The sequence below is a fragment of the Curtobacterium sp. PhB78 genome (assembly GCF_003751685.1).
Taxonomy (GTDB): Bacteria; Actinomycetota; Actinomycetes; order Actinomycetales; family Microbacteriaceae; genus Curtobacterium.
The window spans coordinates 398,216-455,146 of record NZ_RKIA01000004.1 but is presented as its reverse complement, the minus strand read 5'-3'; the positions used below and the strand labels follow the sequence as shown (position 1 = coordinate 455,146).

55 protein-coding genes (1 of these 55 running past the window's edge) are annotated in these 56,931 nt (G+C 65.6%); 19 read left to right on the top strand and 36 right to left on the bottom strand.

Features of this window, described 5'->3' with window-relative positions; genetic code table 11:
• Positions 1–789: the 3' portion of an alpha/beta fold hydrolase gene (locus tag EDF53_RS11975; protein WP_123293779.1), read on the top strand. It extends 69 nt beyond the left edge of the window; 789 of the gene's 858 nt are visible here — the last part of the coding sequence; its start codon lies beyond the left edge, outside the window; the stop codon is at positions 787–789.
• A gap of 37 nt (positions 790–826) precedes the next feature.
• On the opposite strand, the gene EDF53_RS11970 is transcribed toward EDF53_RS11975, so the two are convergent.
• Both EDF53_RS11970 and EDF53_RS19660 read right to left on the bottom strand, forming a co-directional pair.
• Complete coding sequence (locus EDF53_RS11970) at positions 827–1,537, bottom strand: SDR family oxidoreductase (protein ID WP_123293778.1); 711 nt, start codon at positions 1,535–1,537, stop codon at positions 827–829.
• Positions 1,538–1,564: 27 nt separating this feature from the next.
• Complete coding sequence (locus tag EDF53_RS19660; RefSeq protein WP_260215560.1) at positions 1,565–1,780, bottom strand: hypothetical protein; 216 nt, start codon at positions 1,778–1,780, stop codon at positions 1,565–1,567.
• A 388-nt stretch (positions 1,781–2,168) separates the two neighbouring features.
• On the opposite strand from EDF53_RS19660, the gene EDF53_RS11960 reads away from it, so the two are divergent.
• A complete protein-coding gene (locus EDF53_RS11960) occupies positions 2,169–2,774 on the top strand; it encodes a TetR/AcrR family transcriptional regulator (RefSeq protein ID WP_123293777.1) in 606 nt (201 codons plus the stop codon).
• Positions 2,775–2,847: 73 nt separating this feature from the next.
• Here EDF53_RS11960 and EDF53_RS11955 read toward each other — a convergent pair whose 3' ends face one another.
• The 4 genes from EDF53_RS11955 to EDF53_RS11940 form a co-directional block, all read right to left on the bottom strand.
• Positions 2,848–3,129: a LacI family DNA-binding transcriptional regulator gene (locus tag EDF53_RS11955; RefSeq protein WP_123293857.1), complete on the bottom strand. Its 282-nt coding sequence runs from the start codon at positions 3,127–3,129 to the stop codon at positions 2,848–2,850.
• Positions 3,130–3,286: 157 nt separating this feature from the next.
• Positions 3,287–4,672 carry an MFS transporter gene (locus EDF53_RS11950; RefSeq protein ID WP_123293776.1) on the bottom strand — a complete coding sequence of 462 codons (1,386 nt, stop codon included), beginning with the start codon at positions 4,670–4,672 and terminating at the stop codon, positions 3,287–3,289.
• Positions 4,673–4,898: 226 nt separating this feature from the next.
• Complete coding sequence (locus EDF53_RS11945; RefSeq protein WP_123293775.1) at positions 4,899–7,382, bottom strand: alpha-L-rhamnosidase; 2,484 nt, start codon at positions 7,380–7,382, stop codon at positions 4,899–4,901.
• Between the two features lie 48 nt (positions 7,383–7,430).
• Entirely contained in the window at positions 7,431–9,890 is a 2,460-nt protein-coding gene (locus EDF53_RS11940) for a glycoside hydrolase family 2 TIM barrel-domain containing protein (RefSeq protein ID WP_123293856.1), read from the bottom strand.
• A 348-nt stretch (positions 9,891–10,238) separates the two neighbouring features.
• Here EDF53_RS11940 and EDF53_RS11935 point away from each other — a divergent pair, with 348 nt between their 5' ends.
• Positions 10,239–11,246: an SDR family NAD(P)-dependent oxidoreductase gene (locus tag EDF53_RS11935; RefSeq protein ID WP_243648835.1), complete on the top strand. Its 1,008-nt coding sequence runs from the start codon at positions 10,239–10,241 to the stop codon at positions 11,244–11,246.
• 34 nt (positions 11,247–11,280) lie between these two features.
• Here EDF53_RS11935 and EDF53_RS11930 read toward each other — a convergent pair whose 3' ends face one another.
• The 11 genes from EDF53_RS11930 to EDF53_RS11880 form a co-directional block, all read right to left on the bottom strand.
• The gene (locus EDF53_RS11930) at positions 11,281–12,240 is read right to left on the bottom strand and encodes a LacI family DNA-binding transcriptional regulator (RefSeq protein WP_123293773.1); all 960 of its coding nucleotides are present in this window, start codon (positions 12,238–12,240) and stop codon (positions 11,281–11,283) included.
• A 69-nt stretch (positions 12,241–12,309) separates the two neighbouring features.
• A complete protein-coding gene (locus tag EDF53_RS11925; RefSeq protein ID WP_123293855.1) occupies positions 12,310–14,112 on the bottom strand; it encodes an NAD(P)/FAD-dependent oxidoreductase in 1,803 nt (600 codons plus the stop codon).
• Positions 14,113–14,192: 80 nt separating this feature from the next.
• The gene (locus EDF53_RS11920; protein WP_123293772.1) at positions 14,193–14,387 is read right to left on the bottom strand and encodes a ferredoxin; all 195 of its coding nucleotides are present in this window, start codon (positions 14,385–14,387) and stop codon (positions 14,193–14,195) included.
• Positions 14,384–15,649 carry a cytochrome P450 gene (locus EDF53_RS11915; RefSeq protein WP_123293771.1) on the bottom strand — a complete coding sequence of 422 codons (1,266 nt, stop codon included), beginning with the start codon at positions 15,647–15,649 and terminating at the stop codon, positions 14,384–14,386. Before EDF53_RS11915 ends, EDF53_RS11920 begins: the two co-directional genes overlap by 4 nt.
• Before the next feature lie 22 nt (positions 15,650–15,671).
• The gene (locus EDF53_RS11910) at positions 15,672–16,871 is read right to left on the bottom strand and encodes an NAD(P)/FAD-dependent oxidoreductase (RefSeq protein ID WP_123293770.1); all 1,200 of its coding nucleotides are present in this window, start codon (positions 16,869–16,871) and stop codon (positions 15,672–15,674) included.
• 160 nt (positions 16,872–17,031) lie between these two features.
• Positions 17,032–17,697, bottom strand: coding sequence for a TetR/AcrR family transcriptional regulator (locus EDF53_RS11905; RefSeq protein ID WP_123293769.1), 666 nt, complete (start codon positions 17,695–17,697; stop codon positions 17,032–17,034).
• Positions 17,698–17,835: 138 nt separating this feature from the next.
• Entirely contained in the window at positions 17,836–20,046 is a 2,211-nt protein-coding gene (locus tag EDF53_RS11900; RefSeq protein WP_123293768.1) for an MMPL family transporter, read from the bottom strand.
• 152 nt (positions 20,047–20,198) lie between these two features.
• Entirely contained in the window at positions 20,199–20,858 is a 660-nt protein-coding gene (locus EDF53_RS11895; RefSeq protein ID WP_123293767.1) for a response regulator transcription factor, read from the bottom strand.
• A complete protein-coding gene (locus EDF53_RS11890) occupies positions 20,855–21,952 on the bottom strand; it encodes a sensor histidine kinase (RefSeq protein WP_123293766.1) in 1,098 nt (365 codons plus the stop codon). The genes EDF53_RS11895 and EDF53_RS11890 overlap by 4 nt, the downstream gene beginning before the upstream one ends.
• A 186-nt stretch (positions 21,953–22,138) precedes the next feature.
• Positions 22,139–22,396 (bottom strand): hypothetical protein, encoded by a 258-nt coding sequence (locus EDF53_RS11885; protein ID WP_123293765.1) that lies wholly within the window; start codon positions 22,394–22,396, stop codon positions 22,139–22,141.
• Positions 22,393–22,599 (bottom strand): hypothetical protein, encoded by a 207-nt coding sequence (locus tag EDF53_RS11880; protein WP_123293764.1) that lies wholly within the window; start codon positions 22,597–22,599, stop codon positions 22,393–22,395. Before EDF53_RS11880 ends, EDF53_RS11885 begins: the two co-directional genes overlap by 4 nt.
• Before the next feature lie 493 nt (positions 22,600–23,092).
• On the opposite strand from EDF53_RS11880, the gene EDF53_RS19655 reads away from it, so the two are divergent.
• The 3 genes from EDF53_RS19655 (at position 23,093) to EDF53_RS18990 (ending at position 24,811) form a co-directional block, all read left to right on the top strand.
• Entirely contained in the window at positions 23,093–23,215 is a 123-nt protein-coding gene (locus EDF53_RS19655) for a hypothetical protein (RefSeq protein WP_260215513.1), read from the top strand.
• A gap of 109 nt (positions 23,216–23,324) precedes the next feature.
• Positions 23,325–24,419: a hypothetical protein gene (locus EDF53_RS11875; RefSeq protein ID WP_148058339.1), complete on the top strand. Its 1,095-nt coding sequence runs from the start codon at positions 23,325–23,327 to the stop codon at positions 24,417–24,419.
• Positions 24,419–24,811, top strand: a complete 393-nt coding sequence (locus tag EDF53_RS18990) for a hypothetical protein (RefSeq protein ID WP_148058338.1) — start codon at positions 24,419–24,421, stop codon at positions 24,809–24,811. Before EDF53_RS11875 ends, EDF53_RS18990 begins: the two co-directional genes overlap by 1 nt.
• Before the next feature lie 1,216 nt (positions 24,812–26,027).
• Here the strand turns inward: EDF53_RS18990 and EDF53_RS11865 are convergent.
• The 3 genes from EDF53_RS11865 to EDF53_RS18980 form a co-directional block, all read right to left on the bottom strand.
• A complete protein-coding gene (locus tag EDF53_RS11865; protein ID WP_123293761.1) occupies positions 26,028–26,930 on the bottom strand; it encodes a DNA-processing protein DprA in 903 nt (300 codons plus the stop codon).
• Positions 26,931–27,153: 223 nt separating this feature from the next.
• Positions 27,154–27,735 carry a hypothetical protein gene (locus tag EDF53_RS18985; RefSeq protein ID WP_148058337.1) on the bottom strand — a complete coding sequence of 194 codons (582 nt, stop codon included), beginning with the start codon at positions 27,733–27,735 and terminating at the stop codon, positions 27,154–27,156.
• Between the two features lie 407 nt (positions 27,736–28,142).
• Positions 28,143–30,041 carry a DUF2510 domain-containing protein gene (locus EDF53_RS18980; protein WP_148058336.1) on the bottom strand — a complete coding sequence of 633 codons (1,899 nt, stop codon included), beginning with the start codon at positions 30,039–30,041 and terminating at the stop codon, positions 28,143–28,145.
• A 161-nt stretch (positions 30,042–30,202) separates the two neighbouring features.
• Here EDF53_RS18980 and EDF53_RS11855 point away from each other — a divergent pair, with 161 nt between their 5' ends.
• Both EDF53_RS11855 and EDF53_RS11850 read left to right on the top strand, forming a co-directional pair.
• Complete coding sequence (locus EDF53_RS11855; RefSeq protein ID WP_123293759.1) at positions 30,203–30,886, top strand: hypothetical protein; 684 nt, start codon at positions 30,203–30,205, stop codon at positions 30,884–30,886.
• 141 nt (positions 30,887–31,027) lie between these two features.
• Positions 31,028–31,759 carry a hypothetical protein gene (locus EDF53_RS11850; protein WP_123293758.1) on the top strand — a complete coding sequence of 244 codons (732 nt, stop codon included), beginning with the start codon at positions 31,028–31,030 and terminating at the stop codon, positions 31,757–31,759.
• Positions 31,760–31,912: 153 nt separating this feature from the next.
• Here the strand turns inward: EDF53_RS11850 and EDF53_RS11845 are convergent, their stop codons facing one another.
• On the bottom strand, positions 31,913–32,686 hold the full coding sequence (locus EDF53_RS11845) for a hypothetical protein (RefSeq protein WP_123654322.1): 774 nt from the start codon (positions 32,684–32,686) through the stop codon (positions 31,913–31,915).
• 513 nt (positions 32,687–33,199) lie between these two features.
• Between EDF53_RS11845 and EDF53_RS11840 the strand changes: the two genes are divergently transcribed.
• The 7 genes from EDF53_RS11840 to EDF53_RS19370 all read left to right on the top strand — a co-directional run bounded on the left by EDF53_RS11840 (position 33,200) and on the right by EDF53_RS19370 (position 37,509).
• Complete coding sequence (locus tag EDF53_RS11840; protein WP_123293756.1) at positions 33,200–33,700, top strand: hypothetical protein; 501 nt, start codon at positions 33,200–33,202, stop codon at positions 33,698–33,700.
• Positions 33,701–33,814: 114 nt separating this feature from the next.
• On the top strand, positions 33,815–34,093 hold the full coding sequence (locus EDF53_RS11835) for a hypothetical protein (protein WP_123293755.1): 279 nt from the start codon (positions 33,815–33,817) through the stop codon (positions 34,091–34,093).
• Between the two features lie 34 nt (positions 34,094–34,127).
• The gene (locus tag EDF53_RS11830; RefSeq protein ID WP_123654324.1) at positions 34,128–35,006 is read left to right on the top strand and encodes an antitoxin VbhA family protein; all 879 of its coding nucleotides are present in this window, start codon (positions 34,128–34,130) and stop codon (positions 35,004–35,006) included.
• Positions 35,003–35,254, top strand: coding sequence for a hypothetical protein (locus EDF53_RS11825; protein ID WP_123654325.1), 252 nt, complete (start codon positions 35,003–35,005; stop codon positions 35,252–35,254). The genes EDF53_RS11830 and EDF53_RS11825 overlap by 4 nt, the downstream gene beginning before the upstream one ends.
• A 134-nt stretch (positions 35,255–35,388) precedes the next feature.
• On the top strand, positions 35,389–36,288 hold the full coding sequence (locus tag EDF53_RS11820) for a hypothetical protein (RefSeq protein ID WP_148058335.1): 900 nt from the start codon (positions 35,389–35,391) through the stop codon (positions 36,286–36,288).
• Positions 36,289–36,304: 16 nt separating this feature from the next.
• Positions 36,305–36,871: a hypothetical protein gene (locus EDF53_RS19375; protein ID WP_159573339.1), complete on the top strand. Its 567-nt coding sequence runs from the start codon at positions 36,305–36,307 to the stop codon at positions 36,869–36,871.
• A gap of 77 nt (positions 36,872–36,948) precedes the next feature.
• The gene (locus tag EDF53_RS19370) at positions 36,949–37,509 is read left to right on the top strand and encodes an HIRAN domain-containing protein (protein ID WP_159573340.1); all 561 of its coding nucleotides are present in this window, start codon (positions 36,949–36,951) and stop codon (positions 37,507–37,509) included.
• A gap of 658 nt (positions 37,510–38,167) precedes the next feature.
• On the opposite strand, the gene EDF53_RS11810 is transcribed toward EDF53_RS19370, so the two are convergent.
• From EDF53_RS11810 to EDF53_RS11785, 6 genes are all read right to left on the bottom strand, one after another.
• Positions 38,168–38,440, bottom strand: a complete 273-nt coding sequence (locus tag EDF53_RS11810) for a hypothetical protein (RefSeq protein ID WP_123654327.1) — start codon at positions 38,438–38,440, stop codon at positions 38,168–38,170.
• Positions 38,441–38,726: 286 nt separating this feature from the next.
• A complete protein-coding gene (locus tag EDF53_RS11805; RefSeq protein WP_123293750.1) occupies positions 38,727–39,122 on the bottom strand; it encodes a low molecular weight phosphatase family protein in 396 nt (131 codons plus the stop codon).
• 14 nt (positions 39,123–39,136) lie between these two features.
• Positions 39,137–40,534, bottom strand: coding sequence for an FAD-dependent oxidoreductase (locus tag EDF53_RS11800; RefSeq protein WP_123293749.1), 1,398 nt, complete (start codon positions 40,532–40,534; stop codon positions 39,137–39,139).
• 21 nt (positions 40,535–40,555) lie between these two features.
• Positions 40,556–40,972: an arsenate reductase ArsC gene (locus tag EDF53_RS11795; RefSeq protein WP_123293748.1), complete on the bottom strand. Its 417-nt coding sequence runs from the start codon at positions 40,970–40,972 to the stop codon at positions 40,556–40,558.
• A gap of 20 nt (positions 40,973–40,992) precedes the next feature.
• Entirely contained in the window at positions 40,993–42,390 is a 1,398-nt protein-coding gene (locus tag EDF53_RS11790) for an arsenic transporter (protein WP_123293747.1), read from the bottom strand.
• Positions 42,391–42,395: 5 nt separating this feature from the next.
• Positions 42,396–43,784, bottom strand: a complete 1,389-nt coding sequence (locus EDF53_RS11785; RefSeq protein ID WP_123293746.1) for an FAD-dependent oxidoreductase — start codon at positions 43,782–43,784, stop codon at positions 42,396–42,398.
• Positions 43,785–43,900: 116 nt separating this feature from the next.
• On the opposite strand from EDF53_RS11785, the gene EDF53_RS11780 reads away from it, so the two are divergent.
• Positions 43,901–44,254, top strand: coding sequence for a metalloregulator ArsR/SmtB family transcription factor (locus EDF53_RS11780; protein ID WP_123293745.1), 354 nt, complete (start codon positions 43,901–43,903; stop codon positions 44,252–44,254).
• Positions 44,255–44,340: 86 nt separating this feature from the next.
• Entirely contained in the window at positions 44,341–44,589 is a 249-nt protein-coding gene (locus EDF53_RS11775) for a hypothetical protein (protein ID WP_123293744.1), read from the top strand.
• Positions 44,590–45,068: 479 nt separating this feature from the next.
• Here EDF53_RS11775 and EDF53_RS11770 read toward each other — a convergent pair whose 3' ends face one another.
• The gene (locus tag EDF53_RS11770; protein WP_123293743.1) at positions 45,069–46,421 is read right to left on the bottom strand and encodes a DUF1254 domain-containing protein; all 1,353 of its coding nucleotides are present in this window, start codon (positions 46,419–46,421) and stop codon (positions 45,069–45,071) included.
• A gap of 624 nt (positions 46,422–47,045) precedes the next feature.
• Between EDF53_RS11770 and EDF53_RS11765 the strand changes: the two genes are divergently transcribed.
• On the top strand, positions 47,046–47,273 hold the full coding sequence (locus EDF53_RS11765) for a hypothetical protein (protein WP_123293742.1): 228 nt from the start codon (positions 47,046–47,048) through the stop codon (positions 47,271–47,273).
• Positions 47,274–47,533: 260 nt separating this feature from the next.
• Here EDF53_RS11765 and EDF53_RS11760 read toward each other — a convergent pair whose 3' ends face one another.
• The 3 genes from EDF53_RS11760 to EDF53_RS11750 are packed head-to-tail and all read right to left on the bottom strand — an operon-like array spanning position 47,534 to position 50,348.
• Positions 47,534–48,346 (bottom strand): AAA family ATPase, encoded by an 813-nt coding sequence (locus EDF53_RS11760; RefSeq protein ID WP_123293741.1) that lies wholly within the window; start codon positions 48,344–48,346, stop codon positions 47,534–47,536.
• The gene (locus EDF53_RS11755; protein WP_123293740.1) at positions 48,346–49,740 is read right to left on the bottom strand and encodes a Mu transposase C-terminal domain-containing protein; all 1,395 of its coding nucleotides are present in this window, start codon (positions 49,738–49,740) and stop codon (positions 48,346–48,348) included. The genes EDF53_RS11760 and EDF53_RS11755 overlap by 1 nt, the downstream gene beginning before the upstream one ends.
• A 5-nt stretch (positions 49,741–49,745) precedes the next feature.
• A complete protein-coding gene (locus tag EDF53_RS11750; RefSeq protein WP_123293853.1) occupies positions 49,746–50,348 on the bottom strand; it encodes a recombinase family protein in 603 nt (200 codons plus the stop codon).
• A 577-nt stretch (positions 50,349–50,925) separates the two neighbouring features.
• On the opposite strand from EDF53_RS11750, the gene EDF53_RS11745 reads away from it, so the two are divergent.
• The gene (locus EDF53_RS11745; protein ID WP_123293739.1) at positions 50,926–51,621 is read left to right on the top strand and encodes a potassium channel family protein; all 696 of its coding nucleotides are present in this window, start codon (positions 50,926–50,928) and stop codon (positions 51,619–51,621) included.
• 34 nt (positions 51,622–51,655) lie between these two features.
• Here EDF53_RS11745 and EDF53_RS11740 read toward each other — a convergent pair whose 3' ends face one another.
• From EDF53_RS11740 to EDF53_RS11720, 5 genes are read right to left on the bottom strand one after another with little or no spacing between them, the layout of a single operon-like run.
• On the bottom strand, positions 51,656–53,017 hold the full coding sequence (locus EDF53_RS11740) for a dihydrolipoamide acetyltransferase family protein (protein ID WP_123293738.1): 1,362 nt from the start codon (positions 53,015–53,017) through the stop codon (positions 51,656–51,658).
• On the bottom strand, positions 53,014–54,030 hold the full coding sequence (locus tag EDF53_RS11735; protein ID WP_123293737.1) for an alpha-ketoacid dehydrogenase subunit beta: 1,017 nt from the start codon (positions 54,028–54,030) through the stop codon (positions 53,014–53,016). The genes EDF53_RS11740 and EDF53_RS11735 overlap by 4 nt, the downstream gene beginning before the upstream one ends.
• The gene (locus EDF53_RS11730; RefSeq protein WP_200849223.1) at positions 54,027–55,118 is read right to left on the bottom strand and encodes a thiamine pyrophosphate-dependent enzyme; all 1,092 of its coding nucleotides are present in this window, start codon (positions 55,116–55,118) and stop codon (positions 54,027–54,029) included. Before EDF53_RS11730 ends, EDF53_RS11735 begins: the two co-directional genes overlap by 4 nt.
• Positions 55,115–55,711: a uracil-DNA glycosylase family protein gene (locus EDF53_RS11725; protein WP_159573342.1), complete on the bottom strand. Its 597-nt coding sequence runs from the start codon at positions 55,709–55,711 to the stop codon at positions 55,115–55,117. Before EDF53_RS11725 ends, EDF53_RS11730 begins: the two co-directional genes overlap by 4 nt.
• A gap of 32 nt (positions 55,712–55,743) precedes the next feature.
• Positions 55,744–56,808, bottom strand: a complete 1,065-nt coding sequence (locus EDF53_RS11720) for a TDT family transporter (RefSeq protein WP_235035965.1) — start codon at positions 56,806–56,808, stop codon at positions 55,744–55,746.
• Between the last annotated feature and the right edge of the window lie 123 nt (positions 56,809–56,931).

Here is a 56,931-nt window from a genome sequence, read left to right as displayed (position 1 = left end):
GGCGACACGTTCGCCTACCGGGAGCTTGGACCCGAGGGCGGCATTCCGGTGGTGTTCTTCACCCACCTTGCTGCGACCCTGGACAACTGGGACCCACGGCTCGTCGACCCGATCGCCAAGCAGCGCCACGTGATCACCTTCGATCAGCTCGGAGTCGGCGCCTCCAGTGGCGCCGTCCCAGCCACCCTCGAACAGGCAGCGGACGACGCCTATGCGTTCATCACCGCCCTCGGCTACGACAAGATCGACGTCTTCTCCTTCTCCATGGGAGGCATGATCGCGCAGGATCTGACTGTCAAGCATCCATCCCTGGTCCGCAAACTCGTTCTCACCGGGACCGGCCCGCGCGGCGGCAAGGACATGGACAAGGTCGTCGGGGCCACCTACTACGACATCCTTCGCGCCGCCCTCACCCGGTCCGATCCGAAGGAGTTCCTGTTCTTCAACCGAGACGTCCCCGGCAAGAAGGCCGGCAAGGCGTTCGTGGAACGGCTCAAGGAGCGCACGGTTGACCGCGACAAGAAGATCAACAACAAGGCGTTCGGCACCCAGTTGAAGGCGATCCAGCGGTTCGGGCGCTCACAGCCGTCGGATCTGTCCGTGATCATGCAGCCGACCCTCATCGCCAACGGTGACCACGACCGCATGGTGCCATCCGTGCTGTCGACTGATCTGCGGAACCGGATCGCGAACAGTGAGCTGATCATCTACCCCAACTCCGGTCACGGCGGCATCTTCCAGTACTGGGAGGAGTTCGCCCCTGTCGCGGTGAAGTTCCTCACTGACTGAGCCCACCTCGGATGGGCGGCAGTGCCGCCCTTCCGTCTCAGGCGAAGGGCGGCAGCTCTGGGTAGAGCGCTTCGATGGGGCCTGCAAGAGCTGCCTTCACCTTCGCGGTCTGCTCGTCACCGATCACCTCGACAGCTCCAGCCTGCAACGCGTCGAACACCTGCCGGACGAGATCGCCGGGTTGCAGCTTCTGCCCCTGCGCCTGCGCCGCCATGGCGGTGTCCACATAGCTCATGTGCACCCCGATGACGTGCACGCCTCGTGGTGCGAGTTCGAGGCGCAAGGCGTTCGTGGCGGCCCAGAGAGCGGCTTTCGCGGCACTGTACGCGCCGCCATATCCAAGCCAGCTGCCGATGGAGTGCACGTCGATCAGGATCGGGTGCGCTGCCTTCAGCAGCGCTGGGGTGAATGCGCGGGCGAGCAGGACCGGGGCGAAGAAGTTGATCTCCATTGTGGTCCGCAGTTCGGACTCGGCAATGTCGATCAAGCTGGCCGTCGAGGGGCTGGCACCGGCGTTGTTGACCAGGACCGTGACGTCGGTGGCGAAATCAGCCGCAGCCTGAATGGAGGTCGGGTCGGTGACATCGAGTTGCAGTGCGACGATGCGCTCATCATCCCAGGCGCGCGGGGTGCGCGCGGTGGCGTACACCTTCGCCGCACCCCGGGCCAGGGCTTCGGCGACGAAGTGGGTGCCGATGCCACCGTTCGCGCCCGTCACGAGGACGACGGCGCCGTTGAGTGAGGTCATGGAGGCTGCTTTCAATAGTGCGCAGGGTCAGCTGCGGGTGAGCGCGGGGTGGTCGGTGTAGCCGTGGGCGCCGCCGGAGTAGATCGTTCCGGGGTCACCCGCTTCGATTGCGGACGGGATGATCGGCTGACGGTGATGCGGGGTGTTTTCCAGGTGCGACGTGCATTCGACGTGCATCAGCTGGGTGAACAGGTGCCCGGCACCGCAGTGCACCCGTTCGGTCACGCGGCGCCACCCTGCGATGCGCTCCGGCGTGAAGATACCGGGGGTGTCGAGATACCCCTGCCCATCTGTAGAGGGTTATGTTCCCTCGGTGATGAGCAGCTCGAGCGAGGCGCGCTGGCTGTAGTACTCGGCGGCTAGGGCACCCGGGGTCCCATCGATATTTGCGCGGCTTCTCGTCATCAGGGTGCGAGCGAGCCAGTGCACCAGCTCGATGCGGCCGAGAGTGAAGAGGTGTCAGGGGCGGAGGGTGCGGGCATAAGCGGACTCATCTCGAGGGGTCGACGACGACGGGGAGGGGTCTCCTCGGTGCCTGTGGGAAAGTAGGGCGGTAGGATCTCTTCCCATGCCACTTACTGACTCTGCTCAGCACTGAGCGTAGTCGTCTTCTACTCCCGGAGGGTCGCTCGTGACTGTGCCATCGACAGGAGCCGGCCGGCGCGAACGCAACAAGCAGGACAAGCTCGCTCGCATCACCGCGGCCGCGTCGGCTCTGTTTGCCGAGCGCGGCGTCGATGAGGTGACGACGCAGCAGATCGCTGATGCGGCGGACATCGGCACCGGCACGCTCTTCCTTTACGCGAAGACGAAGGGCGAACTGTTGCTGATGGTGCAGAACCACCACTACAAGGCTGCGCTCGAGCGCGGCACGCGACTCGCCGCGGAATCAGACACCGCGCTCGATGCGGTGATGGCAATCACCGCACCCATTATCGAGTGCAACCGTGCCCAGTTCGATAATGGACGGACGTACCTTCGCGAAATGGCATTTGGGGATCACACGGAAGAGAACCACGCCGCGGCGCTCGCAATCGTCGGTGACACGGAGATTGCGGTCAGCAGCCAGCTCAAGCGGTTTGCTGTCACCCCCGAGGCGGAAGCAATGAATCTTGCCCGCGTGGTGTCGGCGGTTCTGTTTCTGACGATGGCTACTTCGCCGAAGACGCAAACGGTGTCCGAGATAATGGCCGCAACTGAGCAGCAGCTTCGGGCCGCGATACGCCCGCGAAGATAGCGACCCTCCAATGTCGCCGAACTGACGTTAGTCGACCACGATCACAATCTTCTGGTGCGGGCGGTGATCAAGATTAGTTGCCCACAGTGGAATGACTGCTCGTCACGTCGGCATGGCTGGTGCGACTGTGAGGTTTCCGTGCGAGATCCGCTGCCGCCTCGTTCTTGACGTAGCCGAGGTATGACATCGCCGCCAGAACTCGATGCCGGGTGACCGGTCGCACGTGCCCAGTTTTGTTGATCACTCGCGATACGGTTTGGTGGGAGACCGATGCCAGGGCGGCGACGTCATAGATGGTCGGAGCTTTTGGCGGCTGATCCTGCTCGGACAGCCAGCGCGGTCGTCGGCTACTCATCTCCGGGCTCAACATCCATGATCGGCTTGTCCTCTCCGAGAAGCGCGAAGCTGAGTTCTCTCCGCTGTTGGGCCAGCAAGCAACGGATCCATGGACCACCGCTCGCTGTATTTCGAGAGCTGAAAGGTCAGGGCTTCGCTTGATGGTGTCCAGGCGACTATCTTGGCGCTCGGATGCTCGTGGTGGAGTCAGTGCTTCGACGACCGACCGAGATGGGGATGATGGCCAGCGCGCCAAGAATCCCGACGATTCCACCGACGATGTACACCGCGGTGTAATCGCCGGTCGCGAGTGCGATGATCCCTCCCGCGACGAGCGGCCCGACGGCCTGCGGCACCTGGTTCGCCAGTTGGATAATGCTCATGAACCGGCCGTTTTCGTTCTCCTCGCGTGGCAGAACGTCCTGCTGAATCGCTTGATCGACTGCGCCGTAGACACCGACGGCGAGCGTGCTGAGCGCGCTGCCCAGGAGGAACTGTCCCTCGCTCTGAGTGAAGGCGACCACGACCATTCCGGCGGCCAGAATGAACGCACTTGCGATCAAGAATGGCTTTCGGCTGTGGAATCGGTCCGAGAGGTACCCGCTGGCGATGGCGCCGACGATCGCCGTGACGATGCCGATGAGACCCGACGTTGCAAGGATCGGGGCGGCCTCCGCGAGCGTGATGTCGAGACGCTGCCCGAGGAGGTAGACGCCGTAAGTCGTGGAGAAGGACAGTGCGAGGAAGACCAGAGCTCGGCTGATCCATACCCAGCCGACGTTGGGGAACTTCCGTGGGTTGAAGTAGAACCCTCGCGCGATGGACTTGATGTCGACGGGCTTGCGCTCGCTCACCGATCGCTTGTCCTTCATCAGGCCCGCGAAGATCAAAACGAAGATGAGCGCGAACGCCGCCGGAGCCGCGAACATGATCACGGGGATCTTCACGAACGCACCAGCGAACAGGATTCCGACGATCGGGCCGATCTGCGTAACTGAACCGGTGAGGCCAGAGACCTTCCCTCGCTGTTCCTCGGGGATGAGGTCGCTCTGGTGCGTCAGGAGCATTGCGCCGGCAGTCGAGTATCCGACGTAGGCGATGGACCATCCGACGATGAGGAGCGGGATGGACGGTGCGAACCCGACGATGAGCGATCCGAGCAAGCCCACGATTACCCCGCCGATGATCCAGGGGCGCCGGCGGCCGAAGCGGGATCGAGTGCGATCGCTGAGGAGCCCGGCGAGCGGGGTGGTGAAGAGGACGATGATGCCCGGGATCGCGATGGCGAGTGCGATCGCGCCGTTTTTGCCGACCGGGTCGATCTGCTGTACCCGAATGGAGAGGGAGTAACCGATCGGGGTCACCCACGCGACGTACAGCGCGAGTGTTGCCACGACCAGGCCAATGATGTAGCGCGCGCTGATCTTCTTCAGGGGGTCGGCGCCGTGGCGGACCGCGTCGCCAACTCCCTCCGCAGCGATTTCGAGTCCGCTCGGAATTCCGAGTGGGACCTCGTTTGGCTTTGCTGAGGAGTGCGGCGCGGTGCCGTCGGGTGAGGACATATCAGAACTCCGTTGTTGTGATGAGTGACGCAGGCGGTCAAGTAACGCGCGTTACCGAAGTATCGCCAGTGCAGGGTCTAAAAGCAAGAGGTGGTACTGATCTGGCGTAACGCGCGGTACCAGCGGCCGTGCACCCGCGGCTGAGGTGGCGGTCACGCTTGCCGAAGGTGAGAAGACGTCGCTTGGCATGACGTCTTCGTTCCGCTCCTAGTGACCGTGTCGGAGATCACACGTCGTGGATCGACAGGGCGGCGACGAGGTCCCGTTCCATTGCCGATGAGTTCGGGTGCTGCTGCGCGAGGGTGCGCACCGGCGCATCACCGAGGCGGCTACCCGCGGCTTCGACCGGCACACCCGGGAAGTACGAGCGGAGGACGTCGAGAACGGCGGCCCAGACGGCGTCGTCCTTCATGGTCTCTTTGACGCTGGAGTCGAGTGTCAGCTCTGCCTTCTCGCCGAACCCTGCCGGCGCCGCGTACCGCCATGAGTGCCGACCAGGAGCGACATCGACGGCGAGCTGTTCTGGATGCAGCGGGGGGATGACGGTGGCGGTGGCTCCATCGGGTACGACAACCTCCAGTACGAGGTCACCGTCGTCGACGTACCAGTGGCTTTCCACCCGCCCGAGCACCGTGTCGTGTTTGGCGTGGGCGGATGTGAGTCCTCCACCCGGCTGCGGGGCCACCGTGAATGTCCGCCAGCCCGGCGCAGTTCGGGTGAGACCGCCGACGACACGGTGAAGCCAGTCGGCGACGGCCCCGAGGGCGTAATGGTTGAGCGACGTCATGCCAGTGGCGTTGACCGTACCGTCGGCGAGCACAGCGTCCCAGCGTTCCCAGACCGTGGTCGCACCCATGAGGACGGGGTAGAGGAAGGAGGGACTCTTCGTCTGCATCAGCAGGTCGTACGCGACGTCGACGTGTCCGGTGCTGCTGAGCGCGTCGGTGACGAGCGGGGTGCCGGCGAATCCCGTGGCGATCGTGGCGCCCGACTCACTGATGATCGCTGCGAGCCGATCTCCAGCGACGCGCTGCTGGTCGTCGTCAAGCAGTCCGAACATGATGGGAAGGGCGTATCCGGTTGCCGATTCGCTCACCACGCGGCCGACGGGGGTCACGAAGTGACGCCGGAAGGCCGTCCGCACACGTGTGTGTAATTCGTCGAAGTGCTGAGCGTCTGCATGCTCACCGAGAACTGCCGCAGTTTGCGCCATCTCCTTCGTCGTCTTGGCGAGGTACGCCTGGGCGACGAGGTACCGGTCCGTCTTTCCGCCGGCGGGGTTGTCGGACGGAGCGTCGGGGTCGAGCCAGTCACCGAACTGGAATCCGTGGCCCCAGAGCCCGTCGTCGTCGAGTACTGATTCGACTTCGTCGACGAAGGCCGTCATCGATTCGTAACTGCGTCGGAGGATCTCCGACTCCCCATACTCCTGGTACAGGGCCCACGGCAGGCTGACCGCCACGTCACTCCACAGCGCGGTAGCGGTTGACGGTGTCGGGAGGACGTCCGGGATGCTCCACGGGACGGTCCCGGTCTCCTGTTGTTCAACCGCGAGGTCCTTCAGCCAGGAGCCGAGCACCTCGCGGACGTCGTAGAGGAACGTGGCGGTGGGCGTGAATGCGTTCAGATCGCCCGTCCATCCGAGTCGTTCGTCACGCTGCGGGCAGTCCGTCGGTACGCCGACGAAGTTGTCGCGCATCGACCAGACGGTGTTCTCGTGCAGCTTCGTGATGCGGGGGTCTGATGCCTCGAACCAGCCGGTGCGAGTCATGTCCGTGTGCACCACAATGGCGCGCAGATCAGCGACTGTGGGTACCCCGGGCCATCCTGTTACCTCGACGTATCGGAAACCGTGGAAGGTGAAACGTGGCTCCCACGTCTCCGCTGTGCCGCCCCGGAGGATGTACTCGTCGGTCGCGGCCGCGCTGCGAAGGGTCTCGGTTTCAAGGGAGCCGTCTGGCTTCAGCAGTTCGGCGTGACGGAGCGTGACGGTGTCGCCGCTTTGCCCGTTCACCGTCAGTCGCACCCAGCCGGAGATGTTCTGCCCGAAGTCGACGATCCACTGCCCAGCGGACTGCTCGGTCACGGAAACCGGCTCTAGTTCCTCCATGCGCCGGATAGGGGGTGCACCGCCCTCGACGAGCGTCTTGGTGTCCCAGTCGAAGGCTCGCGCGGCGCACCAGTTCGCAGCGTCGAACGCCGCTGTCGACCATCCGATCGGTTCACTGCGCGCGTCGTAGCGTTCGCCAGCGTAGATCCCGCTCGAGTGCACCGCTCCGGTGCTCACGAGGACTTGCTCGTCGCTTCCGATGACGTCGATGTGATCGTCGTACTCGAGTTCGAGGCGCGCCCAGAAGGCAGGCCGGTCCGCGTAGTTGTGTCGCCGGTTCTCCCAGGTGAGAGCACCGACCGCCCACCCTTCACCGACGATCGCGCCGAACGCGTTCTCGCCGTTCGTGAGGAGACCGGTGATGTCGTGGCGTCTTGCGACGAGTCGGTGCCGATACGACGTCCATCCTGGGAAGAGCACTTCATCACCGACGCGGTGTCCGTTGACGTACGTCTCAGCGATGCCCAGCGCAGACACCGTGAGCGTCGCGTGGCGGAGTCCTTCGGCGACCGTGAAGTCACGCCGGAAGTACGGTGCCGGGTCGCCTTCGACGCTTGCAGTGTCGGCGCTGACGAAGACGGGTTCGGTGGACTGTGTCATGGCGTTCCTTCTAGGTTCGCAGAGGAGGAGAACGGTTCCGGCGGACGGTCAGTGCACGGTGAGTTCGACGATTGCGGATGCACAACCGGGTGCAGTGACCGTCACGGTGATGACGCCTGCAGCGGTCGGTCGGACGATTGCGAGGGCGGTTCCGTCGAAGGTGCACCGAGTTGTCTCGGCGAAGAGCGACACCGGTGCCGGATCCCCACTGCCGAACGACTGAAGGGTCCCTGTGCCCTCAACGAGGACAGTCACCTCGCGATCCATCAGCGGTCGAACGACGCCCGCGGTGTCGGTGAGTGAGATGTCGATGTATGCAAGGTCGGTCGTGCCGTTGGTGATCTCCGTCCGGTCCGCCGAAACGGAGAGGATCGTCTCATCGGCGGCGGAGCGGAGCGACGTTCGACCGGTCTCGACACCGCCGGTGTACGCCACTGCGGTCAGTTCACCGGGCTGCCACACCGTCTCGATCGTTGCCCGGAACGCCAACTCGGCTCCGACGGCGGCGCGACCGATGATGTCGCCGTCCAGCAGCAGCTCGACCTCGTCGGCGTCGCTGTAGACCTCGACGGTTACGGGAAGGCCGTCGTAGCCGTCCCAAGCCCAGCTCGACACACTGTCGCTCCACGACCAAGGGGTTCCGAGCACCGTCTGACCGTGACGCGAGGGCCGCTGCACGGCAACGTACGGCTCGCGGCGAAGGCCGAACACGATCTCTCGGTAGTACGAAACGGGACGACGGCGTCCGATGATGTCGAGGTCGCCGCTGGCGGCGGCGAGCCAGGGCCAAGCCTTCGCTGCGGCAGGACCGGCTGCCTCGTCGTGATAGCTCACGCCGCCGAGGCCCGCTTCGCCGAGGTAGTCCCACCCCACCCACGTGAAGTCGCCGATGACGTGGTCCAGCCGCTTGACGAGGTCCCAGTTCCGGGCGATGTGCGAGGGGAACGTCTCGCTTCCGACGATGACGCGGTGCGGGAAGAGCTCGTGGTCGAGTTCGTACCGCCCGTCGCCGTAGTTCATGCCGGCGACGTCGAGCACGGAGAACGATTCTTCGGTCCGCGCGGTCACGGGCGGCGAGGCCGAGATCTGGTTCATCATGTCGCCGACCTGGCTCATCATCGCATTCACGCCGCCGGCTTGCGGCTCTGCGGATGCCAGCGCCTCCCGCTGCTGCGACATACCGGCGGTGACCAGGTCGAGGACTGACACGAATCCGTTGATGCCGTTCGTGACGAACCGGTTGGGGTCGAGCGAGCGGAGCTTCTCGGCGAGACGCCTGCTCCAGATGCCGCCACTGATGGAACCCGTTTCTGGGATTTCGTTGCCGATGGAGTACATGATGACGCTCGGGTGGTTGACGTCCTTGGCGACCATTGACTCGACGTCTCGCTCCCACCACTGGGTGAAGTCGGACGCGTAGTCGAAGTCGGACTTGCTCGAGGTCCAGACATCGAACGTCTCGTCCATGACCAGCATGCCCAGCCGGTCGCACGCTTCGAGTAGCGCCGAACTCATGGGATTGTGCGCACTTCGGATCGCGTTGAACCCTGCGTCTTTGAGCAGCTCGATTCGGCGCTCCTCCGCGCGGACGATCGCGGCAGCACCCAGGGGGCCGTTGTCGTGGTGGATGCATGCTCCGCGGAGCAGGACAGCTCGTCCGTTGATCCGAAGTCCGCGTACGGCGTCGAGCTGCAGAGTGCGGATGCCGAAGGTCACCTGTTCGCGGTCGACCTCGTCGTCACCGTCGGTCAGGACGACGGTCGCGCCGTACAGCGTCGGCGAGTCCACGTCCCACAGCGATGGGTTCGTCACAGGCAGTCGGAGTCGGACGGTGGAGCGCTCGCCAGGAAGGAGACTGACCGGAGCGCTGCTCGTGACGAGGGAAGCGGACGATTCGGCCTGGGTCACCTGCGTGATGTTGGTCGTGAGACGGAGAGTGCGGGTCGTTGTGCCGCCGTTCTCGACCTCCGCAGCAACCTCGACGACCGCTCTGTCCACATCGACGTCCGGGGTGGTGACCTGCACGCCGTCGACTGCGATCCGCGCGGCACTCTTCACGATGAGACGAACGTCGCGGTAGATTCCGGCTCCGGTGTACCAACGGCTGTCCTGGTGAGTGCGGCAGTCGACCTTGATCGTGTTCGTTGTCCCGGCCTCGAGCCACGGGTCGATCCGCACCACGAATCGGGAGTATCCGAACGCGTGTTGGCCGGCGAGTGCACCGTTGACGTAGACCATCGCATCTCGGTGGACACCGTCGAATTCGAGCGCCCAGAGCTGACCACCGAAGTCCGCTGGAACTGAGACCTCGGTGCGGTACTCCCATGCTCCACCCGGGAAGTAGCCAGGCGCGGCGCCGTTCCGGAGATCAGGCGTTCGCGCCGTGGTGATCTGTGCATCGTGCGGCAACGTCACGTCTTCCCAGTCGCCGCCCGCGCCGCCGAGTTCGGCAAACGCGCTGACCTTCGGACGGTAAGACCAACCCTGGTTGAGCAGCTGCACGGTCATCAAGGTCTCCACAACGTCATCGTCTGCGCAGGTATCGCGCGTTACCTAGCCAATCAGCTCGGGTATTGCGTGTCAACCGCCGAGACGGTTCCCCCGCATGCCGATCACTGGGGGCCACTGATCCAGGACGGACGCGGCCGAGCACCCTCGCCGACGACCCGCCAAGCCCGAGGCTCCGGTTCGTTGCGTCGCACCGAAGCACTCGCGGACAACGCGGTGCCGATCGGCATCCTTTTGCACCGGCTGGGAACCTCAACAGCATCCCGCTCGAACCAGATGGCGCGGTTGACGTGGACACGCGACCGCTCTAGCGTCAGTTACGCGCGTTACCAACGAAGGGATGGACACGTGTCCGAGTCGAACAAGCCACTCACTGGCCACACAATGATCGGAGCGTGGCTTGAGCACCCCGCCGGGGGTGCGGTGCTTCGCCAGTTCGGTGAACAGCTCGGCATGCAGGAATCGGCCCTTCGCCTACTCCGCCGTGTGCCACTCGAGACCTTGATCGCTGGGATGGGGGACCGAGGTGACGGAGTGCTCGATACTTTGACTCGGGAGGCGAACGGGCGAGAAGTGTCCCCGGAAGAAGAAGCCGAAAGTGCGGGCTGGGTGGAGCGCATCTCCGCCGGTCGGTTCGACGGCCGCACCGTCATCGTCACGGGCGCCGCTTCGGGTATCGGCCGTGCCGTCGCGGTGCGTATCGCCCGCGAGGGCGGAACCGTTGTCGCTGTGGACATCGCCGAATCGCGCCTCGCCGACCTGGTGGCAGCGTTCCCGTCCGTGCGGCCCGTCGCAGCGGACATCACCGCCGATGACGGCGTCGCGCGGATCGTTGAGGCTGCCGGAGCCCGTATCGATGGGCTCGCGAACGTCGCGGGCCTCCTCGACGATTTCAGTCCCCTTCACGAGACGGACGACGCGATGCTTCGTCGCGTGTTCGAAGTGAACGTGTTTGGTCTGGTACGACTGTCTCGAGCGGTCATTCCTGCGATGATCGCCGCTGGCCGCGGATCAATCGTGAACGTAGCGTCCGAGGCTGCCCTGCGCGGCTCCTCTGCGGGGTTGGCGTACACCGCGTCGAAGAGCGCCGTCCTCGGCGTCACGCGCTCGTCTGCGTTCATGTACGAGCCGAACGGGATCCGCGTGAACGCCGTCGCTCCTGGCGGTACCCTCACCGGCATGCGTCCGACAGCGACGAACACCTTCGGTCAAGAGCGATTGAACAGTCACACCGCCGACGTCCCGATCGCCGTTCCGGAGGCGCTTGCAGCATCCATCACGTTCCTGCTGAGCGACGACGGCGTCAACGTCTCGGGCGCCCTTCTGCCGTCTGACGGTGGTGAGTCCGTGTTCTGACGCATGCGGTGAGCGTCGGATCGTTCTCCTCGGGTCAGGTAGTACCACGCACGACGACCCGAAGCGGGTTCTCGGCCGGCTTCGGGTCGGTCGTTGTGAGCCCGAGTCCTTGGATGACTCGGTTGATACTTGACCGCGCCGCGCTCTCCAGATCGACGTGCACGGTCGACAGGGGCGGGATGGTCACTGCTGAGAGCGGGGTGTCGTCCATTCCGATCAGCGCGACGTCCTCGGGGATGCGGTACCCGCGTCGCGTTCCCGCGGCGAGCAGAGCAGTTGCGACGTCGTCGTTGTAGCAGGCAATCGCGACACCAGGCGCGGCAAGCGAATCAAGGGCGGCGTCTGCGGAGTCAGCGTTGATCTCGACACTCACGTTCAACGGGTCCGGGAGGCCGGCGGCGCGGCAGGCGTCTCGCACTCCTGCCTCCCGGGCCTGACCGAAGGGGTCGTCACGCGCATCGTGAAGATGAGCGAACGCAAGGCGTTGGTGACCCTTCTCGATGAGGTGCTCAGCCTGCAAGCAGCCGATACTCCTGTTGACGTCGTCATCTGCGGCGCGCGGTCCCGGGTCGACGGCGAGGACCCCGTTCCGTTCGAGTAGCTCTCGCTCGAAGCTGTCGAAGAGCGTGAATGAGATCACGGCACGTGGATGCAGACCGCGGACCATCCGATTGAGTGACTCGGCCGTTGCGGTCGGGAATCGCAGCAGGAGCGTCAGGCCACGATCGGCAAGCTCGTCGGTCGCTCGCTCGAACAGGTCCTGCAGGTTGCCGTGGAATGTCGTGTTGGGGATGAGGGCGATGACGATGTCGCTGGAACCAGTCGCGAGGGCCCGTGCCGCGACCGACGGCTGGTACCCGAGGTCGAGAGCGATCCGTTCGACCCGTTCGCGCGTCGCGGGTGAGAAACGTGCACCGCGACCGTTCAGGATTTGGCTGACGGTCGCTCGCGAGACACCAGCGGTACGCGCCACGTCTTCGCTCCTGGTCACCATGCGGTCTCCTCCCGGCCGTGCCCAGCTTAATGGGGCGGTGACGCGCGATACGCGACCGACGAAGATCGTCTAACTGCTGGTGGATCCGACGAGTGCTGGATGGAGCACGGTCCTCATTTCCGTCTCACGCCAGCGTCGGAGCAACGAGTGGAACCGCACGGGACCGGGACTGTAGCTCCCGCCGCCGCGGCGGCGAGTCCCCTCGCCGTTGTAGTACCCAGGCGTGCACTCGGCGAGGAACGCCGCATTGTTCGTCTCGACGGCGCTGATTGTCTCGGCCCAAGCATCTTGCGCCTCTTGAGTCGGTTCGACGAAGCGGGCGCCCTCGCTTCTCGCTCGTCCGAGGATGGCGGCGATGTGGGTTGCCTGCTCCTGGAGGACGTGGACGAAGTTCACTGAGTTGGCGTTCTGCAGCGACCCGAGGTGGAAGAGGTTGGGGAAACGATGCGACATGAAGCCGTGGAGCGTCTTCGGCCCCTCCGCCCACGCCTGGAGGAGCTGGTCCCCGCCGCGACCGAGTACCGGTAGCGTCCCGGAGACGACTCCGGAGACGCCGGTCTCGAATCCGGTGGCGAAGATGACGCAATCGACTTCGTACTCGTTGTCGCCGACGACGACCGTGTGCTCCGTCATGGCGGTGATGCCGCCGCTGTCGGCCGTGTCGATCAGAGTCACGTTCTGCCGGTTGAAGGTCTGCAGGTACGTGTCGCTGAAAGTGGGTCGCTTGCACATGTACCGGTACCAGGGCTTCAGCTTTGCGGCGGTGCCGGCGTCGTCGACGATCGCGTCGACGCGGGCGCGGATCCGGTCCATCTTCTGCGCGTCTGCAACCTCGATGACGAGGCCTCGGTCTGGTGCATCGACCCTCTCGTCACTCTGACCGGTGAGCATCGTCCGTTGTAGGGCAGCGGTGGAGGTCCACCCGTCCTGGACGAGGTCGACGTCTGTCTCCTCGCCGGACACGACCGCGAGGAAGTTCTCCATTCGTTCTTCCTGCCAGCCGGGCGGCAGCGACTGGGTCCAGCCAGGCGGCAGGTCTCGGTTGTCCCGGACATCGACGCTGGACGGGGTGCGCTGGAACACGAAGAGGTGCTCAGCGGAGCGAGCGACCTGAGGAATGACCTGGATCCCGGTGGCGCCGGTGCCGACGACCGCGACCCGCTTGTCACGCAGCCCTCCGAGGTCGCCGTCCTGCGTGCCCCCCGTGTAGCCGTAGTCCCAGCGGCTCGTGTGGAAGGTGTGACCGCGGAACGTCTCGATGCCAGGGATCGCGGGGAGCTTCGGCTGCGAGAGTGTCCCAGACGAGACGACGACGTACCGTGCACGGAAGCTGTCACCACGATCGGTTGCGACCTGCCACTCGGCGTCGTCCTCGTGCCATCGCAGTTCCGTCACGCGGGTGTGGAACAGGACATCGTCGTACAGGTCGAACTTCCGGGCGATGGCCATCGCGTGCTTTCGGATCTCCTCACCCGGCGCGTAGCGCCTGGAGGGGATGGTGCCGACGTCCTCGAGCAGTGGCATGTAGATCGACGACTCGATGTCGCAGTGAACGCCGGGATATCGGTTCCAGTACCAGGTGCCACCGAAGTCGCCGCCCTCCTCGGACATGCGAACGGACGTGAAGCCGGCCTGCCGCAACTTCGACGCGGTGAGCAACCCACCGAACCCGCCTCCGACGACGAGCACTTGGACTGCACCGTGTTCCACGGTCCGTTCCTTGCGCGGCGTGTAGGGATCGGTCTCCCAGTATCCGAAGGACCCGCGGGTTCGTCGGTACTGCCGGAGCCCATCTGGCCGGATGCGACGGTCGCGCTCCTGCGCGTACCGCGCGCGGAGCGCAGGCATGTCGTTGGCGGTGGGGTCGGTCATGTTCCTCCAGAACGGGACGATCGGTGACGATGCGTGACCGCCTCGGTCGACGGCCGGTTGGTCGACGGTGAGTTCGCTCGTCAATCTTCAAGCGCGATCGCGAGAGCCGGGCAGACCGCGACGGCGTCGCGGACCTCCTCGACTTCTTCTCCGGTCACGTCGTCCTTGAGGAGAAAGGCGATACCGTCCTCGTCTCGTTGGTCGAAGACGTTCATGGCAGCCATCACGCACTGACCGCTTGCGACGCACTTGTCTTGGTCGAGGATGACCTTCATCGGGTCTGCTCCTTCTCTTCCTTCTGTGGGTGAGCCGGGCACCAAGTGACCGGGAGTTCGTACACCCCGTAGACGGATCCGTCGTGCTTGAAGGGGATCGCGTCGAGGGTGGTGGCGAGTGTCAGCGTGGGGATACGTCGGAGCAGCGTGGCGTAGGCGACCTGCAGCTCCATTCGTGCCAGCGGTTGGCCGAGGCACTGGTGCACGCCGAACCCGAACGCAACGTGCGTTCTGGGGTTCCGTCCCACGTCGAGCCGGTTTGGGTCGCTGAACACGGCGTCGTCCCGGTTGCCGAGGTCGGTCGCCACGATGATCCCGTCGCCAGCGCGGATGGTGACGCCGTCGATTTCGATGTCCTCGACAGCGACTCGCTTACGCCCGTCGTGCGTGATGGTGAGGTAGCGCAGAAGCTCCTCTACCGCGGACGCCACGAGCGCGGGGTCGGGATCGTCGCGGAGTCGCGCCAACTCGTCAGGGTGTTCGATGAGCGCGAGCGTGCCGAGGGCGATCATGTTCGCCGTTGTCTCGTGACCGGCGATGAGGAGCAGGATGCCCATCTGCACAGCGTCGGACATCTCCAGCTCGCCGTCGGTGACGCGGCGGCCGAGGTCCGAGAGCAGGTCCTCGCCTGGTTCGGCGATCTTTCGGTGCAGGAGCTGCGCGAGGTAGGCGCCGAGCGATTCGAAGGCGCGACGCTGTTCCTCACGAGCGACACCGCGCTTGATGATGGTTCGACTGTGCTCCTGGAAGTCGTCGTGATCGCCATAGGGCACGCCGAGCAGCTCGCAGATCACCAGCGACGGGAGCGGAAGCGCAAATTCTTCGACGAGGTCGACTGGTCCGGTGCGGGAGAGCATCGAGTCGATCAGGTCGTCTGCGATCCGTTGCACTGCCGGTCGCATGACCTCGATGCGCTTCACCGCGAACGGCGCCGTCACCATCCGGCGCAATCGCGCGTGGTCGGGATCGTCCATGAGGATGAAGCTCAGACCGGAACCGCCGCCGTCGACAGGAGCCGGGGATGGGTAGCCGGGTCGGCTGATGTCCGCGCTGATGCGGGCATCAGCAAGGATCGTCCGCGCTTCAGCATGTCGAGTCACGTACCACGGCGTGGAACCGTCCCAGAGGCGAACCCTTCGAATCGGTCCCTGCTGCTGTTCATGGGTTGCCGCTGGAGATGGGTCGAACGGACATGCGCTCGCTCGCCGCATGGGGAACGCTGGCGGTTCAGCCTGCTGCGTCGATGCAATGACATCAGTCATCGGGTTTCCTTCCTCTCGGTGTTCAGATGACAGCGGCTTGACCGGCGAAGAGGTCAGTGAGCAGCGCGCTCGCGAGGCGTGCCTGCTTCGGCATCCCCCACCCCAGGACACCGACGGGTTGACCGGCCCGTGTGGCGAGCGCGACAAAGCGACCTTCCTCGATCGATCCCTCGATGACTGCGCTGTCATCTGCGTCGCCGGGGAAGCCGTACGCCTGGATCTTGATCCCGTACTGATCAGACCAGAAGTACGGAACCGGCACGTAGGGTGCTGCCGCGTTCGCGTCGAGGATGTTTCGGGTCACTGCCGCCGCTTGTTCCGTTGCGTTGGTGCGGTTCTCGAGCCGAAGGTCCCGGCCGAGGCCTTCGTGACGCCAGCGTGCGACATCACCAACTGCCCAGATCCCGGGTGCAGCGCGACAAAGACCATCACACAGGACACCGTCAGACACATCGAGACCGCTGTCGCTGAGCCACTCCGTGTTCGGTGTCGACCCGATCGCCACGATCACTCGACCAGCCTGAAGCTGTGTGCCGTCATCGAGTACGGCGCCGACCACGCTGCCGCGATCCGGCAGGAGTGATCTGACGCGGGACTCACCGCGCAGGACGACGCCCGCGTCTTCATGGCGGCTGCTGAGCAGGGCAGAACCGACGGAGCCGAGCTGGGCGAGCATCGGAGTCGGCTCCGGGCCGACAAGTGTGGTTGCGGACCCAGAAGCGACTGTCGCCGCGGCGATCTCGCTGCCGAGGACCCCGTTCCCGACGACGAGTGTGGGCACCGTCGATCGGAGCGACTCGCGGAGTTCGCGCGCGTCATCGAGCGAGCGAAGGACATGGACTCCGAGGAGGTCGTGCTGGAGAGGAAGCTGACGAGCACGGACACCGGTCGCAATGACGATGTTGTCGGCTGCGATGGCCTCGTTGCCCGCCGATACTGTTTGGCGCGCAACGTCAAGTCCGGTGGCGGAGTGCCCGAGACGGAAGACCGCGCCGAGGCCATCCAGCGACCGTTGCGGCCGGAGCATCACCTGCTCGAGGTCCCAGTGGCCGCTCAGGTACTGCTTCGACAGCGGCGGACGGTCGTACGGGGTGTGCTGTTCGTTGTCGAGCAACGTCAGCGGGCCGCTGTGCCCTCGTCGTCGCAGCCCTTCCGCAACAGCGATCCCCGCGGCGGACGCACCGACGATGAGCACGCTGCTGTCGATTGCAGATGTCGTCATGTATGCCTCCGCACGGAAGCCGAATCTGCGAGTCAGAGACGCTCCGTCAGGGGTAGTCAACTCCGACGAGCAAGATTTTCAAACACGTGATTTAGATTCTCACCGCTTTCTCACCCGCCCGTGCCCCACGGTCCCCTCAACGGAGGACCCACGGCCCAGGTCACGGCAGACGGTCAGCCGTGGGCAGATCGACGAACCACAGCGCGGAGATCGCGTTGGTGAGTGCTGCTGCGACATCCGACCAGTCGGACCAGATCCTGGGCCCTCCGCGCTCGAGGGACCGTTCGTGCTCCGCGATCATCTGCGTCAACAAGATCCGGCCCATGGCATTGCGTTCCGCCCGCACCTGCCGAGGGAGGTCGGGTAGGCAGCTCCTGATGCCTTCAGCGATGCGAAGGAGGCTCGGAGTCTCGCGCGCCTCGTCCATCGCGATGTCTGCCCACGCCGGGTCGGTGGCGACCTGTGCGCTGAACCGGCCGTACCAGGTGGGTGAGCCGAGTGCTGCGAGATGTGTCGTTGTTGCTCGCACGAAGCATCCGATCCAGTCACGAACGTCGGTGGACCCGTCGATGCGCGCAAGTTCCAGGAGACGCAGCTCGTTGATGCGCCGCTGGTGTCGTCCGAGGATGGCGCGGATGAGTTCGTGCTTGCTGCCGAAGTGGTAGCTGACGACTGCGGTGTTTCCTTGGCCCGCAGCCTCTCCGATCTGCCTGTTCGAGATGTGTGCGATGCCGTACTCCGCGTAGAGACGCTCGGCGGCGGTCAGGATCAGTTCTCGCGTTGCTGTGACGCGCTTGCTTCGAGCGCCTTCTTCACCGGTGGTCATCGCGATTCCTCTCCGCGATGAGATCGTAGCGACTGCGCTCGTTGGGCTGTGCGCGAATGGGACCTGCCGGTCAGTCGCAGGCAGACGACAGCGGGGGTACCGACGAAAGATTCGTCGATACCCCCGCTGTCGGGAATGTCAGGAGGCCTTGATCGCCTCTCGCTGCGGCTCAGTGTTGGCAGCCGTTTCGTCCTCGGTCAGGCTGTGACCCTCGGTGTCGAGATTCGGCACGATTCGCTCCAGCCACTTCGGCATCCACCATGCGGCGCGTCCGGCCAACGCCAGGAGCGCCGGCATCAGGACCATGCGGACGATGAACGCATCCGCTAGCACGCCGATCAGGAGTCCGAACGCGGTCTCCGACGCGAACGTCATCTCGCTCGACGCGAAGCCGCCGAACACGAAGGCCATGATCAGGGCTGCGGCGACGATCACCGGGCCGGACTTGCTGAAGCCCGCGAGGATGGCTTCCTTGGGCCGGAGCCCGGAGACGTACTCTTCGCGGATCCTGGAGACGAGGAAGACCTGGTAGTCCATGGCGAGTCCGAAGAGGACGCCGACGAGGATGATGGGGAGAATGCTGCCGAGGGGGTCGCCCTGGGGGGCGGCGATGATGAAGTCCAGCCACTTCCACTGGAACACCGCAGTGAGTGCACCGAGTGCGGCACCCAACGACAGCAGGTAGCCGAGGGTCGCGAACAGCGGTACGAGGAGCGACCGGAACATCACGACCAGCAGCAGGAACGACAAGACGACGATCACGACGACGTACTGGATCAGTGCCTTGTTCATCTGTGCGGTCGTGTCGAGACCGATTGCAGTTTCGCCGGTCACTTCGAGGTGCACACCACCGACAGAATCGGCTTGGTCGCGGATGTCGTGGACAAGGTCCTTCGTGCCGTCGTCGATCGGGCTGCCGTTCGGGATGACGGTGAACAGGGCCGTGTCACCGGAGGTGTCGATCTGGGCAGGGGTGACCATCCGAACGTGAGCGAGGTCATCGAGCGCGTTCTGCACGTCAGGAGCCTTGTCCTGAACGTCGTTGCCTTCGGCGAGGACGAGGAGCGGTGACTGCGTGCCACCGAACTTTTCCACGATGAGGTTGTACGCATGGCGCTGTGTGGAGTCCGGGTTCGAGCCGCCCGGGATGTTTGCGGCGGTCTTCATGCTGAACAGCGGGATCGCAACGATGGCGAGAACTGCAACGCCTCCGATGAGCATGAGCAGGGGGTGCCGGGTGTTCGCCGTTCCCCAGCTGCGCAGGAACGAACGCTTCTTCGGGGCGACGTCGATCGTTCCGCCGGCGCGGAGCGTTTCGCGGTCCTTCTTCGGCAGGGCGCGAAGGCCGAGGCTCCGCAGGATGACGGGCAAGAGGGTGAGGGCTGCGAGCACGGCGATCGCGATTGCGAAGGCTCCTGCGAAGCCCATGTCCTCGATGGTGCTGATCCGAGTGACGACCAAGCCGACGAGCGCGATGATCACGGTGAGGCCAGCGAAGACGACGGCTGTGCCGGCCGTGCCCGTGGCGTGAGCCACGGCGTCCTCGACCTTGCGGCCGGCACGAAGCTCAGCGCGGAAACGTGTGAGGATGAAGAGCGAGTAATCGATGCCGACCGCGAGGCCGAGCATGCCTGGCAAACTGATCACGGTGGTGTCGAGAGGGTGGATTGCCGACCATGCGAGCACGCCGAGGATGCCTGCTCCGACGCCGCTGAGGGCGACAAGCATGTTGGCGCCGGCGGTGATGAGCGATCCGAAGGTCAGGAAGAGGATCAGAAACGCAACCAGGAGGCCGACGATCTCCCCGGCTCCGCCGATCGGGTAGCTGTCCTCGGCGATCTGCCCGCCAACTTCGATGCGAAGATCTGCGTCGTGCGAGTGAACGAAGGAGAGGACCTTGTCGTAGGTCTTCTCAGCGTTGCTGTCCGTGATGCCGCTGAACGTCAGCGTGGACACGGCGGTGGTCTGGTCCTTTGACACGTAGGGCTGCTGCTCGTCGAACGGGGAGGTCACGGACTCCACGTGCGGGAGGTCCCCCGCGGCGTCCACGATGCGAGTGACTCGGGACACGGAATCGGCGTCCGTGATGTTGGCGCCGTTGCGGCCTTCCATCACCAGCTGCAGGGTCTTTGCCTCCGAGCCGGAGGATTTCATGCCCGGGAACTTGTCTTGGAGTGTGTCCAGCGCCTTGGACGCGGGGGTGTCAGGGGCAGTGGTCTTCCCGCCGCCCAGGTCAGCTGATGTGGCGGTGATTCCGGTGAAGACGGCGATGATCAGCAGCCAAGCTGCGATCACGATCAAGCGGTGTCTGGCGCTGAATCGCCCGACAGCCGCGAGGAACTTCGGCATGAGTGCTCCTGAAGAATGAGGTGCCGCCCTGGAGGAACTCGGGCCGGCAGTTGATGTCTCAATCCTCGGGTGACGCAGTCGTCGGGGCGTCGTCCGTGCGAAGCGCCGTTCCTACTTCATCTGCAGTAGATGACGCTCCGATGTCCGGAGGGTCAGACGAGTCCAGCGCGGTAGGCGAAGGCGACGAGCTGAGCGCGGTCGCGCGCTGCGACCTTCGCCATCGCGCGGGTGGCGTGAGTCTTGACGGTGAAGGGTGAGACGAACATCGCTGCGGCGATCTGCTCATTGTCACCGCCCGCGGCGACGGCGATGACGACGTCGAGTTCGCGGGGCGTCAGCGCTGCGAAGCGCTGTGCGAGTTCGGCGTCGACTGGTCGTCGGGGACCAGTTTGGACGTGTCCCACGACCGCGCTCGACGCAGCTGGGGAAAGCACTGCATCACCCTGCACCGTTTGCCGGAGTCGCTCGAGGAGCGCGGCTGGGCCGACGCCTTTGCCGAGGAACCCGTTGGCACCGGCCTGGAGTGCGTCGAGAACCACGGCGTCGTCCTCGAAGGTGGTGAGGACGATGATCGGGAGTTGCTGCGCTGATCGTGTCGCTCGTACCCGTCGGGTTGTCTCGACTCCGTCGATCCCAGGCATCCGTACGTCCATCACGATCAGGTCTACGGCCTCGTGGTCGAGAATCCGTAGGGCCTCGAATCCATCGGATGCTTCGGCCACGACAGCGAAGTCCGGGCTGGAATCGATGATGGCTCGGAGACCGAGAAGGATCATCTCCTGGTCGTCGACGAGTAGTACGCGACAGGTCATGCTTGCTCCTCGGGGATGGTCACGAACACTGCGAACACGTCATCGTCGACGTCAATCCGAACGGTGCCACCAACAGATTTGACGCGCTCCTGCATGCCCATGATGCCGAACCCCGTTCCGTGAACATTCGATGCGTCCGGTCGGGTTGGGTTCGTCACCTCCACGTGCAGCGCACCGGCGGCAGCGTGGAGCGTGAGTGCTGCCTCGCCGGCGCCGTATCGATGAGCGTTCGTGAGCGCCTCTTGCACGACTCGGTAGACGGTCACGCCCACCGCGTCCGAGGTTTTCGGCAAGGGAGTTGGGATCTGCGCGTCGACGTCGAGACCGATCTCGGAGAACGATCGAACAAGCGCGGCCATGTCCTGGAGGTTCGGCAGCGGGCTCGATGCCGCGGCTGCGTGCTCGTCTGCGCGGAGAACCCGCAGGGTGTGCTGGGTTTCTGCGAGGATGCGTTGCGTGGCGGTCTGTGCGGCCTCGACGGATGCGGCAGTCCGTGAGTCAGTCGCCAGCCCGGATACGGCAATCGCCCCGAGATGCATGTTCACGACCGCGGTCTGGTGTCCGATGATGTCGTGGAGATCACGAGCGATACGGATGCGCTCCTCAGCGACTCGGCGAGTTGCCTCAATGTCTCGGGTGACGATCGCGTCCTCGGCACGTGCTCGCAACGCCTCCCAGGACCTGTACTGCTGGAACAACGCCGATCCGATGGCGCCTGCCGCGACGACGCTCAGAACTCCCGCAGCTCCGTCCCACTGGACAACCCGACCGTGGTCGAGGTAGCCGCTTGCGGCGACGATCCCGGCAACCACTCCCGCCGACAGCAACGTCGTTCGGAACGCCGGGGTGCCGGTAGCCGTGATGGCGAACAACGTGAATGCCACCACCGTGAACTCAGCGAGGGCGTCACGGTGCCCCAGTGTTGCCAGTGCGGTCCCCAGGAGGACTGCCCCGATGCCGACGTGAGGTCGCCGACGTGCCACTACGGCACCGACCGCGCAGACCACGGCTCCCGTGTATCCGAGGAACGACCCGCCGAGAATGATCGCGGTGGCGATCTCGACCAGCATCGCCGTGACGCTGATGTACGGCATGGAGCGAGGTACCGCGCGCTGCGCACGCAGCCATCGGGGCGACTCGATCTCAGGTCGCTGAGGTTCGTCGTTCACGGTTTGATTGTGCCTGGAGAAGATCGGCGCGCGGCCTGCAGACGTCACATGCCTCGGATGTTCGGACGATGTCGTCCTCTGAGCCCTGTTCACCGCCGCGCGCCGGACCGTTCACCGATCGCCAACGGCAGCCTCGCGTTCGTCGGAGACCGGGGTGGCTGAGATGGTGTCGCGCGCCGTGGTCTCTCGCTCTGACGCTCGGCGCTCCGCGGGTTCCGCGGGTTCCGCGGGTTCTACGGATTTCGGGTACTCGAGCAGCACGGCAGTCATGTCGATCGGAACGGTGTCCTGCAAGAAGAGATCGTCCGGGCGGACGGTCTGTCGCAGCAGTACGGATTCCGCATCGGAGCGGCCGAAGCTCATCGTCATCGCGAGATCACCGTCACAGCGAGCTTCTCGACACCCATGGCGACGAGCACAACCATGAATCCGGCGAACCGGACCACCTCGGAAACGGTCATGAGTGTCCCCCAGGCGACCAGCTTGGGAACTCGGGCAGTGCGCGCCACGGCACCCTCAGCGGGACGGATGCGTTGCACAGTTGACGGTGTGGCGGACTGGATCGCGGTCATGATGACTCCTTTGTGCAGGGTCTAGCCCCGATGAGTTCATCCTCAGCGCCGGACGGCGGCTGGTCGTCGTCCGGCAAGACTCGATCGCCTACTGCAGATGGAGTAGACGGCTCCCGCGACCCCGTCTACCCCCTGATCTCGGCCCCACCGACTTCGACAGAGTCACCGGCGGAGAGTTCACGGTCTGAGTGCAGGTCCGACGAGTGGCGTGGCACGAAGGCCGAACGCCCTCGGCGAGGTGTTCGGTCTATTCGCGGATGCCAGTGGTGGCACGGATCGCGGATCCCAGTAACAGCGGGCGTTCCACGACTTTTGGGATCCGATTCCACGGTCTCGATAGGACGGCGAGCTCCGGCCGCTCTCTGGACGCACAGATGCGCCAGATTCGCGCCGATGCACACGACCGCGCTGCTTCGTCAACAGCACCGAACTCGGCGGCGTCACCGACCACTGGGCGGGCACCATCCACGGGGACACCCCTGGCACTCTCCCGTTGTCCGCCATCGCCGCGCTCCTCGGCACCACGGTCAACCTAATCCGCGACCTCCTCCACGACGTGCGCATCGTCGGCGGCCTCGTCCACGAACAAGAGACGGGGCTGCCCGCACCGTGGTGACGGGCTGTAGACAGACCTGTGCACCCTTTCATTGACTCCCCGTTAGGTGTACGCGAGGGTCGCTCATAGGCGGTCGGAGGGGCTGACCGCCTCGAGGGGATTCTGAGCAATGAAGCGCACAACAGCGCTGCTCGGCTCTGCCGTCATGGTCGCAGCAACGATGCTCGCGACCTTGCCGGCGGCAGCCAACGCAGCACCACTGACCCACGACCAGCAGCTCGCGCTCGTCCCGCCAGCGGTCACCGCCGCAGGGCTCCGCGACGACCAACTGTCGGTCTGGTACCTCGACGAGGGAAACACCCTGCACGTCGGTCTGACCTCCTACACCACGCAGCAAGCTGAAGCTCTGGTCGACCGACTGGGCACGGACACCGTCATCACCCAGGAGGACCAGCCTGAGGCTGCTATCGGCCACGCACCCAAGTCGTCAGCGGCCGCGAAGCAGCTGCTGAACCCCAGCGCGGGAGCACGCGCATCGGCGATCCCCGCGTCGGGCACGCCCAGCACTGGTGGTGTCCCTGGCGGTCTGACAGTCGGTCCGTACGAACCATTCCTGACGGTCCCGACTTACCCCGGCGGCGTCCGCATCATCCGGGACGCCGGCGACGAGATCGTCTGGTGCTCTACCACCGCGCTGTGGGGCGGCAAGATGCTCTTCGCCGGTCACTGCGGACCGAACGGTGCGAAGTGGCAGCAGGGGTACTACGACAACGGCACCATCGCGTCCTCCGGCTCCGCCGGCACCGCATCGAGCGTCCACTGGGAAGCCAACAACCCGGACGTCGCACTTCTCAGCGGCGGTAACGGCTTCGACAAGGGCGTATACCTCAACGGTGACAAGGGCAATGTCACCTACGCTCACATCGCCGGCGCCGCAGTCTCCGCCATCGGTGCCACAATCTGCACCGACGGGACCACCACCGGGTACGTGTGCAACGCGAAGGTCAACATGGTGAACGGCTGCACCAACATGACCGAGGAGGGTAAGACGGTGCACGAATGCGGCATCGACTCCGCGAACAACCCGAACGCCATCGTGACCCGCCCAGGCGATAGCGGCGGTCCCGTGCTCGCTCCGTCCACCGGGGGAAAGTTCCTCGTCACCGGCACCATCTCTGCTGAAAGCAATGGTGGGCACACCGTGTACTACTCGAACGCGAACCGCATCAAGCAGATCCTCGGCACCAGCGTTACAGTCGGCTAATGAGAACCGTCGTGCTCGGAACGGTCTTCGTCGTCCTGACGATGGGTACTCTCGTTGGCTGCTCGGCGAGAGAAGCAGCCCAGTCGCCGACGGTCGTTCCGAGCGCGACTTCGACTTCATCTGCGCTGCCGGTAGTCGCTAGCACGAAGGGCCTTGTGAAGCTCGACTGGTCTTCGACAAGCTCGACGGCGGCCGGCAGCGTGGTCGTGAGTGTGCAAAACAAGGACTGCGTGGCCCCGATGGGCGTCACCGTCGATGAGTCAACAACGACCGTGACGGTTCAGGCTTGGGGTAAGAAGCAACAGGAGCCGTGCGCCGCCGTCGGATACGCATTGCGCGGCGCATTGCCACTGCAGGAGCCGCTCGGAGACCGCACCCTCAGCCACGGCTGACGTCAACACGAGTACGGCCCGCAGGAACGTTCCTGCGGGCCGTAGTCGTGGTGGGTGCCCTACTCGGTGTCGACCGTGCGGCTGCGGCCAGCGGCTACTTCCTGCTCGAGGAGGCGGAATTGCCACCCCGGGACCAAGAGAAAGCAACTGACTCAACGACCTGCTCTTCGCTGCTGGCCAAGGAATGTCACACCGCAACCCAGATGAGTCCTGCCCCGAACTGATGCAGCGCCAGCGCGCCGGCAGGCCTTCGGCGCTTTCAGGATACGAAGTCTCCCCTAGGCCTCCTGATACTCACGCCGGGACGACAGCGTCGTGGTAGAGGAGATCCAACACCGCGCGCCTCGTTGCCCGCTTCGAGATGCGCGGCGACCGCGCTACCGGCCCCTTCGTCTCGATCCTGGCTTCAGTCCCTCGCGCTAAGCGCTCTCGGCCCACGGACTCGTCTTACCTATCTCAGGCGGAGGTCATGGAGCAGCGCACAAGGTGCCTGTCACCGGGCAGACGTCCGGCCGCCACTGTGGCGGCGGCGACGTGCTGAATAGCTTGCCAGTCGGCGCCCAGCTCCCATTAACCCAGCGACCTATGACCATGACGGTTACTTCCGTCGCCCCAGCGCGTCGAGCAGCGACCGCGGTGGCCTGAGCGGATGAGCCTGTCGTCCATGTGTCGTCGAACACGATCACGTGCTGACCGCGCAAGTCATCATCGATGCGAAGCGAGTCCGGATCGACCTCGCGGGCTCTGGCGGGCCGAGTCCTAACCGGTGCGACGATGGGCAATCCGAAGTACTTAGCCAACTCGAGCAGAGGATGCCCTTCGTGCCGGGGTGCTGCCCCCGACGGCACAGGGATGACTGCCGTGGGACGAGCGTCTGAGGCGATGGTGACGCAGCGTCCGTGACGATGGATTGAGTACCACACGACGTAGCTGAGGCGGGCACCCGCCACCCCGCCCGCTCGCTCGCCATCCTTGTACTGCCGCAGATCGTAGCGAACCTGCCGACTCACCTGGTCAGATGCGTAGGTCAGCGGCACCACGCGATCCGCGAGCGCGTTTCCCCAGCGCGCGATATGGCTCTCGCAGACTCGGCAGCGCAGCAGGCCGCCTGTTGGCTCCGCACAGACCGCGCACGTCACCCCCGGGATTCGAATCGGATTGATTAGCAGCGAAGGCAGCAGGCTTAGTGCGTACTCTTCCTGGGTTGAGGCCACGTCTACATTGCCGAAGGTGCAGGAGTGTGCGACCGTGCGAGGAGCGCCGACACCGCAAGCTTCACACCGTCCGGACTCGAAGCAACCTCGACGTTATAGCCACCATCTGCATACTTTCGCCCCCAGGTTGTGTTCTCCACAACTTGCGACGTGAGCACCAGTGGTCGACCATGCTTCACTGCAGCGTCCGCCTGGATACGCGTGCCGGACTTTTCTGCAGCTTCGACGATCACGGTTACAGAGCTATACGCGCTCATTACAATGTTCCGTTGCGGGAAACTCTGCCTGGTTGGACTCGCATCAGGAAGGAATTGCGATATGAGCAACCCTGAGGAAGCAATCTGCGCCTGGAGGTCGCGATGCTCGGCCGGGTAGACGCGATTGAGTCCATTGCCTAGAACCGCCACCGTCCGGCCCCCAGCGTCGAGAGCGGCCGCGTGCGCACTACCGTCTACTCCGCGTGCGAGACCGGACACCACCGTCACGCCGTCATCCACGAGCAGGCGGGCAGTTCTATCGGTGAATCGCAATCCCGCATCCGACACGCCCCTGCTCCCCACGAGAGCCGCGGACCGTTCGTCGTCCGCAACACGGCCTTTGGCGAACAGCAGTACCGGGTAGTCGAAAACTGCCGCCAGTTGAGCTGGGTACTTCTCAGCGAAGGGACTGAGGAGCGAGATTCCAGCCGCCTGCCATCGTTCTAGATCTGCAGCGGCAAGGGCAAGCAGATCTGACCTATCCTCAGGTACGAGCGCTGACCCGTCGCCATGGTGAAGGACGTCGAGCGGCGTGAGGTCAGCTTCGAACAGCGGTCGCAGCTGGGACGGCTTGTACCGACGGTCTCCATGAAAGAGCAGCGCCACAAGCGCGGCAAGCTGCTCGCAGTCCTTCGTGGCCGTCGTCATGGAAGCACCGTACACACATCCACCGACGTCAGGACCTCAGCCATGATTCCAGTGTCGCACGTCCGACTCGTCCACGGCTCCGAGCCCGAGCACGTCGGTCTGATGACCTGACGACCTGCAGAGTCTCGCAAAGACAAGGTATCTCCGCTGGCATTCGGGATCCGGAGCAGGAGCGCGGCCGGCCGGGTCAGGATCGACACCCGCACCCAGTCGCGCCGTGGCGTCACGTTTGGGCGCACAGGACGCACTCCGTGAAGTTCCAGCCTCGTGCTTCAACCTCCGCGAATACCTCGCCCCCTCGCCCTATGACGTAGCCGCGATTGATCTGTCTGCCCAGCACCAGGCCAACCACCCGCCGCGCACCAGCCCTTTTCAGAGCTGCGGCCGAGCTAGATAGAGAGGACCCCGAGGTCCATAGATCGTCCAGCAGGACCACGGTCCGATCACGGACGTCACACGTGACCGTGTAAGCGTCGGGGTTGACTAGCTGTTGGGTCCGCTTCGGCCCTGGACGAGGAACAGAGCGGTTCCGCTCAATGACATCGTTGCGCCAGCCGAACGAGTCTTCAGCCTCAACAGCAGTCAGGAGGTCATGAATGTGATCGAAGCTGCGCGTCTCGTCGTCTGCCGGCACCCAGGTGTAGAGCGCATCCGGACCCGCCACCGTGCGCACGCAGTCACCGTGCCGGTCCAGGCCCTCCCAGAGAAGAGTGGCAAGCGGCGCCCGGGTCCACGAGTCACCAAAGTCCTTGTAATGCTTGATGAGACTTTCGAGCCCAGAATCAGTGCTGTACGAGATTGGCACCAAGTAATCGACGAGCTCCGCCTGCTCGCGGCAGTGAAAGCAGAGCGGCCAATAGCTGCCGTCATATCGTCCTGCGACAGGAGAGCCACATTTACGACAGGTCCCCGCAGGGTGCGGTAGGAAATCGTGAACGAGCCCCTCTTCGACCAGCCAGGCTATCCAGGTGTCTGTGTTGTTTGGGTCACGCGAGCCATCGCGGGTCCAGCTGGGCGCACGAGAGAAGCTTCGGTATTGAGCTGATGCCACAGTCATTCCTCTTTGAAGATGGCGGATCCTCATATCCTATCTTGATTGCGCCAACTCGTCAGCACGGTCTCGCGCGTCCCAGCCGCGACCATCACCCGAGACCTCAATCGCTCCGCTTGGGGCCGATAACGCTCATTGCGTCCGTTTGCCGCAGGCAGTTGTCAGGCGCGGAAGGTCAGCCCGGCGGCCGCGAAGTCGGGGCGGACGCCAGCTTGGTAGAAGATGTGCATCGCGCGGTCGTTGAGCGTTCGGCTACCGGCCCGGTCAAAGCGCGCGCACCGGTCCATCGCTGCCGTCATCGCTGCACCATCCGTCTCGAGGTAGCGGATGAAGCCCCTATAGGCGGGCGCGAGCGCTGAGTCCGCAGCTCGTGCTTGACCGCCATTCTCGTGCTCGTCGATCGCTGCGAGCCAGAACGCCAACCCGTCAGGATCCCTTCCGAGCTTGCCGAGCGCAGCCTGGGGCGCTTCTGGCACGGGCCGCTCACGCCGTACCCACTCCTGCGCTGCGCTGCGCGCGGGGTCGCCGAGCGGACTGTGCGCCCGCCACTCGCCCCGACCGTTCAATGTGTGGTGCGTCCATGCATATCCGTCGAAGTAGCGCTGGCCGGAGGCGTTCAGCGGATCGGTCCGCCATCCAGGGGCCCCGGTCGGTCCTTCCGGTGCTGGCTTGACTGTCTGCGCAGTGGGAGCGGGAGTGACTGGCTTCGCTGTCGGCGCCCAGCGAGCTGGTCGTCGGCTGAGCCGGAGCGCGAGGGCATCCCAGTCGCCGAGCGTTCGCGGTGTGATCTCGAAGACGTCGAGCCCTGCACGTTCGGCTGCCCTGCGTTTCGCGGCGAAGCGTGCGTCGTAGTCGGGGTCTCCATGGAGTCCCAGGTACTCGATGATGAGGTCGCCCACGAGGAAGTCGCCGCGGTAGTTCGTGCCGGGGTAGGAGGGTTCGCGGGTGTGGGCGATGCCTTGTTTGTGGAGCCAGTCGTCGATTGTTCGTTCCCCGTAGGACAGGCAGAGATGTCCGTCGTTGGCGATGGATCGCACGCCGCGGCTCATGCGTTCTGTGCCGTCGCCGAGTACGCCAGATGCTGCGAGCGCTCCATGCCAGCTGCCGAACACCTCGTTGACTGTCGAGCGATCTGGCCAGTCCCAGATGAGGCGAAGGAAGGCAAGGAGCTCCTCCGGCGATGCGCTTCTCGGGTACTTATCAAGGAACGCGTAGCCCGAGCCCCCCTGCCGAGGGATGGCGCCGGTGACCGCGTGGTATTGCTTCATGCTCGCGACGATCTGGTCTGGCGTCAGTTCGACGCCTCTGGGTCGTTCGCCGGGGCCGATTTCGATGAAGCACTCTGGGCAGATCATTCGGGCGGCGGTCTTGTTCCGAGTTGCGTTCACTCTTCGTGCTGTCGTCTGATCCATCGGATTGAGGCACAGCGGGCAGGTGGAGACGGCCCCCGGACTGTCCGCCGTCGTGCCGCCCGAACGGCGCCCGCCCGTTATTGGCCACCAAACGGATGGCGGCAGCGAGTAGTCCCCTACGGGCGCAGGGTAGCGACGCATGTCATGACCTGCACGAGGGCCGGCGGCGATCGATACTGGCGCCGGCAAGGGAACGAACGTTGACGGATCGGCGGTTCGGAGGAGCTTCTTGAGTGCGCGAGGTGCCGGTGCCTCGACTCGAAGCTCGAGCCCGTCCTCCGTTTGCACCGCGTTGACCAGGAGATTGCAACCGACATGCGTGAGCGCCGCCGTGTACCGCTCTGCATCGTCTCCATAGATGTAGGCAACTTGTTCGTCGTCGAGCCATACCCCTACTGCCGTCGCGTCTGCAGGGTTGCCTTCTTCGGGTACCAGACGGAATTGCCCGTCCGCAAACCCCTGTTGGCGTCGCCGCCAGCTCGTGAACCAGCTCTCCCCTGTGGTCCGCAGCTTCTTGGTTGCGAGGCCCTGCACGAGGAGATCTGCTCTGAAGCGTGGTGTCCCTCCCCGCGAGTTCCGACCAGAATCCGGAGAAGGGGCCCGGTCGACATGATCCCGGCAGCTGATCACGGGCACGTCGTCGGTCACGATGAGATTTTCCTTCTCGTTATGGGGCGAGTCTTCCTCACCTGGCCATCGCATGAGGTTAGCGTCCGCGTGTGACAACGACTCGTCGAGATGACCCGACACATCTGTCGACCAGTGTCGTAGCCCGGCTGCTCGGCGTGAAACCAGACGGAGTGCGAGCCATGATCGCTGCCGGCACACTCCCGGAGCCGCAGTGGCTCAACCTCGGGCGTCGTGACGAGCGCATTTACTCGTTGGAGTGGCTTGCTTTGGCGAACGAGCACCTCAACGTGCGTCGACTCGATGGACTCGAGATCGATCACTGGCTTCGACCCGTAGATGGCTTGCAGATCGCCGTTCGCATCGATCGCCCAGAGTGGACCGCGCGGGATGCGGGGCTGACCATCCTCGCTCTCTCGAGCCTCTGGGACGCCTGCATCCGAGCCGTCGAGCCAGGCTCAAACGATGACCTGCCTGGTCTTGCGGTGCGCCGGATGTCCGCCGGCTCCCCGTTGGACCTGCTCGCATGGGTGCACGTCGGCGCAGGCGTGGCCAGCGCTGGCGGTGCGGCCTCGCTGTTCATGTATGTCCTCAAGCATCCCGAGCGCGTGAGCAGCGCGATCCCGCGGCTCGTCGCGGGGTGGCGACAGGGATGGGCGGAGGCGAGCGACGCCAAGCTTCGACTGCTGCAAAGCCGCCAGAACGTCAACCGATTCACCGAGGAAGCGCAGCACGCACTCACGGAATTGGGTTCTCACCCGCGGCAGATCACCATCGACGGTGAGGCCACCGGCAACCTCGAGATACTGGGCGCCGAGTCCGAGGCGCCACACGACTCCGACAGCGAGACCAGCGAAGAGGGCTGATGATGCCATCCTTCCGCGCGTGCCCTCCTAAGTGTGCGACGCGGACATAGCCGGGCCCGAAGTTTGAATCGCCGACCCAGTACGGGGGGCATCGGGCGAGTCGGCTTTCGATCAGCAACGCGGGTTCGGAAGAGTCGCTGCATGCGAAACGAACGACCCCGGAATCGCGATGAAATCCCCCGAGAGGATTGGGACGGCCCTGAGGAGTTCGGACACACCTGGTTCGAGCATGCGGAGGAAGTCCGCGACTACGTCGAGAAGAAGAAGCTTCTCCCACCGCATACCACCGTCTCGCGGGGGTTGAAGATCGGCGCGTGGCTCGACAAGCAGCGGCGGCTCGGCAAGGCCAGGACCGGCGAAACCTTGCATCCAGCTCGGCAGTACTACCTCGAGACATGGGTGCCCGAGTGGGAACTGTCCCCGAGCGAGCAGCTGTGGAATCGACAGGCCGAAACGCTACAGAAGTTCGTTCGCACGAACGACCGTTTTCCGCATACCCGTGAGGTAGTGGACGGATATTCCCTCGGCACGTGGCTCGTCTTCCAACGGGAGATTGATCAGAAGCGGGGCGAAGGAGCCATGCAGGTGAAGCGGGGCCAATGGCTCGACGAGCACGTGCCCGGATGGAACGTCGCGGCAACGAGAGCTACATGGTCTGAGATCGCTGACGCAGTCGCGACCTGGATGGACAGGCATGACGGACGCCGCCCGGATCGCACCGTCGTTATCTGCGGCGTCAACGCACTGCAGTGGCTGCGGTTCCAAAAGGACCGACCACGAACCACCGACCAAAGGCGATGGCTTGACGCCAACATCCCCGGCTGGAACGACAGCCACCGACGCTCCAAGAGCGTCTCTGACGGCGATCGCTGACGCGAGCGCCTCGCCCGCTGCCTTCTGAAGCGCCTCCGATACGACGAAAGCGCCGCCCACCTGTGGTGGACGGCGCTTTCGATGACCTGATGAAGCGTGCTGCTTGTTGGCGTTCCCTTCTTCCGGCGGTGACTCGCGTTCGGGAAAAGCGATTCAGCGGACAGAGCCGAGGAAACTCGACTCGGAGGTGTGGCGGGTCATGACGGCGTACTCGACCTCCCACGCGGACTGCCGACGGACCGGCGACGGGGTCTTCTCGTCCCAGCCAGCGTCGTCGTTCGACTGCTGCGGGCTGTACCGGGCTGCGGTGAGGCGGATGTTCGTCGCGTCGAAGGCCACTCGCTGGCCGGCGCGTCGCGGAACCGTCTGCACGGTGGGAGCGAAGGCTGCGTCGAACCACCGCTCGGCGGCGCGCTGGAGGGCGGTGGCGCGGTCGGAACGGTGCTTGTCGTACCCCTGGTAGTCGTACTGGCGGGTCGGTGGGAGCTGGGTGGCGTCGAGGCGGTGCGCGTATCCGCCGCAGATGGGGTCGTTCGGTGCGGGCGCCGGTGCCGGGATCGGCGCTTCGCCGTCGAGGTCGGTCTCCCCGCAGGTGCGGATGGTCACCACAGGCCACTCGGTGCAGTGCCAGCGGAGGAGCACGCTGCTGACCTGCACGTCGGCCTCCACCCGTCGACTGACGCGCAGGTCGGCCTCGCTCGTGCGCGACACCTCGACCGGTTCCGGCTCGGTCCGCACCTCGTACATGTCCTCGAACTCGCCTCGCCACTGACGGATCATCGGGCAGGTGATCTTCTGCTGGCCGCGCTGGCCGGCCCGGTGCCGTGCGATGCGGAGCTGCTGCAGCTCCAGCATGCTATGGCGGTGCGGGGTCGTGCGCGTGCAGAAGGCGATCGAGGTGACGGTGTTGTACTTGTTGGAGTTCATGGCTGGGGTCTTCCGAGTTGGGGCGGAGTGGTTCTCCGCCGATGTCAGCCCTATGCCAGAGCGCGTCCGGGAGCGGGGCTGAAATCCTGTTCGCGAGCACCAGCAGAGCCGAAAATCGGCGAAAGACCCTCGTTCGCGGGACAAAATGGCGCCGACGGGACCCGTCATGCCCCGCGAAGTGGGGTCAACGCGGCTCGCCACCGACGACGCGCCAGAAGCCATGGCGCAGCACCGCGACTCCCGCTGAAGCTCGTCAGCTTTCCTGCTGCCGGACTCAGAGCGGCCGAAACGGCTGCGAAGAACGGAGCGCTCTCGTAGCGTCCTCGACATGCTTCACGTCGCACCCCCCACCGTCTGCGTCCTGACGACGCTCCGGTACCGTCGCCGCCCGGCTGCCACCGCTGGCAAGAGCGCCGGCCGATGAGCGGAAACTCCCCCGACATGGGCTCGGGTCCCGGGAAGCGGCCAGGCCGTGCAGCCGTTCGCACCGTAGCGCGTATCCCGCTGTCGAGCATGCGCGACCAAAGTCCCCCGAACCTGCAGGAGCTCTACGCCGACGTCCGCGACGACCAAGCCCTCGTCCCTGGACTCGAGATGGGCATCGGTGCCCTCATCGTGCAGCGTTGGGACCCGACTTACGCCGCCGCGGGGTGGACGTTGTACGGAGCGGACCTCACCCTCGACATGGGCCACCCGTTCGGGTCCATGTTCTACCGCAGCGACGCCGACGGCCGCGTGCTCCGCGTCGGCGTGAAGTGGCACCCACCGGTACAGCAGCTCGAGTTCCCAGCCCTGCACCCGTCGAAGCCGGAATTCACCTCCGACTGCAGCGACGAGGAAGTTGCCGCAGTGGTGCTGGATGCCCGGAGCCGTATCGAGGTTCTTGTCGCCGCTAACGCGCAGATCGGGTCCTTCGTCGCGACGGAAGAGTCTGAGGACGCGATTCTCGAAGCGTCTGGGCTTGGCTTGGAACGGCTGGCGGAGGACGATCCGCGGCTGGCCCGCGATGTCTGACCGTCGAGCACCGCAGCCGGCGCCCTTGCGGCAGCTGCTGCTTCCGCGCAGACGCCACTTATGACCTCCGCTGGTTGCACGTCCAATGACCGACGAAGCAAACGAGAGCCGTCCGTGAGGTTGCAGTTGGTGTCTCTGACGTTGGCGTTCGACGACGTCCGGTTTTTCGGCGCCGCCATCTTCACTGACTCGAACGATCCGGATGGGCCGTGGGCGACGGTTCTGGTCGACCACTCGGACGAGGAGCCCTGGTTCCGCCTCACCACCACCGACCCGACCGGGAGCGACGTGTCGGTCGCGGCGATGGCGGAAACGGAGCGCCTGATGCGGTTCATCCTCACCGAGCAGCCGGAACGCATCGGCCGAACCCGACCCAACCCACCGGCCAGCTGACCTGCCCCGGTCCCGCTCGCCTGTTGACGATTTCTTGGAGGTACTGCTGATGATGCGTCTGGTTTCCCTACACCTCTCGAACGACCGGATCCTCTGGGGGCATGTCCTCCTCGAGGACACCGACGACCCGGCAGCGTCGATGGCGCGGATCATGATTGAACACAGCGACAAAGAGCCCGGTTACGAGCTCGTTGACCGGAACCGGCGGCATCTCACCGACCTGACCATCCCCGCAACACGCGAAGCGAACCGCATCGTCCAAACCCTGCTCATCCCCGCCTCCGAGATCGCGAAGCGGGAAAAAGCGGTCCGGGAAGTCATCCACTCCGGCTACCTCGAAGGGTTCCCGGACGACATGCCCTGGCAAGGCCAGTTGTGGATGTACGCCCGCGGTGAGATCAGCATCGACCAGCTCCAGGCCTACACCGACCAAGGCCGACAGATCGCAGGCGCACCCGGTGCCGCTCCTGCTGATGGTGCTGACGTGCCCGAGGAGTGGTGGCGGGCGACGCAGGCGCGCATCCGTCGGCACCTGCTGGAAGCGACTCTCACGGAAGCGGAAGCCGCCGCCGCGCTGCAGATCAGCGTTGATGAGGTCGGTGAATTGTTCGGGTCGAACCTGCTGACCAGCTTCGACCTCGACGGCGAAGAACGAATCCCCACCTGGCAGATCGTCCAACCCGCCCTCCCCGAGTTCGGCGACCCGGCCAGTCTCCTGCCGGGGCTTGACGTCCTCTTCGCGGCAGCGCCGCAGCGGCTACTCGACGCGGCCGCGATGACCGAGTTCATGACCACACCCCGGCAGTTCCTCAGCGTCGACGACGTGCCCCTGACACCGTTGGCCTGGATGCAGCAAGGACGGCCCGTCGCCACCGTCATCGCCTTGTTCCGCGGACGGCGGTGGCGGTGGTGACCACCCGACCGGAGCTGTTCCTGCTCACCGTCGCGTTCGACATGGCCGGCACCCACGGACACATGTACTTCCGGGACCCACCGGACTCCGAGCTCCGGCAGGTCCTCGTCAGTAGCACCGACAGCGACGGCGGCTACCGCTGTGAACCCGCACACGGTGACACCCGCGACGGGTGGGAGCCGTTCCTCACCGAAGCCCGCTGGCTCATCGCCCTCATCCGACCCGACACCCCAGAAGAGCGCCGCTGATGGGCCCAGCACTGCAATGGGTCGCCGACGCCTGGGCCGGACGACCGCAGATCACCCTCCCGTACGGGCTCGGCGAGACCGCGGACCTCACCGACGCCCTCGGAGTCCTCGCCCTCGCCCGCCTGCACGCGGTCGTGGAGTCGTACGACATGCTCCGCCTCGCCGACGGACGCCGAGCGCGCCTTCACACCGCCACTAAGAACCCCCGCACCGAACAGCACGACGACTCTGAACTGATCCTGCTGGTGCCGCGGGTGCTGTCACCGTCGCTGATCGCGCTCGCGGAACAGAACGCGAACGTCCTCCTCGTTGACGTCGAGCGACGGCGCGTTTGGGCAGACGGGAAGCAGCGGTTGGGTAGCAGGGATCGGTGGAAGGACGCCGCCCCGATCTACATCACGTTCGCTGTGGCACGGATGCTCGCCGTGAACGGGGCCACCTTCGACGAACTTGTCGAACGTGGAGGATTCATGCCGGGGCAGGTGGATGACGCACTCGCACGACTTGGCAAACGCGTGCACAGGACCAGCATCGGATGGGAATCCCGTCAGGTCGGCGGCCTCGTGGACTTTTCGATCGCGTGCTATCCCGGGGTGGGTGGAATCCGCGCGAGGTGGCGGTCAGCGTTGCCGATTCAGCATCAAGCAGAAGTTCTGATCGGTGCGGGCTGCCTGATGTCGGGCAGGTGGGCGACCGAACGCGACGCATCCCGGTTCCGGCCCGACCACGTTCCGCCGCCGTTCCGCCTCGTCGCCTACGCCCCGGCCGAGATCGACATGCCCGGACTCGGCTTCGAACCCGAAGACCACGACTACGCCGGCACCGAACTCATCATCCCCGCCGACCCCACCATCTTCCCCACCGCGAAAGCAGCCGGGTACAGCAACCACACGGACGACTTCATCACCGCCAACACACTCCTCCGCGCCGACACCCGCAACGACGACGACAACAAAGCCCTCCACGACATCCGCAACCGGCTCCAGTTCCTCGCCGACACTGTCTACGACCTCCGCTGGAATCTTCCATCGTGACCAACACCAAACCGAGATGAGGATCGACAACACGCTGGCAGCGTCAGGAGCCCTCGAGCTCCTGCCCTCCCTACTGCTGGCCCCGGACGCGGAGGCCGAGGAGGAGTTCTGGTACCGCGACAACGACACCCGCACAGCATGGGAGCCGCTCAACAACCTGCAGCAGGCGAAGGACATCGTCCGTGCACGCACCCCGCAGAACCCGTGGGCGGCGATCATGCGCACCTTCGACCTCGACGACGCCGGCACGTTCGGCAGCGTCAACACCTTCGAAGTCCTCGGCTGGGCCGACCGCGTGTACGTCTGCGGCGATGTCTCCAGAGTCGGTTACCAGTGGCGGTGGTCGTGCTGGCCCGTCACCGCACGACCAGACGGTGGCGCCCGGACCCGAGTCGGGCCGCGCTGGTACCAGGCCGACGTATACGAGGCGCAGGTCGTCACGGTCAACGACGCCATCACTCAGCTCGTTCCAGCACTGCATGCGGTCCCCGAGGCCCCGAATCAGGCGCCCGGGTTCCTGTGGCTGCCGCGAGAACTGGACGCGGCGTTGAATCAACACTTGCGGACACCGATCGACGGGTAGCCGATTGGGGCAACCGGGGAGACGTGCCCTCGAGTGGGGCATTGCAGCCGAGTCGAAAGCGTCCGTACGCTTCGATCGTGGCTGCCTTGCTCGTCGTCCTATGCGCATTGGTGATCGCGTACTTCGCCGTCCGCGCGCTCCGGCACCAATCGAAACGGGCTCCGCTTTCATCCACCCCGCCGGACACGACCTCGCAGCCAGCGAAGCCGAAGGTAGCGACCGGGGCGCCCGCTGCAACGCTGCAAGCGGCAGCACAAGAACGTCGGGAGCGTCACCCCGACTTCAGCGACGCCGAGGACCTCACGTCGCTGGCCGCTTCCCGGTTCCGAGTCAAGGGCACCTTCGCCTACGTGCCGGACCGGCACCGCCACTCCGTCGGCGGGCACGAGTACTGGCTCGTGCGCGAACCACGGAACCGACATGACAACAACGCCGTCGCCGTCTGGGACGCCACACGAAAAGTCGGCCACATCTCCGCAGCCAAGGCACGCCTGTTCGCACCAGAGCTTGACCGCATCGGCGCGGCAGCGTTCCGCGTTCGCGGCGAACCACCAACCGACCGGATCTCGCTCTTCGTTCACCTGCCGAACATCGCCGGCGTCCGCGGCCACCCACCCGTCAAACGGGAATCCCCCTGACCAGGGGCGCCCTGCGAACGCGATCCGCCACACTCCGTAAGGGGCCGCTTGACGGGCATCGGACTTCGCCGCATAGCTCCCCATGTGACTGACAACTCGCTTGAGAACTCGCGCTTCAACGCGGAGACCGCAGCCAAGCCCCTCACGCTGACCGGCGCCGCAGAACTCCTCGCACAGATGACCGTCGGTAGCGTCCTCGTGGTCAGCGAGACTCGCGACAACGCTCGCTTCGTCCTCCTCCGCACGGAGCACCATGGACGTCCGCACTGGTGGAGTGCCTTTCTAAACCGCCCCCTTCGTCAGCGACGCACTGTTCGACATCGCCGATCTCCTCGGACGCTCCGCCGCCCACGCGGTGCTCGTGGGGACAGGCTCTGACCGCTTGTTCGATCTACCCGACAACGCACCCGACGGTCCATACAGCTACACCGCCCGAGTACCCACCTGGCGCGGTGAGCTGCTTCTCGATCTCGGCCGCACAGCGCCAGATAGAACGGTCCTCGCCATCTACGCCGACGCGCAACCCTTCGCCGTCGTTGAACCGGGGCGAAACACGTGGAGCGTCGCCTCGGAGGGTTCGACCTCCCTGCTCACCGACGAGGCGCGGCAAGTACTTGTGGGACGTCGCTGCACGCTATTCAGCGTTTGACAGTGCGGATCAGCTCGACCGCTCCTCGGCTCGATGCCGCACCGCACTCCGCAACACCCATGCCGTCAGCTTCGTCTCGCCGCGACCCGCTTCCACCCAGACCGCATCACGAGTCATGCTTCGAGCGACCGCATCATCTCGGCGAATAAGCCTGTCCGGCAGCTGGAACCAGGCGTACACCGGCATCGGCTGCTCAAGCTCCCGCACGTCCTCGCCTCGCGCCTCTTCCTCAAGCGAGAACGGCTGCGGCGGCACCCAACGATTCGAACGACGACGACCCACGACACGGATCGTACGAACAGGCACCGACGCTTGGAATGCGACCGTATGACGCGCCCTTACTGAGATTCGTTCCGGACCACCTATGTGCGACGGAGCTGCCCGGCGCCACGTAGGACGGAACGGCTCACCGCCCCGAGTCAGCGAAGTGCCCAGCCAACGACCGGCTGTCGGGACGGAGTGAACGTCACCGCACCTCGTCAGTCTGCAAACGTGGATGACCTATGGTGTGAGCAGCTTTGCTCCGTGTCGTGAGTCGGACTTCGCTCCGTGTCGGGTTGGCCGGTTGCTACGGCTGCAGGAGCTCTCGCTCGATGCGTTCCGCGACGGCGTCCCGCATCGGTCGCACGTCGTCTGGCGACCAGGAGGTCGGGTCAGGGAACGACCACTCCAGGACCGTGCCGCGTGGTTCTGCAGGCAGCTCAAGGCCGGGCTTCATAAGGACGACGATGTCCGCCTGTTCGAGTAGGTCGGGCGTCACGCGCCGGGGTATGCGTCCGGTGATGTCGAGGCCGAGCTCGTCCACGGTCGCGGCGATCGAGGGGTTCAACTCGTCGGCTGGGCTGATGCCGGCGGAGGTGGCCGTGTACCGGTCGGGTGCGGCGAGTTCGAGGAGTGCTGCGCCGAGCTGGGAGCGGCCGGCGTTGTGCTTGCAGATGAACAGGACAGTGGGCTTCGTGGTCATGGACGCAGGTTCGGTCAGTTGGTGCAGCACGAGGTGTTGCCGGTAGCCGAGTCAGGCGGAGTGCAGCAGGCAGCGTCCTCAGCTGCGGGAGTGGCAGTGGCGGCCGGGGTGGTGCAGCAGGAGCTGCCACCGATGTCGGTGGAGCAGACACCCGTTTCGGGGAGGACGAGTTCGAGCTGTCGGGCTCCGGTGTGGTCTCCGGCGAGTTCGGCGGCGATGGAGCGGACCTGCTCGTAGCCGGTGAGGAGCAGGAACGTGGGTGCGCGGCCGTAGGACTTCATGCCGGCGATGAAGAAGTTCGGCTCAGGGTGCGCAAGCTCCGCGACACCGTGCGGGGGAACAGAGCCGCAGGAGTGCAGGTTCGGGTCGATCAGTGGTGCGAGGGCTCGTGGTGCTTCGACGATGTCGTCGAGGCCGAGGCGGATCTCGCGGAGCATGTCGAGGTCGGGTCGGAACCCGGTCGCGTTCACGATCACGTCGACCCTCACCTCGAACGGCTCTCCGGCACGTCGGCCGGTGACGGTGACCTGGTCGCCATCGGGTCGGACGTCGTCGATCTCGAACGACGCGATCTGCTGCACCTGACCGGACTCGACGAGCCCGTGGACGGTGGAGCCGAGCTGCCCGCGGGCAGCGAGCCCGTCGGCGGCGTCCGCTCCGAGCCGGGCGGTGCCCGGGTTACGAATCGCCCAGAGCACGTCGGTACCCGGCGCGGTCTTGGCGAGGCTGGCGAGCTTGATGAGTGTGTTTGCCGCGGAGTGGCCGGCACCGACGACGAGGACCCGACGACCGGCGAACCGGTCCCGGTCTGCGCCGAGGACGTCAGGCAGCGCGTGGACGACCCGGTCGCCGAGGTCCGCGGCAGGTGCAAGCCCAGCGGCGGTGAGGGGGTTCGGGGACGTGTAGGTGCCGGAGGTGTCGACGACCGCACGCGCGGTGACGTCGTGTGTCCCGTGGGCGGTGTGGAGGCGGAGCAGGAATGGGGTGTCGGCGCGGCCGGTGGAGCGGGTTCGGTCCATGCCGTGCCGTGACACGGCTTCCACGCGGGTGCCGTACTGGATCACCGGTGCGAGCTGCGGGGTCGCAGCTAGGGGTGCCAGGTACGTGTCGACAAGGTCGTGACCTGTGGGCAGCGATGACGCCCGGGGCGTTTCCCAGCCGGTGGCTTCCAGGAGACGCTGAGCGGCAGGGTCGATGACGTATTGCCACGGGGAGAACAGGCGAGTGTGCCCCCAGGCGCGGACGCTGGTCCCAACCGTCGGGCCAGCTTCGTAGACGACGACGTCGAGCCCCTGCTCGAGGAGGTGCGCGGCGGCAGCGAGGCCGACGGGGCCGGCACCGATGACGGCAACGGGGAGCCCGGCGAGGCGGTCCGCGTCGGTGCGGAGTGGGACGGTGAGGGTGAGCGTCATGGTCTGCGGCTTCCTTGTCGGTTACGCGGTTGCTTCGGTGGGCAGCAGCTCGGCGAGGAGCGTCTGGACGCGGTGCTTGATGTCGTCGCGGATGGGTCGGACGTCGTCGATGCCGCGGCCGGCGGGGTCGGTGAGGTCCCAGTCCTCGTACCGCTTTCCGGGGAAGATCGGGCACGCGTCGCCGCAGCCCATCGTGATGACGGCGTCGGAGTCGCGGACGGCGTCGGTGGTGAGGATCTTCGGCTGGTTGCCGGCGATGTCGATGCCGTCTTCGGCCATCGCTTGGATCGCGATCGGGTTGATCTGGTCCTTCGGCTCACTGCCTGCGGAGAGGACCTCGACGCGGTCGCCGCCGAGGGCCTGGGCGTAGCCGGCGGCCATCTGGGAGCGGCCGGCGTTGTGGACGCAGACGAACAGGATCGTGGGCTTGTCACTCATGGGTGTGTGTCTTTCCGGGTTCAGTGGATGAGGGTGAGCCAGCCGGCGAGGGCGGCGAGGGTGATGGCGAGGACGGGGATGGTGAGGACGATGCCGGTGCGGAAGTACTGCCCCCACCCGATGTGGATGCCCTTCTTCTCCAGCACGTGCAGCCACAGCAGCGTTGCGAGGGAGCCGATGGGGGTGATCTTCGGGCCGAGGTCGGAGCCGATCACGTTGGCGTAGACCATCACGTCGTGCGTCAGCCCGGTCGCTCCGGCACCGCTGATGGCGAGAGCGGCGATGAGGACGGTGGGCATGTTGTTCATCAGGGACGCGAGGATCGCGATGGTGAACCCGACGCCGAGCGCGGTGACGAGGACCCCGTGGTCACCGAACACGTCGAACAGCGTCGCGAGGTGGTCGGTGAGGCCCTGGTTCTGGAGGCCGTAGACGACGAGGTACATGCCGATGGAGAACAGCACGATCTGCCACGGCGCCTCCCGGATCGTCTTCCACACCGGAATCACCCGCCCCGACGGCGCCCCTGCTCCGCCACCAGCGGCACGGACGGTGGCGGTGCCGCCGGTGGTAACGAGGACCGGTGCAGACGCAGTGCGGGCGAAGAGGAATGCAGGCTGCCGGGCGGCAACGAGCACGATCACGACGGCACCGACACCGGCGACGGCTGCGAGGGGGACGCCGAGTGGGTCGGCGGCGAAGTAGCCGACGAGCAGCAGTGCCAGGACGACCCAGCCGGCGCGGAACGTCGCTCGGTCCTTCACCGCGGCGGCGGGGTTAGTGAGGGCGAGGACGTCATACCGCTTCGGGATGCTCCTGCCGAAGTAGGCCAGCAGCATGCCGAGGGACGCCAGGACCGAGACGATGCCGACGGGGATCATGACGGCGGCGTACTCGGCGAAGCCGAGGTGGAAGTAGTCGGCGGAGACGATGTTGACCAGGTTCGACACCACAAACGGCAGACTGCCGGTGTCGGCGATGAACCCGGTGGCGAGGATGAACCCCAGCGCTGCCTTCTGCGGCATGTTCAGGGCTCGGAGCATCCCGACGACGATCGGGGTGAGGATCAACGCGGCACCGTCGTTGGCGAACACCGCGGCGATGACGGCGCCGAGGCCCACGATGAGGACGAACAGCAGCCGTCCGTTGCCGCGGCCCCAACGGGCGACGTGGAGGGCCGCCCACTCGAAGAACCCGGCCTCGTCGAGGATCAACGAGATCAGCACCACCGCGACGAACGTCAGCGTCGCGTTCCACACGATCCCGACCACTGTCGGGACGTCGGAGAGGCCAACGACAGTGGTGGCGAGGGCGACGACGGCGCCGATGAGCGCGGTGTAGCCGATCGGGAAGCCCTTGGGCTGCCAGATCACCACCACGAGCGTCGCGACGAAGATCGCCGCCGCGACCACAGCCATCACCATCAGGCGGTCACCCCGGCCTGGTTCGCCGCTGCGGCGGCGCGTTCCCAGCCCTGCGCGGCGACCTGCACGGCGTCCCACGGGGATCCGAGCGGCGGCGTGTAGGAGAGGTCGAGATCGATGACGTCGTCCACGGTGAGCTCCGCGTAAAGGGCAGTGGCGAACGTGTCGATCCGCTTGCTGATCTCCGCAGTCCGCTGACCGACGATCTGCGCACCGAGGAGCCGGCCCGTGGACTGGTAGCCGGTGACGCTGATCGTCAGCGGCACCGCACCCGGGTAGTACCGCTTGTGGTCATCCGCCACCGTCACCCGCGTCAGCGGCGACACGTCCAGTGGGCCGGTCTCGTGCTGGCGGAGGCCGGTGCGGGCGGCGACGAGGTCGAACACCTTCACCACCTGCGTCCCCACGGAACCTGCGAAGACCTTGCTACCACCGAGCATGTTCTCCCCGGCGACGCGACCCTGCTTGTGCGCCGTCGTACCGAGCGGCAACCAGGTCGTGCCGAGGAGGCGGTGGTGCGTCACGACGCAGTCACCCGCAGCCCACACATGCGGCACCCCAGTCCGCATGGACGCGTCGACGACGATCGCGCCGGCCTGACCCAGCTGCACGCCGGCAGCGACAGCGAGGTCCGTGACCGGGCGGACACCGACACAGACCACGACGAGCGCAAACGTGCCCTCCGCATCACCGGACGTCGAGCTGGTGGCGACGCGCCACTCACCGCCGGCGGTTGGTGTGATCCCGGTGACGGTGGAACCAGTCAGGACGGTCGCGCCGTGGCGGCGGACCTCGGCGGTGACAAGGGAGCCGAGTTCTGGGTCGAGGGTGGAGAGCACTTCCGGGCCGCGCTGGATCAGCGTGGTGTCGAACCCACGGGCGACGAGCCCTTCGGTCATCTCCAGGCCGATGTAGCCGGCACCGACGACCGCGACCCGGCTCCCCGCCGGCAGCAGCTCGAGGGCAGCGACGACCTGCTCGGCATCAGTCATGGAGTGCAGCAGGTGAATGCCCGGCTCCCCGAACGGGACCCCAGCCGGACGCACCGGCTCGGCGCCGGTGCCGATCAGCAGCTCGTCGTAGGAGATCTCATCCTCGCCGGCGGGACCGATGACGGTCAGCAAGCGACGGTCGACGTCGACGGCGGAAGCCCACGTGGAGGAGCGGACGGTCATACCGGCGGCCTCGAGGTCGGCGCGGGAGCGGTGCGCGAGCGACGCTTCCGTGGCGACATCCCCGGACACCCAGTACGGGATACCGCAGATCGAGAAGTTCGGGAACTCATCCGCGAGCACCACCGTCACATCCGTCGACGGGTCGAGTTCACGGGCGCGGAGCGCCGCGGCAATGCCGGCGTCACTGCCACCGACGGCGAGGAGGTGAGTCATCAGGCTGGTCCTTCAAGGATCGAGCGGGAGCCGAAAGACGGCGCGTACATCGAAGCACGTCGATATCGATGAACGCAAATATAGACGCGTGTCGAAGTCCGTGGGAGGATGAGCCCATGACGATCGAGCTGCTTCCCATCCAGGACGTCACCGCGTGCTGCTCGCCAGTCACCACCGAGCCGATGGACCAGGCGTCCGCTGAGGTCCTGGCGAAGTCGCTCAAGGCGATCGCCGACCCGGCGCGGCTCCGGCTGATCTCGATGGTCGCCGCGCACGACGGCGCCGAGGCGTGCGTGTGCGACCTGCAGGAACCGCTCGGCCTGTCCCAGCCGACCGTGTCACACCATCTCAAGGTCCTCGTCGACGCCGGGATCCTCCACCGCGAGAAGCGCGGCACCTGGGCGTACTTCTCCCTAGTCCCCGGCGCCTTGGACACCCTCGCCGGGCTGATCACCGCCCCGACGAAGTAGCCCGACATGGCATCGCCACGGGTGCCGTCAGTGGTGCCCGTGAATGACGGCGCGGTCGACGCCGGCGCGTAGGACTGGAACCCCCCGTGCTCCCAGACGACGAAGAGTGGTGGACCAAGGAACGCGCTTGCCGCCACATCGGCATCACCGCGCGCACGTTCAACCGCTACATCGACGCAGGGGTGCTCGCCGTCAAGGTGAACGGAACCGTGTACGTGCAGAGAGGCCCGTTCCTGGCCGAGTACCGACGACGACTTGTCGCCCGCCGAGACTCGCGCTTCAAGAGCCAGCCGCCCGAAGAGCCCGACGATAGCCAGCCGCTCGGATCCGCGTAGTTGCAGGCCTGTCCGTTTCGGCAGTACGCTGAACCCGCGTCGAGCGTGTGCGCCCAAAAGCCGATCCCCACTGGGTCGGCTTTCTTCATGCCAGCTTCTGGCCGTACCATCGAGACGCTCGGGTGAAGTGCATCTCCTTCCGGAGTTGCGGTCACCCGCGACGCGCGCTACCACGCAGCAGAACTGCCTCATCAGCCGGACCCACTTGGGGCCGGCTTTTTTCATGCCCAGAATGAGGGTGAATCGCCCCTCGGTCTGGCGCAGCTTCTCCGCTCCTACGCACGGATGCCGTGAGCCGCCAAGTCCACCAGCGGCATTAGCGGCGCTGTCGGTCCTCATCGGCACCTCGAACCCCGCGCACCTCGCGCGGGCCTGGCGGACTTGGCCACGCCCTCAGGGAGGAAAGCCTGTGGCCGGTTTGTTCTGTGTCGTAGCTCTAGCTGTCAGATTCGTCGCGTAGCTCGCGACGTCGACGGGACTTACCGTTCGGTGCGCACGATTGCGGGCGGGGTCCAGCGCCCGTCGAGGACCTCGTCACCTGGCTCGTACATGCGCAGGACCGGACGGAATCGTCCCGCGGGGCTCGGCAACCAGTTCGCATCGGGCGACTCGGGCTGCTGGTGCGCGATGGTGACCGTGAGTGCACCGTCGGCGTCTTGGGCGACGTCCGGCGTGCGGTCGCCGATCGAGTAGCGGTTGATGGGGTTCGCGACGAGGAAGAAGTCCGGCACTCCGTACATCGTGAGTGACCAGAACGCACCCACCGGCGGCGGTGGTGCGAGGCGGAAGGTGTACTCGTGCGTGCCGTCGAGCTGGTCGCCGTGATCGTCGACGAACGTCATCACGTAGGCCGCTTCGTAGGCGTGGTTACCCCACAACCCGCCGAGCGCCGCACCGGCACGCTCGGCGTAGCGAACGGTCGGATCCTCGATGCGGAACCGCTCGTCGTCGAGCGCGCCGACCTCGAAGAAGTCGAGGTTGTAGTCGAACACGTGCAGCGTCATCTTCCAGCCGTTCACCTGCGGGCTGGAGCCGGACTCGAGGATCTGCCGCAGTCGGGCTGAGGCCCCCTCGAGTGCGGACGTCAGGGCCGCCACGGCGTCGTCGGGCAAACCAACGTACGGCGACGCCGCCGAATTCACGCCGAGCCCTGCGAAGGACCGTTGCACTGCGGCGTCACGCGGCGCCGGCGGGAACTGCTGCGACCAGACGCGGAAGCGCTCGAGGAACGCCAGCGCGTCCGGCACTTCCGGGTCGGGAACGGCCAGCCCGTGTGGTGCAGCATCAGGCGTGCGGGGAGTCAACGTCGTCGCGTCTTGGAGCGCGTGCACCGTCGGGAGGTCGGTGTCGCCGTCGACTGCCCACCGTCCGACGATGGAGGCAACCGTGGTCGGGAACCTGATGACCGTGTCGTCATCGTCAGGTTCGCCGTCCCAGTCCGGTGGCACGAGCAGGTAGTCGCCTGCGGCGGTGCCGGTGGCGCGGTGTCCGACGTAGGCGAAGTTGTTCGTCCAGGCATCGACGAACTGCAGCACGTAGTACCGCCCTGCCGTGTCGGGCACGTGCAACGTCACCGGCCCGCTGCTGAGGTCGACTTGAGCCATCGAGTAGAGCGTGTCGTTGTTGATCGTCACGAAGGTGTCATCGGGGCCGGCAAGGGTGCGTCCGTGACTGAATGTGTTGAACGCAGCGGCCGGTACTGCGCCGATGCCGTCCGTCGTGAACCGCAGCACCTGGAGCAGGTTGAACACCAAGGGGAACCCGTAGATGTACGCGTTCGTGACGAGCTGCACGTCGATGTCGCCTGTCAGGGGATCGTTCGATTCGGCCATGCCGCTGAGTCCATCCGCCGAGCCCGCCGAGGTCGCCACCCGAAACAGGTGGTCTTCCGTGCGGCGGCCGCCCAGCTGGTCGCAGGGAGTGCGGTGCAGATCACCACTCTCCTGGGGCGCCGGCCAGCGCAGAAGGCGGGGGCGAAGCTCGCCTTTAGAAGCCCCACCCCCTCGGCGCGGCACCTGACCGCCACCGTGACAGCGACAGTAGGCGGAGACCGCGGTAAGCGCGGCGACTGTCCACGAAGTTCTTGCCGAATGCCCGTCAGATGTGTCAGCATCGTCGTGCGTTCATAGTGCGCGCCCACAGCCGGTCCTCTGGATCGGCTTTTTTCATGCCCGGCCGCTCCGCTACTGTGAGACCCGCTCGGCACGCGTCTGCCCGGAATCTCCCGGGTGTCGCATCCGCTCTGTACGCTGACACTGAAGACAGCACGACCCTGCCTCTGGCCGGCCCTCTCGGGACCGGCTTTTTTCATGCCCTGATCTGAGTAGGGCATCCGTGGGAAGCGCTCGACGCTCCTGCTATCCGCCGCCGCACCTCGCTGCGCGTCGGCGCCCTCATGCCCCCACCCGAAGCCGGGTGGGTTCTGGCCACATCTGGCCAACCCCGAAGGAGGCATCATGCCCATCACCGACACGGTGGACATGCTGACGGCCTCCGGTGGTACCGCTGCCCTGACCGGCGTCATCGCCGTCGTCGGTGGCGTGCTCAGTGTCGTCCTGCCCAAGCAGGTCGTCGCACTGATCCAGCACGTCATCGATGTCATCGACGACCGCACGCTGGCCAAGGATCCCGAGCGCGCTCGCATCGTCGCAGACCTGCGTCGAGCACGCCGAGGGCAGAAGTAACCGCCGGCTCAAAAAGCCGTCCCTCATTCGGTCAGGAGAGCTCTGTCTGCCGGACGTATCAAAAACCTCCGATTCCGCTACAGCGGGCCGAGGTCGCGGTGAGACATCGGCGACAGCGGCGTGTCTTGTAGCGAAACCCAGTCCCGGAATCTACGTCCCGCTACTACCCCGTCCAACGAGTTTCGCTACGTTCTCTTCATGGGTCCTCGTTGTGAGCGGCAGCGCCTCATGGCCCGGTTCGGGCATCGTTCTTTGGCTTGTTAGCTGACGCCAATGACAAGAGTGCTGCGGGCGGCTTCGATGACGTCGTTGGTGATGACGTCGAGTTCGTTGATGCGGAGCACGCGTTGGATCTGCGGGAGGAGTCGTTCAAGGAGGCGGAAGTTACCGCGGGTGATCCGTTCGATGGCGGCGACGGCTTGGGCGTCGGTGAAGTCGTCAGGGTCGAGGGTGTGGCCGAGCTTTCGCCACTGGCGTTCGAGGACGAACAGCAGCTCGTCGTGGCCGAGTGGGCGGTACTGGTGTGCGAAGCCGAGACGGCTGTAGAGCTGCGGGTAGTGCGCGAATTGCTTCTCGATGCCGGGCATCCCGATCAAGATCAGCGCTGTGCCTGTGCGGTCGTACTGATCGCGGAGCCACTCGATCGCGGTGGCGGTAAGCCGTTCCGCTTCGTCGACGATGACGAGCTCGAGCTGGGACGGTGGTTGACCGTGGCGGTAGCTGACGGTGTGACCGATGAGTCGGAGGTGTTCCTCGACGAGGATGTTCGTGTGGCGTAGGTCGTAGTCGAGCTGGTCGCGAAGGGACCGCAGGGAAGCAGCGACCTGCGGCGTGTAGAAGACGGTGCGCGCTCGGTGGGCAGCGGCGTAGACCTTGAGGTCGCTTTCGGATCGAGGACCCCATTGCTTGATGAAGGGTCCGATGAGGTCCCAGTGTGCGTAGCGGCGGGCCGAGAGCGTCTTGCCGACGCCGGCGGCGCCGAAACAGATTCCGATGGTCTGTTGCTTGCGAACGGCGTCGGCGAACTCCGTGAATCGACGGTGTTCCTTGGTGACGACGAACTGGTTGGGCATCACTGGTCCTCCTCGTAGGTACGGAGCCTCCGTCGGCGCTGCTGAGATACGGGCTCGGACGGTGGCTCCTGCGCTGGCGGATGTTCGACGACAGCGATGCGTTCTTGGATCTGTCCGCGGAGCGCTCGGCGGTGCGCGTTTCTCGCGGCCTGGATCTGTTTGAGGGAGACGGTTTCGCTCTGGTGTTCCGGGTTGACTGCGGTGCAGAGGTAGATGTTGCGGTGGAACACGCGGATCTCGGTGATGTCTCGTGGGTCGTAGCGGATCGTCACTGTCGCCCCGACGAACGGTGCCAGTGTTGGTGACGTGTAGCGAAGGCCCTGGAAGCGGATGCCGTCGCGTTGCACGATCCGGGACGCCGGCACGGTCAGGAGAAATCCGTCGAGCTGTTCGAGGGAGTCGGGCATGCGGGCCAGCCAGCCGCCAGCGATCCATGCGTCCACCGGGGACTGTTTCGTTTCCCGGTGAATGCGAGTGTTGTAGCGGCCGATGAACGCCACGACAGCCGCATCGAGGCCAGCGAGGTCGAGGACTGGTGACGGAGCGGGCGTCTTCGTCGTCAGGTGGCCGGGCAGGCCGGTGAGCAGTTCCGTGTTGACGGTGCCAAAGAACCGCTCAATCTTTCCGCGGCCTTGCGGTCGACCGACTGCGGAGTGCACGATCCGAAGGTGCAGTGATCCGGCGGTTGCACTGAGTCGGTGGCTGGTGAAGTCGGACCCGTGGTCGACGTAGAGCACGTTGGGGATGCCGCAGATGGGCCAATCGGGTTGGACCTTGTGCCAGATCGCCTGCCGGAGAGCGAGCGCGGTGTTCGCCGCCGATGGCGCACCGAGGAACACCAGATACCCGCACACCGCTCGGGAGTAGTCGTCGAGGATGACGGTCAGCCAAGGACGAGCCGGCCTCCCGTCCGGGCCGACAATCAGGATGTCGAGCATCGTGTGATCGGCCTGCCAGACCGCGTTCGGCTGGTCCGCTCGACGCCGGAGGAGCAGCTCGTGTTTATCCCGGTACGATGCAGGCCCGTCGAGCGCCAGGGTCACCATCCCTGGGTCGAGAGCGCGCACGATGTTCTGCACGGTCGAGTACGACGGTGCATCGGCGTCGCGGCCAGCGCAGCGCTCGACCAGGCGCCGGTGGATGGTGGCGATCGAAGGTCGTGGCCGGGTCAGGGCCAGTGCCTCAACCAGAGCCACGAGATCCGGCGATGTGCGCCTGACCCCACGATCCAGGCGAACACTGTCGGAGAGCGCGTCGTAGCCGCCTGTTCGGTAGCGGGCGAGCCACCGCGTCAGGGTCCGACGCGGCACACCCGTTGTGCGGACGAGCTCGGCAAGCGGAATCGCGTCATCGACATGCAGTCGAAGGATTCGCCACCGCTCGTCCGCGTCCACGGTCGCTACATCGACGGGGAGGGCTTGGTGCGTCGAGCGGTCATGACCTCGGTGTGCTTCGCGAGCGTGCGGTAAATGGTCGTCCTGCTGACTCCGAGGACGTCTCCGATCTGCGCGACGGTCATGTCCTGCTGCTCGTACAACCGGCGCGCCGTTCGGACTTGGTCAGAGGACAGCCGCGGTGGACGCCCGCCGGTGCGGCCACGGGCGCGAGCCGCAGCAAGGCCGGCATTGGTGCGCTCCTTGATGAGGTCCCGTTCGAACTCCGCCAGGGCCGCGAACACGTGGAAGACGAGGCGGCCGCCGGGCGAGGTGGTGTCAATGGTCTCCTGCAGCGACCGGAATCCGACACCACGGTCCGCGAGGCCGTGCAGCTGGTCGATGAGGTGCCGGATCGAGCGCCCGAGTCGGTCGAGACGCCAGACGACGAGTGTGTCGCCGGGGCGGATCTGGTCGAGGAGCTTGTCGAGTTCTGGTCGGTGCTCGAGTGACCCAGACATGGTGTCGACGAATACGCGGAAGCAGCCGGCAGCGTTCAGCGCATCGACCTGCAATGACGCGTCCTGGTCGGTGGTGGATACACGCGCGTACCCGAGGAGGTGCCCCATGAAGAGAACGTAGCGAAACTCGACCAGGAGGGGTAGAGGCGACACGTAGATTCCGGGACTGAGTTCCGCTACAAGACACGCCGTCTCGCATATTGCCGGAGCGTCGGTTCGGACAGTTGTAGCGGAATGGTTCGTTATCGGCACATAGCTAGATCCGGGCTTTGCAGGGAGCCGCTGCGGGTGGTGCTCTCAACGATGGCGTCCGTTTGCCGGTGACGGGTGTGGCGTTGCCAGGACGGGGATGACGCGGGCGCAAGCGTGGAGGGTGAGGTGTCGCATGACGCTGTCGATGGCCATACCGCCGCTGGCGACCACGGCGCGGAGTTCGGGGAGCATCTCGAGCAGTCCGGCAAGTGAGCGACGGCCGCGCCCGATGTCGTCGGGTCGGACGGGAATCGGTGGTTCCCGCGAGGTGAGGGTTAGGCGCAGGATCTGGCGTCCCAGGAGTCCGGTTTCGGGCGGCCCGCTCGGAGCGGGGGTCGACGTGGTCGCGGGGAGGTCTTCGGTAGGTGCTGGCTGAGGCGAGGGGCAATATCGTGCACATGTGAGGTGGACACAGCAGCGGTGGGAACGGGTAATGCGGTGGCCGCTTGCGATCGCGGCGGGAGCGTTTCTTGCTGCGTATGCGGTGGAGGTGCTCGCCGATCATCACGGCCGCAGCGCGTTCGTGTCGGATGTTGTGATCAACGTCACGTGGGCGATGTTCGTGGTGGACTACCTCGTGACGCTCCTGTTGGCGCGTCATCGTGGTCGGTGGTTCGTGCACCATCTGGTGGACCTGGCCGCTCTTGCGTTGCCGTTCCTGAGGCCTTTACGGCTGTTGCGGCTCGCGCAGCTGTTCCGAGTCCTGCAGCGGAGCACCGGGGCTGCCGTTCGCGGGCGAGTGATCGTGTACGTGATTGTGACGACAGCTTTGCTGGTGTTCGTGTCCGCGTTAGCGATCCTCGATGTGGAACGGCATGCCGACGGCGCGACGATTGTGTCATTCGGGGATGCGCTGTGGTGGGCGTTGGTCACGATCACGACCGTTGGGTACGGTGATCTGACCCCGGTGACCGAGACAGGTCGGTTGATCGCCGCGGGAGTGATGATCAGTGGCATCGCGCTGCTGGGTGTAGTTACCGCGACAATCGCGAGCTGGATCATTGATCAGGTCGGTCGACGTGACGACGAAGCACAGATCGCGACCCGGCGTGAACTACGTGAACTGTCTGCCGAGATCCGGTCGCTGCCGGAGGAGCTGCAGCAACGTCGACCGCCGTCGGGTGAATGATTCCCTGCCACGGTGTCCAGATCGTTCCGTGGCGTCATAGTAAGAGTGAGATCGGGTCTTCAAGGAGGCTGGTGAGCGTCTGTAGGTATTGAGCGGCGAGGGCGCCGTCGATGACGCGATGGTCTGCGGAGAGCGTGAGGCGGATCCTGTGGCGGACGACGAGGTTGCCGTCGTGTACGGCAGCGTCCGCCGTCGCTGCTCCAACGGCGAGGATTGCGCTTTCGGGCGGGTTGATGATGGCGGTGAAGGACTCCGCGCCGAACATGCCGAGGTTACTGACGGTGAACGTGCCGCCGGTCATGTCGGCGGGTTGCAGTTTCCGATCCGCCGCACGGGCGCTGAAGGATCGGCTGGCGGCGCTGATGCTGCTGACGCTTCTGGTGTCGGCATGTGTCATGACCGGGACAACGAGGCCGGCCGGCGCGGCCATCGCGATCCCGATGTTCACTGCAGTGTGCTGCGTGATCGCAGGATCCGGGTCGTCTTGGTAGGAGACGTTGATGGCCGGGTGCGCGGCCAGGGCGAGGGCTGCGGCCTTGACGATGAAGTCGTTGAGGCTGACTTTCGCGGTGTCTTGTCTGATCCGTGATGCGTTCACCATGGTGCGCAGATCAATGAGGGCGTCAGCGTCGGCGACGGCGGTGACGGTGAAGTGCGGGATGGTGCGGGCGCTCTCGGTGAGTCGGCGAGCGATCACCTTCCGCGTCCCGGTCATCGGCGTCGTCACGTCCGCGTCGGTGTCTTGCTGATGGTGTGTGGAGGCGCTGCCAGGCACGGGGAGCGTTGCCGTCGACGGGACATCGTGCTCTAAAGCTGCAGCACTCTGGTCCGCGTCGATGATGGCTTCGACATCAGCCCTGACAAGGCGGCCGCCGGGGCCCGATCCGTGAACGGTGGCGATGTCGACGTGGTGTTCGCGAGCGAGTTTGCGTGCCAGTGGGGACGCGAACGCGATGTGCTCTGCCGGCGCGGGTATGCCTTCGGAGCGTTCACGCTGTTGCGGCTCCACGGGGGGATCTTCCGATGTGCGTGCGGGGTGGTCGTGCTCGGATGATGTGTCGAACGCGGGAGCGGGGACGAACGTTGGAGTGGTCGGCGATGTGTGCTCATCGGCGGGCGAGTCCGCGCGTTGGCCATCCGCCGGGCTGAGCGCGGGGCCGGAACCGTCGTCGAGCGTCGCGATGGGAGTCCCTATCGCAACGTTCTCTCCTTCGGGAACGAGGATCTCCGTCAAGGTGCCAGCGTCGTAGGCTTCGTATTCCATGGTGGCTTTGTCGGTTTCGATCTCGACGAGGATGTCGCCGACTTCGACGATGTCGCCGGGGTGCTTGTGCCAGGCGGAGATGGCGCCTTCTTCCATCGTGTCCGACAGCCGCGGCATGGTGATCTGGATCATCGGGACGTTCCGTTCCGGTCGGAGGCGCGCCAGCCGACCGCGTGGAGGGTTTCGTGGACGGCGGTAATCGCGTCCTCGAGCGCGGGAAGGGCCACCGTTTCGAGGGGCTTGGCGTATGGCAGGGGAACTTCGGCCATCGCGACGCGGCGGACTGGTGCGTCGAGGTCGTCGAAGGCGCCGTCGGAGATCGACGCGGCAAGCTCCGCGCCGATGCCGTAAGTGAGCCAGTCGTCTTCAAGGACGACCGCGGCGTGGGTCTTCCGCACGGAACGGATCACGGTCTCGCGATCGAGTGGGCGGAGGCTTCGCAGGTCGATGACTTCGGCGTCGATGCCGTCCTCGGCGAGCCGTGTTGCTGCTTGCCGCGCCAGGTGCGCGGTGCGTGAGTAGCCGATGAGCGTGACGTCAGACCCGACGCGGCTGACAGCGGCGCGACCAATTTCGACGTCGTCGACGTCATCGGGTACGTCGTCCTTGATGTTGTAGAGGGCGAGGTTCTCGAGGAACAGCACCGGGTCGTCGTCCCGGATCGACGCACGCAGGAGCGTACGTGCGTCCGCTGGGGTGGACGGTGCGACGACTTTCATACCGGGTACGAACGCGTAGTACAGCTCCACGTTCTGCGAGTGCGTTGCACCGAGCTGTTGACCGCCGCCACCTGGTGTGCGGATCACTAGCGGTACGCGGCTCTGCCCGCCGAACATGCCGTAGATCTTCGCGGCGTGGTTGACGATCTGATCGAGTGCGAGGAGGGAGAAGTTGATGGTCATGATCTCCACCACCGGTCGCAGTCCGAGCATCGCGGCACCGATCGCGGCACCGGTGAACCCTTCTTCCGCGATTGGGGTGTCGCGGACACGGCGTGGCCCGAACTCCTCGAGCAGCCCCTGAGTGATTTTGTACGACCCTTCGAATATCCCGATCTCTTCGCCGAGCAGGAGCACGTTCTCGTCCGCGAGGAGTTCCTCGCGGAGCGTCATCCGGAGCGCGTCCCGGTAGCTCATCACAGTCATCGGGTCTGCTCCTGACTTGTCGTGGCGGGATAGTTCGTGTCAGTGGGCGGTGGGAACAGCGGCTGTGCAGGGAGCCGGCGCGTGTCGTTCGGGACCGGTGTGGCGTAGGTGTAGTCGAACAGGGTGCTGGGGTCCGGGTGGGCGCTGTTCGCGGCGTAGTCCGCTGCCGCGGTGGCTGCAGCGATGGCGGCGGCGTCCATGGCGGCGGCGGCATCGTCGTCGATGATCTCTGCGGCGATCAGCGCCGCCCGGTAGGCGGCGACCGGGTCGTGCTCGCGGAGCGCTTCCGTTTCGCTGTCGGTGCGGTACTTCGCCGGGTCCACCACCGAATGGCCTTTCAAGCGTTCGGTGGTGAGTTCCAGCAGGAACGGCTCATTTCGACGCGCTGACGCGAGTGCGCGGGTCATCGCTTGCTGCACGGTGACCGGGTGCAGCCCGTCGGCGCGTTCGGCGGCCATCCGGTAGGAGGCAGCGCGCTTGTACAGTTTCGGTTCCGCGGAGGCGTGTTCGACGGTCGTGCCCATCCCGAGCTGGTTGTTGATGATGACGTACACGATCGGCAGATGCCACAGCGCGGCGAGGTTCAACGACTCGTGGAACGCGCCGATGTTCGTCGTCCCGTCTCCGAGCGTGCACACCACGACCTCGTCGCCGCCGCGGTAGTCGATCGCGAGGGCTGCCCCGGTGGCGAGCGGGATTTGCCCGCCGACGATCCCATAGCCGCCGAGGAGCCTCGCGGTGAGGTCGAACATGTGCATGGAGCCGCCCCAACCACTGGAAACCCCGTCGACGCGGCCGTACAACTCCGCCATCACCCGGTTCGGGTCGATTCCGCGGCCGATCGCGTACCCGTGCTCCCGGTAGTTGGTGAACAGGTAATCCATCGGCTGCATCGCGGTCGTGATCCCGGCGACCGCAGCCTCCTCGCCGAGATTCAGGTGGCAGTATCCACCGATCAGGGCTTGCGTGTAGGCGCGGGCGGCGCGTTCCTCGAACCGCCGCACTCGGAGCATCAAGGACAGCAGCTCAGCTTGTTGCTCTTCGGGGATGTTGTCGGGCTCTTGCGTCGGCGTTGTGCGGGAGGTCATAACGGTCTGCTGCTCCTTTGCGCAATTGCCCATCCGACCCGTAACGCATTCACGGCGCGGAGGTGTTGTTCGGCCCGGTGCCGACCGTTGGCCGGTGAGGGGTGTGGCGCGGCGATCACCGGTAGCACAGTCGGGGCGTCTGTCATGGTGAGGTACCGCATGACGCCGTCCAGCGCCGTGGCTCCGAAGGTGACGATCGCGGCCAGTTGCGGAAGCGAGGCAAGGAGCGTCGACAGCGCGGGGATGCTTTCCACCAGATCTGCTCGCGTGGGTCTTCTCGCGAGTTCCCACGGCACGATATTCCACCGCAGGTACGCCGTACGCGGCAGCCCAGATTCCGCACGCGCGCGCCTGAACGCAGCCACTGTCGGGCCGGGATTGTCCTCGCTGCAGATCGCACCCGCGCCGACCGCGATCGTGGCGGGACCGGGCGATTCCATCAGCACCAGGACCTGGGATTCGACCCCACCGGAGTGAGCGTCGAAGCCCGGCACGAATCGCCTGGTCCCATCCGGTGCGAGCCGCCACATCTCCGCCAACCCGTTCAGCGACCGAACATCCGCCGGTGCGAACGTCCGACCGGTGTCGCGCACAGCGGCGGCAGCATCACGTGGTGATCGCCGCATCAAGCTGGCTTCGGGGGCGCGAGGAGGGTGCCGCGGATGACGGAGCCGTGGAAGGTGCGGACGGCAACAGTGATCCACGCGGCGACGAGGCCGGCGTAGTACAGGACGGCGAGGCCAGCGACGACGGTGAGTCCGGAGTGCAGGGCCAGGCCGTTCAGGCCGGTGACGCAGGTGCCGACGGGGAACGTGAACGACCACCAGGTCAGGCTGAACGGGAGGTGCTGCTTCGCGGTGCGGATGGTGATGGCGAGGGCGATGACGGTCCACAGCAGCGCGAAGCCGAGCATCGCGAACCCGTACACCAGCGCCACGACCAGCAGGGCATGCGCGGTACTCGCATCGACAACGGTGGGGGCGTTCGAGGCGAGGAGGTTCACGGCGGTGATCGACTGCCCGACCGGCCCGAGGACGATCCACAGAGTCGGGACCATGCCGGCGGCGCCGACCTTGTGCTGCGCGAGACGGTTCCAGATCAGGGTGATCACGACCAGGGACGTGATGAGGCTGAGGCCGAAGAAGCCGTAGCAGGCCCACAGCAGCGTCTCCCGTGCCTGTCCGGCGGGGGCGTAGGACAGGAGGAGCGCTCCGGTGGAGGCGGACACCATCGGCGGGACGATCGGCATCAGCCAACCGCCGAACGCGGAGTCGGGTTTGTTCTCGTGGCGGGTGAACGCCAGGTACGGCACGAGCACTGCCGTGAGCAGTCCTCCGATGGTGCCGATGGTCCAGAGGACCCAGTCGATGGTGACGGCGGCGGGGAGGCCGATCCAGTCCTTGCCGAGCAGGATCGTGCCTGCACCGACGGTGAGAAACGCCATTGGCGGGGCGCCGTAGAAGTGCGAGATGACCGGGTGCAGGTGGTGCTTCGCCGCGGTGTCCCGGTAGCGCACCCAATGCAGGACCGTCGCGATGGTGAGGGCGATGAGCAGGATCGCAGCGATTGCCCACACCACCGTCGCGCCAGTGCGCAGCCCTGGGAACTGCAGCGGGAGTGATGCAGCGGCGACGGCGACGATGCCGGTGCCCATGATGGATGCGAACCAGTTCGGAGTCAGGTTCGACACGATATGCCCTGGCCGATCGAGCTCTCGGAACACCGTGCGCCGCTTTGGGGCACCGTGCCGCTTGGTCGTGCTGGGTGCCGGTGCGGTCTGGGTGGTCATGCAGGCAGTCTGACCCCGACCTCG

Bases quoted from the DNA above. Each gene is read 5' to 3' on its own strand.
- EDF53_RS11970 (WP_123293778.1), bottom strand. From the start codon at position 1,537: ATGACCTCACTCAACGGCGCCGTCGTCCTCGTGACGGGCGCGAACGGT.
- EDF53_RS11955 (WP_123293857.1), bottom strand. From the start codon at position 3,129: ATGAGTAGCCGACGACCGCGCTGGCTGTCCGAGCAGGATCAGCCGCCA.
- EDF53_RS11950 (WP_123293776.1), bottom strand. From the start codon at position 4,672: ATGTCCTCACCCGACGGCACCGCGCCGCACTCCTCAGCAAAGCCAAAC.
- EDF53_RS11945 (WP_123293775.1), bottom strand. From the start codon at position 7,382: ATGACACAGTCCACCGAACCCGTCTTCGTCAGCGCCGACACTGCAAGC.
- EDF53_RS11940 (WP_123293856.1), bottom strand. From the start codon at position 9,890: ATGACCGTGCAGCTGCTCAACCAGGGTTGGTCTTACCGTCCGAAGGTC.
- EDF53_RS11930 (WP_123293773.1), bottom strand. From the start codon at position 12,240: ATGGTGACCAGGAGCGAAGACGTGGCGCGTACCGCTGGTGTCTCGCGA.
- EDF53_RS11925 (WP_123293855.1), bottom strand. From the start codon at position 14,112: ATGACCGACCCCACCGCCAACGACATGCCTGCGCTCCGCGCGCGGTAC.
- EDF53_RS11920 (WP_123293772.1), bottom strand. From the start codon at position 14,387: ATGAAGGTCATCCTCGACCAAGACAAGTGCGTCGCAAGCGGTCAGTGC.
- EDF53_RS11915 (WP_123293771.1), bottom strand. From the start codon at position 15,649: ATGACTGATGTCATTGCATCGACGCAGCAGGCTGAACCGCCAGCGTTC.
- EDF53_RS11910 (WP_123293770.1), bottom strand. From the start codon at position 16,871: ATGACGACATCTGCAATCGACAGCAGCGTGCTCATCGTCGGTGCGTCC.
- EDF53_RS11905 (WP_123293769.1), bottom strand. From the start codon at position 17,697: ATGACCACCGGTGAAGAAGGCGCTCGAAGCAAGCGCGTCACAGCAACG.
- EDF53_RS11900 (WP_123293768.1), bottom strand. From the start codon at position 20,046: ATGCCGAAGTTCCTCGCGGCTGTCGGGCGATTCAGCGCCAGACACCGC.
- EDF53_RS11895 (WP_123293767.1), bottom strand. From the start codon at position 20,858: ATGACCTGTCGCGTACTACTCGTCGACGACCAGGAGATGATCCTTCTC.
- EDF53_RS11890 (WP_123293766.1), bottom strand. From the start codon at position 21,952: ATGCCGTACATCAGCGTCACGGCGATGCTGGTCGAGATCGCCACCGCG.
- EDF53_RS11885 (WP_123293765.1), bottom strand. From the start codon at position 22,396: ATGACGATGAGCTTCGGCCGCTCCGATGCGGAATCCGTACTGCTGCGA.
- EDF53_RS11880 (WP_123293764.1), bottom strand. From the start codon at position 22,599: ATGACCGCGATCCAGTCCGCCACACCGTCAACTGTGCAACGCATCCGT.
- EDF53_RS11875 (WP_148058339.1), top strand. From the start codon at position 23,325: ATGAAGCGCACAACAGCGCTGCTCGGCTCTGCCGTCATGGTCGCAGCA.
- EDF53_RS18990 (WP_148058338.1), top strand. From the start codon at position 24,419: ATGAGAACCGTCGTGCTCGGAACGGTCTTCGTCGTCCTGACGATGGGT.
- EDF53_RS11865 (WP_123293761.1), bottom strand. From the start codon at position 26,930: ATGACGACGGCCACGAAGGACTGCGAGCAGCTTGCCGCGCTTGTGGCG.
- EDF53_RS11855 (WP_123293759.1), top strand. From the start codon at position 30,203: ATGATCGCTGCCGGCACACTCCCGGAGCCGCAGTGGCTCAACCTCGGG.
- EDF53_RS11850 (WP_123293758.1), top strand. From the start codon at position 31,028: ATGCGAAACGAACGACCCCGGAATCGCGATGAAATCCCCCGAGAGGAT.
- EDF53_RS11845 (WP_123654322.1), bottom strand. From the start codon at position 32,686: ATGAACTCCAACAAGTACAACACCGTCACCTCGATCGCCTTCTGCACG.
- EDF53_RS11840 (WP_123293756.1), top strand. From the start codon at position 33,200: ATGCGCGACCAAAGTCCCCCGAACCTGCAGGAGCTCTACGCCGACGTC.
- EDF53_RS19375 (WP_159573339.1), top strand. From the start codon at position 36,305: ATGAGGATCGACAACACGCTGGCAGCGTCAGGAGCCCTCGAGCTCCTG.
- EDF53_RS11805 (WP_123293750.1), bottom strand. From the start codon at position 39,122: ATGACCACGAAGCCCACTGTCCTGTTCATCTGCAAGCACAACGCCGGC.
- EDF53_RS11800 (WP_123293749.1), bottom strand. From the start codon at position 40,534: ATGACGCTCACCCTCACCGTCCCACTCCGCACCGACGCGGACCGCCTC.
- EDF53_RS11795 (WP_123293748.1), bottom strand. From the start codon at position 40,972: ATGAGTGACAAGCCCACGATCCTGTTCGTCTGCGTCCACAACGCCGGC.
- EDF53_RS11790 (WP_123293747.1), bottom strand. From the start codon at position 42,390: ATGGCTGTGGTCGCGGCGGCGATCTTCGTCGCGACGCTCGTGGTGGTG.
- EDF53_RS11785 (WP_123293746.1), bottom strand. From the start codon at position 43,784: ATGACTCACCTCCTCGCCGTCGGTGGCAGTGACGCCGGCATTGCCGCG.
- EDF53_RS11780 (WP_123293745.1), top strand. From the start codon at position 43,901: ATGACGATCGAGCTGCTTCCCATCCAGGACGTCACCGCGTGCTGCTCG.
- EDF53_RS11770 (WP_123293743.1), bottom strand. From the start codon at position 46,421: ATGGCCGAATCGAACGATCCCCTGACAGGCGACATCGACGTGCAGCTC.
- EDF53_RS11765 (WP_123293742.1), top strand. From the start codon at position 47,046: ATGCCCATCACCGACACGGTGGACATGCTGACGGCCTCCGGTGGTACC.
- EDF53_RS11760 (WP_123293741.1), bottom strand. From the start codon at position 48,346: ATGCCCAACCAGTTCGTCGTCACCAAGGAACACCGTCGATTCACGGAG.
- EDF53_RS11750 (WP_123293853.1), bottom strand. From the start codon at position 50,348: ATGGGGCACCTCCTCGGGTACGCGCGTGTATCCACCACCGACCAGGAC.
- EDF53_RS11745 (WP_123293739.1), top strand. From the start codon at position 50,926: ATGCGGTGGCCGCTTGCGATCGCGGCGGGAGCGTTTCTTGCTGCGTAT.
- EDF53_RS11740 (WP_123293738.1), bottom strand. From the start codon at position 53,017: ATGATCCAGATCACCATGCCGCGGCTGTCGGACACGATGGAAGAAGGC.
- EDF53_RS11735 (WP_123293737.1), bottom strand. From the start codon at position 54,030: ATGACTGTGATGAGCTACCGGGACGCGCTCCGGATGACGCTCCGCGAG.
- EDF53_RS11730 (WP_200849223.1), bottom strand. From the start codon at position 55,118: ATGACCTCCCGCACAACGCCGACGCAAGAGCCCGACAACATCCCCGAA.